Origin of the sequence: Kitasatospora sp. NPDC058046 (assembly GCF_042885595.1) — a bacterium.
GTDB lineage: Bacteria > Actinomycetota > Actinomycetes > Streptomycetales > Streptomycetaceae > Kitasatospora.
Genome location: NZ_JBHVRS010000022.1, coordinates 86,298 through 141,329, shown reverse-complemented (window position 1 = coordinate 141,329; position 55,032 = coordinate 86,298). Strand labels below are relative to the sequence as shown.

Here is a 55,032-nt window from a genome sequence, read left to right as displayed (position 1 = left end):
GAGATGTCGGCGGCGCGGGCCAGGTAGCCGAGGCCGACGCCGAGCACGAGGCCGGCGACGATCTGCACCCAGAAGGGCGTCTTGCGGATGCGGGCGAGCACGGACGGCGACGAGGTCGCCTCGGGCGCTGTGGACATGGGGGAGCGTCTCCGGGGGAGGGCGTTGCTGACGGTGAGGTGGGGGCGGAGCAGGCGGCACGGCGCGGGGCCGGACGAAGGGGTCGGCCCCCGATCAGGGGCGTGCCGCCGCGGTACAGCTCGGGGCGGTACAGCGCATGGCGCGGCAACGGCCCATGGCGCGACAACGGCGCGGACTGTCCACAGCACCGGTCAGAGCACACGGGCGGGCGGCGCCGGGCAGCGGGCCCGGGCCGTGCATCCGCAGTGCGTCTGAGGCTGTCATGGCCGATACGTTAGCAGCAAAGGTTTGAGATGTTCAAAGTACTTGTTTGAGGTCACGGAGAGTTCCTGCCCACCCGAACCCCGCCGCGAACCCGCGCTCCGGACACGAACGAAGCTGACGCCCCATCAGGACGGCTCGATGGTCCGATTGACCGCTGAACGGTTATACGTATAACTTTGGCGGCGTCCCCGCCCCTGCCTGCCCACCCGGAGAGGACGCCGATGGGCTACCTCGCCCTGCTCCGTGCCCCGCACGTCACCCGCCTGCTATTCGGCACCCTGCTCGGCCGCCTGCCCGCCGGCATGACCGCCCTCGTCATCGCCCTCGCGCTGCGCGACGCCGGAGTGGCGTACGGCCGGGTCGGACTGGCCACCTCCTGCTACGCGATCGCCGCCGCCGTCGGCGGGCCGGTGCTCGGCCGGATCATCGACCGCACCGGACAGCCGCGCGTCCTGCTCGCCTCCGCCGTGGTGGCCGGCGGCGGGTACGCGCTGCTCGCCCTCGCCCCCGGCTCCGCGATCGGCGCGCCGGTCGGGGCCGCGATCGCCGGCCTCGCCATGCCCCCGCTGGAGCCCTGCCTGCGCTCGCTCTGGCCGGACGTGGTCGAGGAGAAGCAGCTCGACACCGCGTACGCCTTCGACTCCGCCTCCCAGCAGATCCTCTACGTGGCCGGCCCGCTGGCCGTCGCCGCCATCTCCGGACTGTTCAGCCCGGTCGCCGCGCTCTGGGTGGCCGCCGGACTCGGACTGGCCGGCGCGCTGATCGTGGCCACCACCGGACCCGCCCGGTCCTGGCGCGCCCCGGCCCGGGAACAGTCCGCCGGACTGCTCGGACCGCTGCGCTCCCCCGGGCTGGTGCTGCTGCTGGTCGGACTGGCCGGGGCCGGCTGGGCCGTCGGCGCGCAGAACGTGCTGTTCATCGCCTACGCCGAACGGAACGTCGGCGCGCTGCCCGGCGGCGGAGGCACCCTGCTCGCCCTGGCGGCGCTCGGCGGCCTGCTCGGCGCACTCGCCTACGGCGCCGTCAGCTGGCGGCAGACCACGGCCACCCGCACCTGGATGATGGCCCTCGCGATGGCCGCCTCCTACCTGCCGCTGATCGCCCTGCCCGGGCCGTACCCGATGGCCGCGCTGGCCTTCCTCTCCGGGATCATGCTGGCCCCGCTGCTGGCGGCGGCGTTCGTACTGGTCGCCGAACTGGCGCCGACCGGCACCGTCACCGAGGCCTTCGCCTGGCTGGTGACGCTGTTCGCCACCGGCAACTCGCTCGGCTACGCCGTCTCCGGCAAGCTCGCCGAGGACTCGCTGCGCCCGGTGGCGCTGTGCGCGGTGGGCGGCATCGCGCTCGGCGGGCTGCTGCTGTTCGGCGCCCGGCGCTGGTTCCACCCGGCGCCGGCCGCCCCCGCCGAGCAGCCCGTCCCGGTGGGCTGACCCGCCCCCACGAACGACCGCGCCCGCCGGTGGTCTGGCCGGCGGGCGCGGTCATTGTCCTTCCTGTCGTTCACCTACGGGTGATCAGCCACGCGCGGTCAGCTGTGGCGGCCCCGACGGCGCCGGGCGACCACCGTGAACAGCACGCCGAGGCCCAGGGCGGCGGCACCGAGAGCGGCCGGCAGCAGACCGGGCCCGCCGGTGTGCGGCAGCTCGCCGCCACCCCGGTCCGGGGACGGCCGCTGCGGATCCTGCGACGGCCCGCCGGGCTCACCCGTGCTCGGGGGCTCGCTCGACGACGGGCCGTTCGAGGGGCCGTCCGACGGCGAGGTCGAGTCCGTCGGTGCCGGCGAACCGGTGGGCGTACTCGTGGGCGAACCGGTCGGCGTCGGCGAACCCGTGGGGGACGGCGAGTTCGTCGGAGTCGGCGACGAGGTCGGCGTCGGCGAACCCGTCGAAGTCGGGGTCGGGGTCGGAGTCGGAGTCGACGTAGGCGTCGGCGTCGGCGTCGGCGTCGGCGTCGGCTCGTCCGCCGGCACCAGCCCCAGGTCCAGGCTCAGGTCCCGGGCCCCGCCCGACAGCCGCACGGTCTGGGTGGTCCCGGTGGCCGGGTCGGCGTCCGAGTCCCGCGCCGGGTCCTTCCCCGCGTGCCGCGTGGTGGCCCTGGCGCCCGCCGGAGCGGTCGTCAGGTCGAAGCGCACCGCGTACTCCCCGTCCGGCAGCTTGTCGAACAGGTAGTTCCCGTCCGCGTCCGTCACCGTGGTGACCGGCTTGCCCAGCTTGTCCCGGACCGGCTGTCCGGTCCCGTCCAGCAGCTCGACCCGGACGCCGGGGACCCCGTTCTCGCCGGGGTCCTGGACGCCGTTGCCGTCGCGGTCGGCCCAGACGTGGTCGCCGAGCGCGTTGTCCGGCGGCGCGGGCGCCTGGACGCCGACGCCGACCTTGGCGGGCTCGGCCGGCAGCAGCGGGCTACCGGTGGAGTCGGTGGCGGTGTAGGCGAAGCTGTTCCACGCGAAGTCGGCGTTGCCGGCGTCCACCGAGGCGACCATCGGCCAGGTCAGGGTGAACAGTCCGCCGGACGGCAGGGTGCCCGGCCGGCTGACCTTGAACCAGGTGGTGTTGCCCGGCCCGGGGAAGTCGGTGCTCCACTTGGCGTTCGCGTCGCACGGCCCGGGCACGGTGATCGGCCCGGTCGGGCAGGGGTTCGGCGAGGTGGTGTACTCGATCGCCACGGTCGGGTCGCTGGAGGTCAGCGGCCGGGTGAGCGAGGGCGTCCAGGCGGAGCCGCGCGGGACGTCCGGGCGCAGCAGGTAGGAGTCGCCGGGGGTGGGCAGCTTGTCGTACGCGACGAAGTCGGTGACCGGGTCCGGCGAGTCGTTGCGGACGGTCAGCCGGTAGGAGAGGCCGCCGCCGGGCGTGGTGGTGCCGGTGGTGGCGTAGTCCTGGTCGAGGTCGCCCTTGACCTCCTTGAAGGAGCGCAGCACGGCCGGGACCTGCACCTCGACCCGGGAGGAGGCGTGGCACATGGTCTCGGTGGTGTTGCCGTCGCCGTCGAGGTCGTGGGTGTCCGGGACGCCGCTGTCGGTGCCGAAGTAGGAGCAGGTGACGGGTTCCCCGGCGCCCTCGGTGGTGACGTACGCGTCGTTGGTGAGGGTCCCGGGCCTGGCGCTGCCGGCCACCTGGACGTCGATCAGGGTGCGGTAGGCCCGGTGGTCGTCGAGGTAGGTCATGTCGGGCGCGCCGGCCGGCCAGGTCAGCTTGAGCAGTTGGCGGCCGTCCGGTCCGGGCAGCACCTGGACGGAGCTCGGGGCGACGGACTCCGGGTAGCCGGGGTCGCGCCGGGCGCTGCCGTCCTGGTAGACGAGGCCGGGCGGCAGCAGGTCGTACATCACCAGCGGGGTGCCCAGGGTGCGGCCGGTGCGGTTGTACGGGGTGAGCTGGAAGGTCGCGATGCCGCCGGGGGCGAGGACCTCGCCGGAGACGGTGGTCTTGGCGGCGCCCAGGTTGGTGGCGGCGGAGACGGTGGTGTCGGCGCAGGCGTTCGCCGAGGCGGTGGCGCCGGCCGCGTCGGTGCCGGTCACGTCCACGCAGTTGTGCAGCGGGCCGGGGGCGGTGCGGCCGTCGTGGCCGGGGGTGACCACCTGGGAGAGCACCTGGACGGCGTTGCCGGGGCTCCAGCCGGTGGGGACGGGGCCGTTCCACTCGAAGCGCAGCCCGTCGAGCCGGCGGCCGGCCGGGAGGCCGAGCACGTCGTTCGCCGGGTTCCCGGCGCCTTCGGCGAAGGTGATCCGGCGGCTGCCCGAACCGTCGAACGGCTTGCCGGGGGTGAAGGTCCGCCAGGTCGGGTCGCCGTCGAGCCGGTACTGGAGGGTGAGGCCGATGGTGGCGGGGTTCCAGGCCTCCAGCTGGATGGACTGGGGGATCAGCCAGTTGTAGAGGCCGGTGGTGGTGCCGCCGCCCGGGTCGGTCATCACCAGGCGGGTGACGGGGCCGGCGGTGTTGACGGCGTGGAGGCTGAAGGAGGCGATGTCGCCGGAGACCACCCGGTCCTGCCAGACCTTGGAGGCGGTGACCTGGATGCCGGTGGTCGGCGGCTGGAAGACCGGGGACACGGCGGTGGCGTCGGACAGGTCGCGCATGCCCTCGGGGCCGAGCGGGTCGCCCTGCAGGACCACCGAGTTGGTGGAGGTGGTGCCGCTGGGGAACGCCGGGTCGGGGTAGTTGACGACCAGGACGCCGGGGTTGCGGCAGCCGGCCTGGCCGTTGCCGGCCCGGAAGGCGCCGATGTCGAACACCCAGCGGTCGGGGTTGCCCGGGTCCTGGGTCCAGCCGGGCGAGCGGCCGGTGTCGACGACGGCGCCGGGCGGCAGGGTGTCGACCAGCCGGCTCGCGTCCAGGTCGACGTTGGGGACGCCGCTGGTGGAGCAGGCGCTGAACTGGTAGGTGACCGAGCGACCGTCCTGGCTGCTGGTCTGGACGCCCTTGGTGACCTTGTAGTCGGGCTGGACGACGGCGCCGGTGGTGGCGGAGCCGGACTGCTCGGGCTCGCCGTCGGCGGTCAGGGTGGCCGAGTTGACGGCCTTGGTGCCGTTGGGGGTGGTGAAGTTGGGGAACCTGAGGACGACCTTGACGGTCGCGGTGGTCCCCGGGGTGAGGGTGAGGAGCCTGATGTCGAGGGTGCCGCCGACGGTGCCGGCCGCCGGGACGGTCGAGCCGGCGACGTCGACGGTGCTCGCGTCCGGGGTCCAGCCGACGAACTCCATCCCGGCCGGGAGGGTGTCGGTGATCCGGCCGTTGGCGCAGTCGGTGACGGAACAGGTGTAGCGCAGGGTGTAGGTGACGTTCTCGCCGGGCGCCGCCGTCGGCTTGTCCACCGTCTTGGTGAAGCCGACGGCCGCCTGGGCGGTCGGGACGGTGAGGGTGCCGGTGAGCAGCGTGCCCGCGAAGAGGCCCAGGGCGGTGGCCATCCGGCCCGCCTTGGACGAGGGTGAGGGTATTGATCGGAGCGTCCGCATCCTGGAATCTCACCCTCTGTTAATCCGAATGGAGGTACGGCGCGAGAGTAAATGAGGATTATTCACCCGATTGGATCAATTCTGGACGCACCCGAGGGCCATCTGTGAGCCACCTGAGGGCCATACGGGGGCAATCCGGACGGAGCGGCACCACCCAGTGGTGACGGACCGTGATCAGCCCGTCGAAGCCGAACCGGCCGGCGCCGTGGAGGAGCGCAGCACCAGCGAGGTCGCCAGCGGCGCGACCGGCGCCACCCGCTCCCCGCGCAGCAGGGCCGCCAGCGCGGCCGCGCCCGCCCGGCCCAGCTCCTCGCCCGGCAGGTCGACGGTGGTCAGCGGCGGGGCGAGCAGCGCGGCCACCGCGACGTTGTCCATGCCGACCACCGACAGGTCCTCCGGCACCCGCAACCCGAGCTCCGCGGCGGCCTGGTAGACCCCGGAGGCGACCACGTCGTCGTCGCAGAGCACCGCGCGCGGCCGGTCCGCCCGCTCCAGCAGCCGGCCCGCGACGGCCCGCGCGGCCCGATGTCCGTCGTTCAGGCTCACGCCCAACTCCACCACGTCCAGGCCGAGTTCGCGGACGGCCTGCTCGAAGGCGGCCTGCCGGACCCGGAAGGTGTACGCGGAGTGGCTGGAGCGCAGCCGGCCGATCCTGCGGTGGCCGAGCGCGGCCAGGTGCTCGACCGCGGCGCGCATCCCGCCGGCCACGTCGAGTTCGACGGTCGGACGCGCCCGGTCGGTGCCGGGGTCGGCGTCCAGGAAGACGGCGGGGGTGTCGGCGGGCAGCTCGCCGAGCTGGCTGTCGTCCGGGGAGCAGATCAGCAGGCCGTCGAAGCGGCCCGCGGTGGCGGCCTCGGCGAGGGTGGCGCTGCCCCAGCCGGAGCTGACCACGACGGCCAGACCGTTGCGGCCGGCCTCCTCGTGGACGCCCTCCAGCACCCGGCCGAAGAACGGGCCCTGGAGGTTCGGCACGGCCAGCAGGATCATCCCGCTGCGGCCGAGCCGCAGCTGCCGGCCGGCCGCCTGCGGGCGGTACCCGAGGCTGCGGGCGGCCTCCCGGACCCGCTCCCGGGTCGCCTCGGAGACCCGTCGGCCGGCCTCGGCGCCGGAGAAGACCAGGGAGACGGTGGCCTGGGAGACCCCGGCGAGCCGGGCCACGTCCCGGCCGGTGGGCCGGCGGACGGGGGCCGGCCAGGTGCCGAGCGCCGCCTCGACGGACGGCTGCCCGGCGGACGGCCGCTCAGCGGAAGACGGCTCGGACGGCTCGACGGACGGCTGCTCGGCGGAAGGCGGCTCGGACGGCACGGAGTCTCGGGTGGCGGGCACGGCGGCTGCGCTCGCGGGCGGGGCCGGGGTCAGCTCTGGCCGGCGGTGGCCGCGCGGGCGGCGTCGTCGGCGGCGTCCTCCTCGGCGTTCTGCGCGGCGATCCGCTCGGCGGTACGGCTGCGCATCCCGGAGACCTTGCCGCTGATCTGCTCGGACATCGCGTCGCGCTGCCTGCCCAGCAGCGCGTAGCTGAGCGGCGCGGAGGCGAGCGCGGCCAGCAGGAAGAGGAAGATCATGCCGGCCTCACCGCTGACCGGGATGACCTGGAAGTGCCCGAGCAGCAGGGCCACCAGCAGGCAGCCGAGGAAGATGCTGACCCGCATGGAGGTGTAGCGGAGCGTGGCGTGCGACTTCTCCGGGCCGTTGCTGGTCACTCGACACATCCTTCTTCGTTGCGCTGGGGCCGGTCCTCCAGTCAAGCATGCCTGACAGCCGGAACGGGGCACGGGGCACCCGGTCCGGCCCGGACGGCCCGACCGGGGCCGGTGTCAGCGCAGGTCGAGCCACATGGTGATGTCGTCCCGGTCGTCCCCGGGGGCGATCCGGATCGCGGCCGGCACCCGGCCGACCTCCCGGTAGCCGCTGCGGGCGTAGAACCGCTCCAGCCCCTGGCCGCCGCGCGCGGTGAGCCGCAGCGACTCCAGGCCCCACTCCCGGGCCACCCGCTCGGCCTCGGCGAGCAGCCGGGCGCCGTGGCCGAGGCCCTGGAAGTCGGGGTGCACCATGACCCGCTTGAGCATCCGCCAGTGCTCCATGAGGTCGAAGCGCATCGACTCGAAGAACAGCACGCCGACCAGCCGGCCCGTCCCGCTCTCGTGGGCGACCAGCAGCCGGTCCGGACCGTCCGGCGCGATCCCGGCGAACTGGTGGTCGGCGGTGTCCCAGACCTCCTCCTCGGTGACCGGCGCCACGAAGCCGACCGCCCCGCCGGCGTTGGTGACGTCGACCCACAGCCGGACGATGTCCGTCCGCAGGTCCGGGTCGGGCTTCGGGTCCAGGGTGAAGGTCAGGGCGGCCATGGACCGGAGCCTAGACCTCCGGTACGACAGCCCCGCCGGGAGCACCGGCCGTCACCGGAGCCCACCGGGGCACCGGCCGTCACGGCAGCGCCGGCACCGCCCGGTCGGTCCGCCCGGTGCGCAGCGCCAGGCAGAGCCCGACCGCGACCGCGCACAGCCCGCCGGCCCCGTACCAGGTGAGGTCGTAGTTGCCGAGCGCGTCGCGGGCCAGGCCGGCCAGTCCGGCGACGACGGCCGCGCCGATCTGGTGGGCGGCGAGCACCCAGCCGAAGACGATCGGGGCGTCCCCGCCGAAGTGCCGGCGGCACAGCGCGACGGTCGGCGGCACGGTGGCCACCCAGTCCAGCCCGTAGAAGATCACGAAGGCGAGGATCGGCGGCTGGAGCGTGCCGGCCATCAGCTGCGGCAGCAGGAGCAGGGACAGGCCGCGCAGCCCGTAGTAGACGGTGAGCAGCAGCCGGGAGTCGACCCGGTCGGTGAACCAGCCGCTGGCCACGGTGCCGACCACGTCGAAGACGCCGATCAGGGCGAGCAGGCTCGCGGCGGTGGTGACCGGCATGCCGTGGTCGTGCGCGGCCGGGATGAAGTGGGTGCCGACCAGGCCGGCGGTGGTGGCGCCGCAGATCGCGAAGGAGCCGGCCAGCAACCAGAACGCCCGGGTGCGGGCGGCGTCCCGGAGCACCTTCAGCGAGCGGGTCAGGGCGCGGCCCTCGGTCACCGGCGCGGGCGGGGCCTCGGTCGCGCCGTACGGGAGCAGGCCGACGTCGGCGGGCCGCTCGCGCATCAGCAGCAGGACCGGGACGGCGACGGCGCTGGCGGCGAGCGAGACCACGACCACGGCCGAGCGCCAGCCGTGCTGCTCGACCAGCCAGGCGCCGACCGGCAGGAAGACCAGGTTCCCGGCGGCCCCGGCGGCGGTCAGCACCCCGGTGACCAGGCCCTGCCTGGCCTGGAACCAGCGGCCGGTGATGGTGGTGGCGAAGGCGCCGGCCATCGAGCCGCTGCCGAGGCCGACCAGCACGCCCCAGCAGAGCACCAGTTGCCAGGGCTCGCGCATCAGCATGGTCAGCCCGGCGCCGACCGAGATGGTCAGCAGCGCGCAGACCACCACCAGGCGCACCCCGAAACGGTCCATCAGGGCGGCGGCGAACGGGGCGGTGAGGCCGTAGAGCGTCAGGTTGACGGAGGTGGCGCTGGAGATCGTCCCGAGCGACCAGCCGAACTCGTTGTGCAGGGCGTCCATCATCAGGCTCGGCGTGGAGCGGAAGCCGGCCGAGCCGAGCAGGACGAGCAGGGAGACGGCGGCCACCACCCAGGCGTAGTGCACCCGGGGGCGCTTGGCCGGGGCGGGCGGTCCGGAGCGGGAGGCGGGGGCGAGGACACGGCGTTCGGTCACGCGAACGAGTGTTCCGGGCCGCCCGGCGCCGGACGAGTGGCCTGAATGACAGCTTTCGCAAGAATCGGGCCAAGGCCCGACGTAGGCTGGCCCGGACCCACCGACATCCGAGGGGACGGCATGGCACACCTGGTCGCGGTACTCGCCCTGGAGGGCGTGATCGCCTTCGAACTCGGCATCCCCGCCCGCATCTTCGGCGGCGCCAAGGACCCGGCCGGGCGGCCGCTGTACGAAGTGGCCACCTGCACCCTGGACGGGCGGCCGGTCGCCACCAGCGCCGACTTCCGGATCGTCGTCGACCACGGGCCCGAACTGCTCGAGCGGGCCGACACGGTGGTGATCCCGGCCTCCGCCGACTCCAGCCCGGCCGTCGCCGACACCTGCTTCACCCCGGCACTGGCCGCCGCGCTGGTCCGGATCCGGCCCGGCACCCGGCTGATGTCGATCTGCACCGGCTCCTTCGTGCTCGCCGCCGCCGGCCTGCTGGACGACCGCCCGGCCACCACCCACTGGCGCTACACCGAGCGCTTCGCCCAGCTGTTCCCCCGGGTGCGGCTGGACCCCGACGTGCTCTACACCGACGACGGCGACGTCCTCACCTCCGGCGGGGTGGCCGCCGGGGTGGACCTCTGCCTGCACGTGGTGCGCCGCGACCACGGCAGCGCGGTGGCCAACGCGGTGGCCCGCAACTGCCTGGTGCCGCCGTGGCGCGAGGGCGGCCAGAAGCAGTACGTGGAGGCCCCGAGCCCGGTGGACCCCGGCGACAGCGGCACCGCCGCGGTGCGCGCCTGGGCGCTGGAGCACCTGGACCGGCCGCTGGTGCTGCGACAGCTCGCCGACCGGGCGGGGATGAGCGTACGGACCTTCACCCGGCGCTTCCGGGAGGAGACCGGGGCCAGCCCCGGCCAGTGGATCACCACCCAGCGCACCGAGCGGGCCCGCCAGTTGCTGGAGCGGACCGACCTGACGATCGACCAGGTCGCCCGGGAGTCCGGCTTCGGCACCGCCGCCTCGCTGCGGCTCCAGCTGCGCGGCCGGCTCGATGTCGCGCCGAGCGCCTACCGGCGCACCTTCCGTGCCCTCCCCGAGAGCGGCACCCTTCCCGAAAGCAGCGCCCTCCCCGAGAGCGGCACCGGCCACGAGAGCGGCACCGGCCATCAGAGCCCCGCCGTCGCCGAAAGTCCTGTCCGGCGGGCTTCCTGAGCGAAGTCTGGGAACGGACCGACCGGTGGCCGGATCCCGTCGCACGGGGGCGACGCATTGGATGGCGGCAGGCCGAGCGCACTGCGAGCACGGCACGGCAGGCCGCCATCCAACCGCGGCGCGCGAGCCCTGAGTCCGCGCCACACCCTCCGCACTCGCCGAGGAGCGGCCCGTGGCCGACCGTCCGCGATCCCCCCTGCTGGCACGAATCCCCTGGACAGCAGCACCGCGACGGTGGACGAACGTCCCCTCGGCGTCCCCTCGCAACGGAGCGCCGCACCCAAGAGTGATCAGTCGGATACGTCACGTCAATGGGTAGTCCGAAATTCGGAATGGTTGCGTCACCTTTCGGCCGGTGATCAGCCCCGGTGATCGGCACCCGCGGACGGCCGCCGCGAAAGCCGCTATTGCGCCAAAGCCGCCCAGTCCACGTCGGCCAGCGGCTCGGTCGGCCGGGCGTCGCTGCCGATCTCGCACCAGACCCGCTTGCCCGAGCCGTCCGGGTACCAGCCCCAGCGCTCGCAGAGCAGCTCGACCAGCTCCAGGCCGCGCCCGTTGGTCGCGTCCTCGTCCGCGCCCGCGTGCCGCGGGGCCGGGGGGGCCTGGCTCGCGTCGGCGACCTCCACCCGCAGCGGGGCGGCCGGGCCGCCCTCCTGCGGGCCGTCGGCCACCGGCAGACAGAGCCGCAGCACGGCCGGACAGCCGGTGTGCACCACGGCGTTGGTCACCAGCTCCGAGACCACCAGCACCACCGTCTCGGCCATCGGCGCGTCCGGGTCCACCCCGTGGTTCAGCAGCCGCGAGCGCACCCACCGGCGGGCCCGACCGACCTCGGCGGGGTCAGCCTGCACCGCCAGCTGTACCTGAAGAACCTGCACCGCTCCACCACCCGCACTCGCAGTTCGGCTGAGTCCCGGTCGGGCCGGACCGGCCGGCGGGCCCGAGCCCGTCGCCCGGTGCCGCCCGAGCCGTGCCCGGGCGCCCGCGCGATCCGTTCGCCCGCGCCCGTTCGTCCGCGCCGTCTCGTCGGTCGGGCACCGGCCGCGACACGAATACGCCTCAGGATGGGCGGGGGGACGGAACGCAGCAAGCGCTTCGGGCATATTCCGGCGATCGGGCGACAGCGCGGTGCATACTGTCCCGCTCACGCTCGCGAGCCTCGTACCGGTGATCGTCCGACCCGGGCCGACCTGCCGGTCCCGCGGTCGGGAACCTACCGCCGCGCGCCCCGGGCGCCCCGCCCGCCACTCGCGAACCACCCGTGCGGCGCGTGTCCGACGGTGCTCGTACGGCGGCGCCGACGGACGCCCCCGCCGACCCTGCCGTCACATCGACCGACCGTCGCACCATCCGACGGTCCGGTCCCGGAGGACGGCGGCCCGGTCCCGGAGGACGACGGTCCGGCCCCGGGGTCGGCGGCCCGGACCGGGGAGCACGTCCAGGAGGACGGCGATCCGTGGGGAACGGTTCCGTTCTTGCCGGAATCGCCCCCGGCGCCGCCCGGCCGCGGGATACCGTTGGGTACGCCAGCGAACCCGTCAGGAGGGTGGTTCCCGATGGCCACCCCGGAGCGGACCCCGCGCTGGGACGAGCAGTTGCAGCGCCGCCTCGCCCGCGGCGAGGAGACGGCGCTCGGCGAACTCTACGACCAGCTCGCGCCGATGGTGCACGGCCTGGCCGGGCGGATACTGGCCGACCAGGCCGCCGCCACCCAGCTCACCCGGGAGGTCTTCGCCCACGTCTGGGAGCACCCCGAGGACTTCGACCCCGCCCAAGGCTCGCTGCGCTCCTGGCTCGGCGCGCTGACCCACCACCGCGCGGTCGAACGGCTGCGGGCGCGGCGGGCCGCCGACCGCGGACCGGGCGCGGAGGCCGAGATCCGCGCCGTGGCCACCGCCGCGCGGATGCAGTACGTGGTCGACTCCCTGCCCCAACCCCTGCGTGAGACCATCGCGGTGACCTACTACGACGGTCGCACCTACCACGAGACGGCCCGGCTGCTCGGCATCAGCGAACAGGTCGCCAAGCAGCGGATGCGGCTCGGTCTGGAGCTGCTGGCCACCGAACTGGCCGAGGAGCGCGCCCGCCAGGACGGAGCCGGGGACGGAATCGGGCACGGGGACGGGGAGACGTGAGCAGCACTGAGGAGCAGCACGACGCCCTGCGCTCGCTGCTCGGCGCGTGGGCCCTCGGCGCCTGCCCGGCCCGCGAGGCGGCCGAGTTGGAGCAGCACCTGCGCGACTGCCGGGAGTGCGCCGAGGAGGCGGCCCGGCTGCGCGAGGCGGCCGGCTGGCTCTCCCTGGACGAGCCGCTGGACCAGCCCGGCTCGCTGCGCCAGCAGGTGCTCGACTGGTGCCTGGCCCGCCGGCCGGCCGAACTGCCCGTCCCCGCCTGGGGGATGCCGTACACGGCGGAGACCGCCAAGCTCGACGCGCTGCTGCGCGACCTCGGCCCGGAGGAGTGGCAGGAGGTGGCCGAACTGCCCTGGCACGGCGGCACCGAGTGGCTGCGCCCGGCCGAGGTGCTCGGCCATCTGACCGCGGTGGACGGCTTCCTGGCGCTGGCACTCGGTCTGCCCGACCCGGTGCCGGCCGCCCCGGGCCTGCCCGCCGCGCGGATCGGGCGGCGGGTGCCGCCGCAGGAGCTGGCCGCCGGTCCGGCGGTGCCGCGCGTCCCGGCGCAGGGCGGTCCGTACGCCGCGATCACCGCGCGCACCGCCCGGCTGGTCGCCGACCAGCGCGGTCTGGCACCGCAGTCGGTGCGCTCCCGCTGGCGGCGGCAGGCCCACGACCTGGTGCGCGGGGCCGCGCTCCGGCCGCAGGGCAACACCCCGGTCGACTACGGCTTCGCGGTGCTGCCGCTGCGCGACGCCTTCGTGGACCGCGCCTTCGAGTGCTTCGTGCACGGCGAGGACGTGGCCCGGGCGGTCGCCTACCCGTACGACCCGCCGGCGCCGCAGCACCTGCGGCAGATGGTGGAGCTGGTGGTCCGGCTGCTCCCCCGGGCGCTGGCCGGGCTGCGCACGGCCCGCCCCGAGTTCGCCGGGGTGCCGGCCGCGCCGGTGGGCGGGATCAAGGCGGCCCGGCGGGTGCGGCTGATGGTCGACGGCCCGGCGGGCGGCGAGTGGCTGGTCCCCCTCGACGGCGACGGCCTCCGCACCGACGGCTCCGACAGCACCGACGGCAGAGCCGGCAGAGCCGGCACCGAGCCGGTGGCCTCAATGGTGCTGGACGGCCTGGAGCTGTGCCAGCTGGCCGCGGCGCACCGCGACCCGGACCGCCTGCCGGTCGGCACCCACGGCGACCGGGCCGCCGTCCGCGAGGTGCTGCACGCGCTCCCGCTGCTCTCCAGGCCGTAGCGGGCCGTAGCAGGCCCCAGGGGCCCCGGCCCCGGCCCCGGCCCCGGCGCCGCGCCTCAGGCGAAGACGACCGTACGGGTCCCGTCCAGCAGCACCCGGTGCTCGCTGTGCCACTTCACCGCGCGGGCCAGCGCCTGGCACTCGACGTCCCGGCCGAGCGCGACCAGCTGGTCGGGGCTGACGTCGTGGGTGACCCGGGCGACCTCCTGCTCGATGATCGGGCCCTCGTCCAGGTCGGCGGTGACGTAGTGGGCGGTGGCGCCGATCAGCTTCACGCCGCGCGCGTGCGCCTGGTGGTACGGCTTGGCGCCCTTGAAGCTCGGCAGGAAGGAGTGGTGGATGTTGATCACGCGGCCGGACAGCGCGGTGCACAGCTGGTCGGAGAGCACCTGCATGTAGCGGGCCAGCACGACCAGTTCGACGTTCTCCTCGGCGACCAGGTCGAGCAGCCGCTGCTCGGCCTCGGCCTTGGTGTCCTTGGTGACCGGGATGTGGTGGAACGGGACCCCGTAGCTCTCGGTCAGGTCCTTCAGGTCGGTGTGGTTGGAGACCACCGCGGCGATCTCCACCGGCAGGGCGCCGATCCGGGTGCGGTAGAGCAGGTCGTTCAGGCAGTGCCCGAACTTGCTGACCATGAGCACGATCCGCATCCGCTGCTCGGTCGGGTGGATCTGCCAGTCCATGCCGAAGGAGGCGCCGATCGCGGCGAAGCTGGCCCGCAGCTTGTCGGCGGTGACCGGCTCGGGGGCGGAGAAGTGCACCCGCATGAAGAAGAGCCCGCTGTCGCCGTCCCCGAACTGCTGGCTGTCGATGATGTTGCAGCCGGTCATGAAGAGGTAGCTGGAGACAGCGTGGACGATGCCCTGCTTGTCGGGGCAGGACAGCGTGAGGACGTACTGGGCGCCGGCCGGCTGCTGCACTGGGGGTATCCCGTTCTAGGTCGTGACGTGCGTGGACGGTCCAGCGTGTCACATCCCGGACATGCGCCGTCCCGCTGCCCGTACTGCGGGACGGCTGCTGCCGCGGGGCGGCGGCTACCGCGGCACGGCGGCGCCCGGCGGTCAGACCCGGGTGAGGATGCGCAGCACGTCCAGCGACTTCGGCGGCGCGTCCGGGTCGTCCCCGTCACCCACGGCCATCGCGACGTGCGCCTCGCGGGCGGCCCGGACGGTCTCCGGCCAGCCGGGGTGGCCGAGGTAGGCCGAGGCCGGCGCGTCCGCACCGACCTCGTGCAGCATCTGCACGGCCCGCAGCACCGCGACGTCCACCAGTGCGGCCTCGGCGGCGTCGCGGAAGATCGTCCCGACGTACTTCTCGGCCGACCAGTGGTCCAGCCAGGTGTCCTCGACCAGCCGGTAGACGGCGTCGGTCACGTCGCCGTACCCCTCCCGGCCGGTCAGCCAGGCCTCGTGCTGGAAACCGGGGTCGGACAGCATGTGCAGCGCCGAGCGCATTCGGGCTCGCCAGCGCCACCAGGGCAGGTCGTTGAGCGGCATGCCGCCCATCGTGCTGGAGCGGTGGCCCGGACGAGAAGGGTTTCGGGTGGACCGATACGAAGAATCTGTGCTGGCGGACATGGTGAACGATCGTACGTTCCCCGTCTGTTCGTGCTCCACTCGCGATCTACACGCGTACCGCCCCGGATTTCGGCGTCCGTTTGCCGTCCGTTCGCACTTCGGCCCTCTCGGCTTGCGGCGCCGGGGCTTGGCTTGCTCCGGTGCGCCGGAGGGCGCCCCAGAGAGGGAAAACCGATGACCAGCCGAAGGGACTCCTTCCAGGCCCGTCCCCCGATCGTGCGCCGCCGCCGCCGACGCCCGATCGCAGCCGCCGCCACCGCCGCGGTCCTGCTCCCCACCCTCTTCTCGGCCTCCGCGTGCGGCGGATCGGCCGATGCTTCGACCAGCGGCAGCGACCTGACCGTGATGACCTGGGCCCCGGCGGGCACCGGCTCCGCCGACCGCCCGGGCATGACGGCGCTCGCCTCCGCCATCGGCCAGGACGTCAACACCAAGGGCGGACTGAACGGCCACCGGCTGCGCGTGATCACCTGCAACGAGCACAACACCGTGGACGGTGCCCGCGCCTGCGCCCAGCAGGCGGTGGACGCCAAGGCGGTCGCCGTGATCGGCTCGTACAGCCAGTGGGGCGAGGCGTTCATGCCGGTGCTGGAGCGCGCCGGCATCCCGCTGATCGGCGGCTACGGGCTCTCCCAGCCGGAGTTCGCCAGCCCGCTGTCCTACCCGGTGGACGGCGGCATGCCGGCGCTGATCGCGGGCAACGGCCGCCAGCTGGTGGACGCCGGCTGCAAGTCCGTCGCCCTGGTCCGCCCGGACACCCCGGCCGGCGACAACCTGCTCGGCTACCTGGGCACCGCGCTGCGGCCGGCCGGGATCCGGCTGACGGACGTCAAGGCGCCCGAGCAGTCCTCCGACTACACCCCGGTGGTCCGCAAGGCGATCGGCAAGGACGAGCCGGGCACCTGCGTCACCAGCGCCCTGGCCGCCGAGCCGACCGGCAACCTGCTGGACTCCTACCGGCGGCTGAACCCGAAGAACACCCGGATCGCCTCGATCATCGGCAGCGTCCAGCAGTCGGTGGTGGACTCCACCGGCGGCGACTCCGGCCCGCTCGGCGGCGCCTACGTCACCAGCTGGTACCCGCCGGAGTCGGCGAAGATCTGGGACGGGCTGCGCGCCGTGGTGCGCACCGACACCACCAACGGGCACCCGATCGACGTCTCCGACCCGGGCGTGCAGACCACATGGGTCGCGTACGAGGTGTTCCGGACGGCGGTGCAGAAGCTGGCGGAGGCCGGCAAGCCGGTCTCCTCGAAGGCCGTCTCCTCGCTGCTGGACGGCGGCGAGGTCATCGACGTCGGGATCACCCCGCCGCTGAACTGGGGCACCACCAACATGCTGCCCAGCAGCGGGTCGCCGCGGCTGGTGAACACCTGGGTCACCTACCAGGTGGTCAGGAACGGCCGGATGACCCTGCAGCAGCCGGGCTTCGTGGACATCCGCTGGACGCTCACCGGAGGCCGTCCGCCGGCCTGACGCACGCGCCCGGAGCGGAGCGGGGACGGGCCCTCGGGCCCGTCCCCTCCGGTCGTTCAGGGGCCGCCGTCGCTCAGCGGGCGCCGTCGCTCAGAGGTCGCCGTCGTTCCGGTTGGGCAGTCCGCTCTGGGCGGCGATCGTGTTCCAGAGCGTGGCGGCCTGCTTCTTCGCGGTGGTCGCGGTGCCGCTGGCCTGGACGGCGTTCTTGTAGTGCGGGTTGTCCTGCTTCTTCGCGTCGCAGGCGCCCTGGGCGTCCTGCGCCCAGGCCGCGTACTCGTCGTCGGCCTGGGCCGAGGCCGTCCAGGCCGCGTTGAGCTGGTCGACCAGCTGCTGGCCGCCGGGCAGCTTGTCGGTCTTCAGCTGGCCGAGCTTGCTCTGGAGCTCGCGCCGCTTGCCGGCCGCGGCGGTCAGCGCCTGCTGGGACTCGGGCAGCTTGTCGCACTTCTGCACCGAGGCGACCGCGGAGACCACCGAGCTGCGGCTGTCGCTCGCGGTGCCCAGCAGGTCCGACAGCGGCTGCGCCTGGGCCTTGACGTCCGGGTCGACGGCCGCGCCGGAGCCGCTCGCGCTCGCCGTCCCGGGGGCGCCGGTGCCGGTGGCGCCGGCGGTGGCGGCCACCGGGCCGGTCTTCTTGGTGTCGTCCGTGGGCTCGCTGCCGCCGTTCATCAGGACGGCGACCAGGATGCCGGCCGCCGCGCAGCCCGCCACCACACCGCCGATGATCAGCTTGTTGGACGGACGCCCGCCCCGCCCCGAGCCACCGGCCTGGGTCGCGTCGAAGCCCTGGCCGTAGTCCTGCCCCTGCTCCGGGGCGTAGCCCTGGTGGTAGTCCTGCGCCGGGTAGGCCGGCTGCGGCTGCGCGGCCGGCGGGTAGGCCTGGTAGCCGGGCGCGGGCTGCGGCTGCGGGTAGCCGGGCTGGGCCTGCGCCGCCGGGTAGCCGGCCGTCTGCGGGTCGCCGCCGGGGTAGGGCGGCAGGTACTGGGTCTCCGGGGCCGGATCGGGCTGCGGCGCACCGTACCCGGGCTGCGCGGCGCCGTAGCCGGGCTGCGGCGCGCCCCACGGGGCGTTCGGCGCGGGCATCGGCTGGCCCGCCATCGACTGGCCGGGCATCGGCTGCGCGGGCATGGCCTGGGTCGGCAGCGCGTGCGCGCCCTCGCCGAGGTACTCCGGCTGCCCGGAGGGCTGTCCCACCGGCGGCACCGCCGAGTGGGCCTGCGGCGGGCCCGGCTGGCCCGGCTGGCCCTGGGGCTGGCCGGGCTCGGGGCGGAACAGGTCGTCCAGGTTGAAGTCACCGGAGTTCGGGTACGAGCGGCGCTGACTCAACGCGATTCCTCACCTGTGCAGGACCGCGCACTGACGGCGGACCACATCTCGTCGGTTCTTGGGAGCATCACAGTTCCATTGGACGTCGCGCCCACGCTACCGGTTCGCCTCACCGGGTGACCACGTGGGCGGGACATCCGTCACGCTCCCTGCACAGACGATCCGCGGCGGCCCCGGGCTCAGGGCCTGTCTTCTGGATCCTCGCCGGGTCCGCCAGGATCCAGGAGACAGGCCCTGGGCCGCCGCTAAGCCGCCTCGGCGTCGGCCCGGGCGTGGAACTCCCGGACCACCCGCTGCTCCCGGTAGGGCTCCAGGCGGCGCCGGAACTCGTCCAGGTACTCCACGCCCCGGTTGGAGCGCAGCCCGCTCAGCAGCCGGACCGCCTGGGTGCCCGTCTCACAGGCGCGTTCCAGGTCCCGCTGCTGGAGCTGGGCAGTGGCCAGCAGGACGAGGTCCACCGCGCGGCGCCGGACCCGGGTCGGCGGGTGCAGGTCGAGCGCCCGCCGGGCGTAGTGCTCGGCCGGGCCGGCCTGCTCCAGGTCCCGGTGGCAGTGGGCGAGCTCGTCCGCGAGGTAGGCGTCGTCGAAATGGGCGATCCAGTCCGGGTCGTCCTCCGGGCGGCGCTTCTCCATCGCCTCCAGCGCCCTGGCCGACACCGTCTCGCAGGAGCGGGCGTCGCCGAGCAGGGCGTGGCCGCGGGCCTCGGCGGCGTAGAACATCGCCATCGCCGTCGGGGTGGCCACCGAGCGGGCGCCTTCCTGGGCGGCGCGGGCGAGTTGGGCGATCTCGCGCGGGTTGCCGAGGGTGGCGGCCAGGTGGCTCATCGAGGCGGCCAGCACGTAGCCGCCGTAGCCGCGGTCGTCGGCGGCCTGGGCCAGCCGCAGCGCCTGGATGTAGTAGCGCTGGGCGAGCCCGGGCTGTCCGGTGTCCACCGCCATGTAGCCGGCCAGTTCGGTCAACCTGGCCACGGCGGCGAAGAGTTGGCGCCCGGTCTCCTCCCGGTAGGCGCCGCCGAGCAGGCCGGAGACCACCGAGTTGAGGTAGTGCACCACCACCGGGCGCACGTGGCCGCTGCCGAAGCGGTGGTCCAGGTCGACCAGCATCGCGGTGGTCGCCTTGATCGCGGCCACGTCGGTCGGACCGACCCGGGGGCCGCCGGCCCGCGCCACCACCGGGTCCGGCGGGGTGATCAGCCAGTCCCGGCTGGGCTCCACCAGCGCGGACGCGGCGACCGTCGCGCCGGTCAGGAAGTCCCGCCGGCCGACGTCACTGCGCCACAGCTCGCACACCTGCTCCAGGGCGGCGCCGATGGTCGGCGCGAACTGGAGCCCGGTGCCGGAGCTCAGGTTCTTGCCGTCCGCCATGCCGATCTCCTCGACCGACACGCTGCGGCCGAGCTTGCGGCCGAGGGCCTCGGCGATCACGGCCGGCGCCTGCCCGCGCGGCTGCTGCCCGCGCAGCCAGCGGGCGACGGAGGTCTTGTCGTACCGAAGGTCCAGCCCGTGCTCGGCGCCGCAGAGGTTGACCCTGCGGGCCAGGCCGGCATTGGAACAGCTGGCCTCCTGGATCAGTTGCTGCAGACGCTCGTTGGGCTGTCGTGCGACGAGTGGTCTCGCGGCCATTGGGCTTCGCCTCCCCACACCCTCCGGTCCCGGCCGGCGGGCGACGATTCTGCTGATCTGTTGCCGACTGTCCGACCGTCCAAGGAATCTGACACCAGGTTAGCGATCAGCAACGCCAGCGGGATACCCACGGTGACGAACCGCACCCCCCTTGCGCCCTGGTAAATGCTCCTGTGCGCCCCCGCTGCGCCTGCCCTCGGGCCCTTCAACTCGGTCGACTAACCGGAACGGGTGACATTGCCGCGATGCACCCAACCGGGCGGCTCCGGGCCGTAACCAGCCTCACGCACGGTAGTTGAGCACCCCGTGGAAGACATCCCCGACGCGGACCGGAACGAGAAGGCCGCTCCGCCCCCCTTACTCATCGAAGCCGTCGGCTACGCCGAGACCCGCCACTGGGAGGTCGCCCCGGGCGCCTGGCTGGTCGACGACGGCGACGGCGGCGTCCGCTGCTCCTGCGGCGACCGGCGCTGCACGCTGCCGGGCGCCCACCCGCTGGACCCGGACTGGGCGCGGCAGGCGAGCGCCGGCCCCGGCGCGGTGCGGAGCTGGTGGACCGAGCGGTCGCAGGCGTCGATCCTGCTGCCCACCGGGCGCTCGTTCGACGTCCTGGACGTCCCGGAGACGGCCGGCTGCCTGGCGCTCGCCCGGATGGAGCGGATGGACCTCCAGCTCGGACCGGTGGCGGTCCAGCCCGCCGCGCCCGGGCGGATCGGACGGCGGCTGCACTTCCTGGTGCTGCCCGGGGTCGCGGCCAGACTCCCGGAGATGCTCCGCCGGCTCGGCTGGCCGCCCGGCCGGCTGGACCTGGTCGCCCGCGGCGAGGGGGACTGGACCGTCGCCCCGCCGTCCCGGATCGGCTCTCTCGGGTACGCCCAGTGGGCCCGCTCCCCCACCGCGCTCAACCGCTGGCTGCCGGACGCCGCGGAACTGATCAGCCCGCTCGCGTACGCCTGCGGCCGCGAGGCGCCCTCGGTCCGCACCGCCGGGGCCGCCCAGCCCGCGCCGGTGGGCTGAGCCCGGGCCGCTCCCCCTACCCGCTCCGTCCGACCCGCGCCATCCGGCCTGCTCCGTTCGGCCCCGGGCGTGTCGGACGCCCCCGAGACCAGCCGCCCTCTGCCGATCGGGTGAGGGCGTGCTCCGCGCGACACCACGCGCGCGAGTGACGGGCCTTGTCCCCCACCGGGGACGGGGCCCGTCATACGCATGTCCGGATAAGGCCTCCGTGTACCCGCTGGTCAACCGGCAAAGCCCCTCGTACGAGTGACAGCACTCAAGGATTGCCATGATCGGCCGAGGGGAGGAATTGCGATGTGTGGGGACGCCGGCAGGGGCGCTCGGACGGGGAAGCCGGGCGGCGGCGACGGAGGGGAAGCGGGAGGGAACAGGAGGGGACGGAGGGGATGGGGAGGACGAAGGGGCCCGCTGCACGGGGAGCAGCGGGCCCCTTCGCCGTACCGGAGTACCCCGGCGCCGTACGGGCTCAGGCCTGGGCGACGAAGACGTGCTGGGCGATGTCCTTGCCCAGCTCCGCCGCGTTGTCCCCGGTGCCGACCAGCACGCCGCCGACGCCGGCGCTCACCTTGACCGTGGAGCCCGGCCGGACGCCGGCCCGGCGCAGGGTGCTCATCAGCGCGCTGTCCGTCTGGATCGGCTCGCCGATCCGGCGGACCACGACGTCGGCCCCGGCCTCGCCCGGCTTGACGGTGTCCAGCGGGACGAGCCCGGCGTCGAAGCCCTCGCCCTCGGCCTTGGTGTCGCCCAGCTCGTCCAGGCCCGGGATCGGGTTGCCGTACGGGGACTGGGTGGGGTGGCCGAGCATGGCGAGCACCTTGCGCTCGACCGTCTCGCTCATCACGTGCTCCCAGCGGCAGGCCTCCTCGTGCACCTGCTCCCACTCCAGGCCGATCACGTCGACGAGCAGGCACTCGGCGATGCGGTGCTTGCGCATGACGCGCACCGCCAGCCGGCGGCCCTCCTCGGTCAGCTCCAGGTGGCGGTCCCCGGCGACCTGGAGCAGCCCGTCGCGCTCCATCCGGCCGACCGTCTGGCTGACCGTGGGACCGCTCTGTTCCAGGCGCTCGGCGATGCGGGCGCGCATCGGGACGATGCCCTCCTCCTCCAGCTCCAGGATGGTGCGAAGGTACATCTCAGTGGTGTCGATCAGCCCAGACATCGCCGCTGGCTCCGTTCTTCGGTGTCCTCACCGCCAATTCTGACGTACCGGACCGACAACCGGGTCCGCCCCGGGGCTCCGGGGACCCGTTTTGTTCCTGTTGACAACGATGCCGCCGGGGCGCGACCGTGCTCGCCGAAGCTTTCTCCACCGGCGGTCTGGACCACCCGGACCACCCCACCCGGCCGGATCCCCCACCGGCAGAGAGCGAAGGCAGCAGATGAACGACCTGGTCGGCCGGTACTTCGACGCGGCGATCTCCCACCTCCAGCGGGTCCGCGAGGAGGAGGCCGACACCATCGAGGCTGCCGCCGCGCTGCTGGCGGAGGCGATGACCGAAGGTCGCCGGGTGTTCACCTTCGGTGCCGGGCACTCCGCGCTGCCGGCCCAGGACGTGGTCTACCGGGCCGGCGGGCTGGTCCCGGTGAACCTGCTGAACGTGCCCGGGATGGCCGGGGTGACGGTGATGCCCGCGCCGCTGTCCAGCGCGCTGGAGCGGGTCTCCGGGCTGGCCACCGCCACCCTGGACCTGACCCCGGCGACCGCCGGGGACCTGCTGTTCGTGATCTCGCTCTCCGGCCGCCAGGTGATGCCGGTCGAGCTGGCCCGGTACGCCCGGGACCGCGGCCTCAAGGTCGTCGGTGTGACCTCGCTCGCGTACCCGCGGGAGGTGCCCTCGGCGCACCCGACCGGCACCTACCTGAAGGACCACTGCGACGTGGTGCTGGACAGCAAGATCGCGGTCGGCGACGGCGAGCTGACCCACCCCGGCGCCGAGACCACCTTCGGCCCGGTCTCCACCATCGTGACCAGCGCGCTGATGCAGGCCGTGGTCGCCTCGGCGGTCGGCCGGCTGGCCGACCGGGCGGCCGCCGGGGAGTGCCCCGCGCCGCCGCTGTTCCGCTCCGGCAACGTCCCGGGCGGCACCGAGTGGAACGCGAAGCAGATGGCCGAGAACGCCGAGCGGGTCTTCTACACCTACTGAGCCGCACTCCCGCCCGGGTGAACCCGCCGGTCCGCACCGGCAGGTCGCCCGCGCACACCCGTCGGCCGCCGCACGCCCCCACCGCCTCCCGCACGCTGGGTGCCGGACCGAACACGGGGAGTACCGGACAACCACCGGGTCTTCCCGGCCACATCCGGCCGCCCCGGCCGTCACCAGGCGTACCGGCGAGCCGCCCGGGGCAGGAGAGCGGTGCGACCGGAGCGACTGGTGGGGGCCGAACATGGCGTCTGTTGCGGGACGGACCGGGTGGGTGCGTGAGCGGGACCTGCTGCCCGAGTTCTTCTGGGCCGCCGACGCGGCCTCACTGCGCGGGCAGCGGCGCTCGGTGCTGCTCTCCGCCTGGGAGCTGGTCCTGCTGGTGGTCGCCGCGGCGACCGGCTCCGCCGACGGCGAGCCCTGGGCCTGGCCGGCGGCGGCGGCCTACCTCGGCGCGATCGCGCTGGCCGTGGTGATCAGCCGGCAGAACCCGCAGGGCCTCTGGTACGAGGGCCGGGCGGCCGCCGAGTCGGTGAAGACGCTGGCCTGGAAGTACGCCGTCCGGGCCGACGCCTACCAGCCCCCGCCGCGCCCCCTGCCGGACGCCGAGGGGCTGTACCGCTTCCAGCTCGCCCGGGTGCTCGGCGCGTTCCGGGAGACCCCGGTGGGCGTCCCGGACGCCGGGGTGGAGATCACCCCGGCGATGCGCGACCTGCGCGGGCAGCCGCTGGCGGTGCGCCGCGAGGTGTACCTGGCCGAGCGGATCCGGCTGCAGCACGACTGGTACCGCGCCAAGGCCCGCTACTGCGCCCGCGCCGGGCACTGGGCCGGGGTGCTGGGCGTGCTGCTGCCCGCGCTGGGCCTGGTGCTCGCCGTCCTGCGGGCGCTCGGCGCGTTCGGCTACGACGCGCTGGGCACGGTGTCGGCGGTGGCCGCCTCGGTCGCCGCCTGGGCGCAGCTGCGCCAGTACCGGCCGCTGGCCGCCGCGTACGCCCTGGCCGCCGAGGAGCTGGCGCAGGTCCAGCGCCAACTCGCCCAGCTGGACCTGGAGTCGATGGAGGCCGAGGAGGTCTGGGCCCGCCTGGCCCGGGACGCCGAGGACGCGATCTCCCGCGAGCACACCACCTGGCAGGCGCGCCGGGAGGTGCGCACCACCACTGACCGGGAGCACGCAACCGACCCGGAGCACTGAGGAGGCCGCAGGTGTCGTTACGGACGGTCAAGACGGCGGACGACCGCGCCCTCGCCGTGGAGTCCCTCGGCGACCCGCGCGGCCGTCCGGTCTTCCTGCTGCACGGCATGCCCGGCAGCCGGGTCGGCCCGCACCCGCGCAGCACCGTGCTGTACCGGCTGGGCGTACGGCTCATCTCGTACGACCGGCCCGGCTACGGCGACTCGACCCGGCTGTTCGGCCGCCGGGTGAGCGCGGCGGCCGCGGACGTGCGGACCATCGCGGACGAGTTCGGGCTGGAGAACTTCGCGGTGCTCGGCCGCTCCGGCGGCGGCCCGCACGCGCTGGCCTGCGCGGCGCTGCTGCCGGAGCGGGTCAGCCGGGCGGCGGTGCTGGTCGGCCTGGCCCCGCGCAACGCGACCGGACTGGACTGGTACGCGGGGATGACCCCGTCCAACGTCCGCGCCTACAAGGAGGCCGAGCGCGGGCACGGCCGGATCGCCGACGCGATGGAGTTCCGCTCCCGGCAGATCAAGGACGACCCGGTCCGGCTGCTGAACGGGCTGCGCACCGAACTCTCCGCCGCCGACCGGGAGGTGGTGGCCGACAGCGGGCTGCGGCGGATGCTCCAGAGCAACTACCGGGAGGCGTTCCGGCACGGCGCGGACGGCTGGATCGACGACGTGCTGGCCTTCACCGCCGACTGGGGGTTCGAGGTCGGGTCGGTCCGGGTGCCGACCTGGCTCTGGCACGGCGCGGACGACCAGTTCTCGCCGGTCGACCACTCCCGCTGGCTGGCCGACCACATCCCGGACGCCGAGCTGTTCCTGGAGCCCGGCGCCGCGCACTTCGGGGCGTTCCGGGTGATGACCACCGCGCTGGCCTGGGCGGCCGGCTGGGGTGCCCCGGGGGGTTCGGACCTCCACCGGCGTCCGGGGCGCTGAGCGGCCGTCAGATGAGCTGGACCACCGGCGTCAGCGGCGCCGAACCGCCGAGCACCGCCAGCACGTTGTCCACCGCCAGGCCGCCCATCGCCTGCCGGGTGCGGACGGTGGCGCTGCCCAGGTGCGGGGCGAGCACGGCGCGCTCCTGGGCGAGCAGCGCGGCCGGGACGGCCGGCTCGCGCTCGAAGTTGTCCACGGCGGCGGCGAACAGCGCGCCGGACTCCAGCGCGGCGGCCAGCGCCTCCTCGTCCACCACGCCCGCGGTCATGCTGACCACCACCGCGCCGCGCGGCAGCAGGGCGAGCCGGCGGGCGTCCAGCAGGTGCCGGGTGTCGGCGGTGAACGGGCAGGTGACGACCAGCACGGTGGAGGTGGCGAGCAGTTCCTCCAACGGCTTCCAGTCGGCGCCCCCGGCCTGCTCGGGCGGCAGTTCGCGGCGGTTGTGGTAGCCGACCGGCATGTCGAAGGCGCGGGCCCGGCGGGCCACCGCCTGGCCGATCCGGCCCATGCCGAGCACGCCCAGCGGGGTGCCGGCCAGCTCCATGCCGAGCAGGAAGTTCGGCGCCCAGGTCCAGGGCGCGCCGGAGCGCAGCAGCCGCTCGCCCTCGCCGAGCCGGCGGGTGGCGGCCAGCAGCAGCGCCCAGGCCATGTCGGCGGTGGCGGTGGTGAGCACGCCGGGGGTGTTGGTGACCAGCACCCCGCGTTCGGCGCAGGCGGCCACGTCCACGTTGTGGTAGCCGACGGCGTGGTTGGCGACGACCGCCAGCCCCGGGCCGGCCGCGTCGAGGAACTCGGCGTCCACCCGGTCGTCCAGGGTGGTGATCACGGCCCGCCGGCCGCGGACGGCGTCCAGCAGGGCGGCCCGGTCCATCGCCAGGTCGGAGTCGTGGCAGGTGACGGCGTGGTGCGCGGTGAGCCGTTCGATGACGCCGGGGGCGAGGCGCCGGGTGACCAAGACCGGGGGCGGGGTGCTCATGGTCCGGCAGCGTACCCCGCCCCCTGCCCGGTCAGACCGGCTGCGGCTCCAGGTCCCGGTTGATCCGCTTCCAGCCGCGCGCGGCGACCGTGTTGGGGTGCTCCTCGCCGAACTGCCGGATCAGCTCGGAGATCGCCCGGGCCCGCAGTTCGGCCGCCTGGGTGTGCCGCCCGCCCGACCGCAGGGTGATCGCCAGGTTGGCCTCGCAGGCCACCGCGTCCGGGTGCTGGGCGCTGTAGCGGTCGCAGAGCCCCTGGTACGCGGCCCGGCCGAGCCGCTCGGCGCGGTCCAGCTGCCCGTCGTCGCCGTAGGCGTTGGCCAGGTTGATCATCGCGTTGAGGGTGTACGGGTGCTCCGGCCCGACCGAGCGGGTCAGCCCCTCGAAGGTGATCCGGCCGCGCTCGATGGCGCCCGGGACGTCGCCGCTGCCCCGCAGGTAGATGCCGAGGTTGTTGGCGCAGGCCAGGGTGAACGGGTGCTCGTCGCCGAACAGCCGCCGGTGGCCCTCGAAGACGGTGGAGCAGAGGTCGCGGGCGGCCTCCTTGTCGCCGGAGGCGCTGTGGTCGGCGGCCAGGTTGAGCGCGCAGGCGAGCGCGTCGGGGGCGTCGGCGCCGTAGCGCTCCAGGTAGCGCTCGTAGGTCTCCTTGGTGATCCGGCGGGCCTCGGCGAGCTGGCCGATCCGGCGCAGCGAGACGGCCAGCGACTTGGCGTTGCGCAGGTTCTCCGGCAGGTCCGGGTCGAGCACGTCGCCGAGGTCGGAGGTGACCTCCTGGAGCAGGTCCACCGAGCCGCGGTAGTCACCGAGTTCGCGCAGGTCGCGGGCCAGGTTGGACTTGGTGGACAGGGTGTAGGGGTGCTTGGGGCCGAGGACGGCGGTGCGCCGGTCGAGGGTCTCCTGGTCGAGTTCGCGGGCCGCCTCGCTGTCGCCGACCAGCCGGTAGTCGATCGCCAGGTTGTTCGCCATGGAGAGCGTGCGCGGGTTGTCGTCGCCGAACAACTCGCGGAACTGGTCGAGGATTTCGCGGTCGAGGTCGAGGGCGGCCTGGAACCGGCCGAGCGCCCTGCGGTCGGCGCCGAGCGAGCCGGCCGTCATCAGGGTGTACGGGTGGTGCTCGCCGAGCAGGGCCCGCTGGCGCTCCAGGGTGTCCTCATCCAGGGCCAGCGCCTCGCCGTAGTTCCCCTGGGAGCGCAGCACGTTGGCGAGCTGGAAGCGCAGCAGCAGGGTCTGCCGGTCGTCCTCGCCCAGCTTGCCGGTCCACTCCACGTCCAGGGCGTGGCCGAGGTCGCGGGCGCGGTCGAGCTCGCCGCGCTTCCACAGGTAGCGGACCCGGTCGATGAGCAGCTGGCGGGTGTCCGCCTCGTCGCAGTTGTGCGCCTTGGACGGCGACAGGTGCGGCCAGATCTCGTCGAAGGCGGGCCAGTTGGCCGGGTCGTCGGTGTCGCCGAGGACGGGCCGGGCGCCGGTGAGGATGCGGTGCACCTCGTGGACGGCGACCTCCTGCTCGTCGGCGGTCATCCCGGCCCGGATCACCGCCTGGACGAGCCGGTGCACCTGGAAGCTGTTGCTGCCGGCGTCGACCTTGGCCAGCGCGTACCGGCCGATCGCCTGGATCACCTTGCCCAGCATGAACTTGTCGCTGAGGTCGGCGTCGAACCGCACCAGCGCCCGGATCATCTGGTCGCTGTAGAAGAGGTTCATCGAGATCGGCTCGGGCGCGAAGAACGCGCAGAGCTGGAGCAGCCGGACGGCCGCCGGGGACTGCTGGCGCAGCCGTCCGATCGACACGTTCCAGGTCGCGGCGACCGGGGTCGGGTAGTCGGCCGGGCGGCCGACGGCCAGCGCGCGGGCGGCCTCGGCGTGCAGCTGGGAGACGTAGGTCTCCACCGGGGTGCCGGTGGTGTCCAGCCAGGCGGCGGCCACCTCGACGGCCAGCGGCAGGTCGCCGACCGCCTCGGCGACCCGGTCGGCGTCCGGGCGGGAGAGGCTGCGGGCGCGCCGGCACAGGTGCTCGACGCTCTCCCCGCGGGTGAAGACGTCGACCTCCAGCGCCTCGGCGTGCCCGGTCCAGGCCTGGTTCCGGGAGGTGACCAGGATGTGGCCGGAGCCGCCGGGGAAGAACCGGCGGATCTCGGCGGGCTCGTCGGCGTTGTCGAAGATCAGCAGCCAGCGCGAGGTGGGCACGCCGCGCCGCAGCGCCTCCCGGGCCGCCTCGGCCGCCTCGGTGACCGAGTCGCCGACCCGCAGGCCGAGCCGGCGGGCGAGTTCGGCGAGCGCCGGGGCGACCAGCTCGATCTGCTCGGCGTCGATCCACCAGACCAGGTCGTAGTCGGACATGAAGCGGTGGGCGTACTCCAGGGCCACCTGGGTCTTGCCGACGCCGCCGAGCCCGTACAGGGTCTGCGGGGTGGGCAGCACGGCCGCCATGCCGCCGCGCAGCTGGTTGCGCAGCTGCTCCAGGACGGCGGCGCGGCCGGTGAAGGAGGGGTTGCGCGGCGGGACGTCCCACACCGAGGGCTTGCTGCCGGGGAAGCGCGGGCCGCCGCTGGGCGCTTCGTCGAGCGGGGAGTCGCCGCGGCCGAGCGCGCGCAGCAGGCTCTGGATCGACTGGGTCTCGTCACGGCCGACCAGGTCGACCGGGTTGCGGTTGCTGAACGGCGCGGTGAGCCGGACGTCGCCGACCCGGACCGGCAGCAGCTGGCGCCGGGTGCCGGAGGGGTCGGAGCTGACCACCGACTCCCACAGCGCCCGCGCCTGCGGGGAGCGCTGGTAGGCGGGCGAGAGCACGGCGACCGTCCGGTACGCGGAGTCGATGCCGCGCTCGGTCTCCTCGCGCGGGTCGGTGCCGGCGCTGAGGTCGCGCGGCAGCACCCGGAAGCCGGCCCTGGTCAGGACGGACTCGATCCAGTCCGCCCACATCCGGTCCTCGGGGACGTAGGACAGGTAGAGGTCGGCGGGCACGGACGGGCGGCGGCGGGTGAACGCGTCCACGTAGCGCAGCCGCACCTCCTCGTCCATCGGCGGCAGGCCGGCCGCCCGGCCCTCGGTGATCATGGAGGTGAGCCGCTCGCAGGCGGCCAGCATCGAGGTGGGCGTGCCGGTCTGGTCGCCGAAGGTCGCGAGGATCTCCTCGTAGGCGTAGAACGGCCGGTACGGGATCTCCACCGAGCCCCAGTACTGGGCGAGTTCCTCGCCCTCGAAGCCGGTCGGCAGCCCGTCGAAGCGGACCCGGGCGAGGGCGCGGCCGGCGTCCGCCTTCTCCTTCTCGCCCTCGTCGATGCGCATCGGGACGGGCAGGATGCGGATGCCGCGCTCGCGGTAGCGGTCGTGGATGTGCTGGGCGATCCGGGAGGCGCCGTCGATGGACTGGTCGCTGAGGGTGAAGCAGACCACCAGGTCGTCGGGCATCTGGACGGTGCAGATCTCGGCGATGTCGGACAGGCCGGTGCGGGAGTCGATCAGCACGTAGTCGTAGCGCTTGGCCATGTCGGCCTTGAGGGCGTCGAAGAACTGCCCGCCGTCGAAGCGGTCGTAGAAGATGTCCCAGTCGAGGTGGGTGACGGCCTCGGAGTAGTCGCGGTTGAACTGGCCCGCGGAGAGGAAGTCCAGGCTGCCGCCGGCCGGGAAGTGCGGCCAGATGAGCGAGAGCGCGTGCGGGTGCACCCGGGCGAAGTCCAGGTGCCAGCCCTCGGCGTGCTCGACCGGGCGCAGCGCCTCCTCCCGGTACTCGGCGATCAGGTCCATCATGCCGGTGGTGCCGGCCAGCGAGGCCTGGTCGAGGAACGGGTGGAAGAACTTGGCGAGGCCGGGCGCCTCCAGGTCCCAGTCCACGGTGAGCACCCGGAACCCGTTGGCGGCCAGGATCCAGGCGGTGTTGGCGAGCGCCATGGTGCGGCCGGTGCCGCCCTTGTACGAGTAGAAGGTGATGATCCGGCCGTTGCGGTCCTGCTCCGCCGCCTGCCGCTGGGCGGCCAGGTCGGCGGCGGTGAGCCCGCCGAGGCGCAGGTTCCTGGTGACGTTGTCGCTCATGCGGCCACCTCGCTGCGCTCGGCGGTCGCTTCGCGAGACACGCACCCTCCGATGATTCGTTCGCTTCGCTCACTCATTGCGGTCCTCGTCCTCCCAAGGGCGCCATCCCGTCATCGGGTTCATCGCCGTCGTCGCGGTACGGTGCGTGCTCGCGGTGCGGGTCGTTGCCGTTGTTCCGACTCCGGTGCTGGGTGCGGCCGTTGCCGTTGCTTCTGCTGTCGGCGGGATCGTCCCCCTGGTCGTCCCCGAAGGGGTCCGCCGGGGCTCCGTCCGACCCGTACCCGCCTCCTGGGCGCCGGAACGCGTCCCGCAGGCTCGGCCGCGGTGGCGGCGGTTCCTCCGGTTCGGCCCGGGTGCGGCCCTCGAAGGCGTACTTGGCCTTCATCGCCGCCCGGGGCAGCGCGTCGTCGAAGTCCTCCAGCGTGTGCAGCCCGGTCGGGCCGGTCGCGCCGAGGAAGCTCGGCCGGCTCGCGCGCCGGGTGATGCGCAGCGCATCGTCGCTCAAGTCGCCGAGTTCGTCGGAGCGTTCGGCGCACTCGGGGTCGTCGCCGTTGAACGGCTCCAGGATGCTCACCCAAGTGGCGTCCGAGCGGTCGAAGCGCCGGACCAGTTCGCGCCGGCGCGGGTCGCGCAGCGCCCAGCGGTCGAGCAGCAGCAAGCCGGGCGCCTCGGCGTTGCCGTCGATGATCGACTCGACCTCGTCGTCGAACTCGTGCACGGTCGGCTGGAACCCCAACTGCCGGGCGAGACGGGCCGCGTGCTGGGCGATCGGCGAGCCGACCGGCCGGTACGGGTGCCAGTCGGTGCGCCGTTCGCCGTAGTAGTCGGGGCTGCGGTCGGCGGGCAACTCGTTCTGGTGGTAGGAGAGTACGGAGATCCGCAGCTGCTTGGTCGGGGCGGTGACGTTGAAGGCGCTCGGGAGGGTGTTGAACTCCAGCCGCCGCCCGACCGGGATCACCGTCTCCTCGGCGACCTGGACGATCCGGGCCGCCAGCCGGTGCACGGCCAGCTCGTAGGAGGAGCGGAAGTAGCTGAGCTTCATCAGCGCGTAGAGCCCCTCGGTGGCGTACTCGGGTCCGAAGCTCGTGTGGTTGAACTGGAGTTCACTGGCCACGTTCGGCAGCCGGTAGCGGCTCATCGGCGCCCACAGCACCGGCACGATGCCGCTGGTGCGCTCGGAGTCGAGGTTCGCCGGGTAGACCGGCCGACGGGTGAAGGCGTGCCACTCCTGGCCGCACGGAACGCTGTTGAAGTACCTCGGGGAGTACAGGGGTACGAAGACCCGGCACGTCGCCAACTCGTCGGACAGCCGTTCGGCCCACAACTCGCCCTGGTGCATGGACTCGTCCATGAAGCCGACCGCGACCCCGTCCGGGACGGTGGTGAGCTGCAGCACCGCCTCGCAGAGGTCCCGGTACAACTGCCTGACCCAGTGGTTCGGGTCGCTCGCGCCCCGCGCACCGGCCTTGGGGGTGTGCGCGTAGGAGAGGAAGAAGTACGGCCGGGCGTCGTCCTCGTCCCAGCCCCGGTCAGTCACACGCGCCTCCCCCGGGCCCGTCGGCAAACCTGCCTCCCGCAGCCCCCGTGCGGCGGGGCTTCAGTGTAGGAACGACTGACACCCCAATGGAATAGCACAACGTCTCGCACGAATTGACATGACCGAAACGATGCCGCCACCCGTGCACAGGGAGCAGTACCCTCGTTCCGGCCGCCACGCACCACCAGGAGGGCATCCGTGGACCACCTCGACTGGCAGAGGTCCAGCACCAGCAGCGACAAGGATGACTGGATCGAGATCGCCTCCGCGGGCGACCACGTCTACATCCGGCAGTCCAACGACCCCACCCTCGTCGTCACCACCACCCGCATCAAGTTCAACGCCTGGGTCCGCGGCGCCAAGGCCGGCGAGTTCGACCACTTCGTCGCCTGACCCCGCCGGGCCCCTGAGGCGGGAACGGGAAAGCCGGACAATTCAGCGCCTTTCCCGATTTCTCCCGCGGACTTCCGCACCGCCGCGGACCCGGCCGGTTCCGCGGTGCGGAATGGGCCGGGCCCGCGGTCGACCGGCTATTCGCCGGGCCGCGCGTGCGAAGAAATCATTTCCACAATGTTTCGGCCGGTTGCACCGCACCGGAACGACGCCCTGATCCCGTACGATCGCGCGTCCGGCGCCCCGGTCAGCCGACGGCGGCCAGTTCGAGGTCCGCGTACGCCTGGCGCGCCCGCTCGATGTCCTCGCCGTACAGTTCCGACCAGGCGACGATGCCCTCGACCAGTCGCAACAGGCTCTCCCCCATGGGCGTGAGCTCGTACATCACGGCCGGCGGACGGCTCCCGACGACCCGGCGCCCGATGAAGCCGTCCCGCTCCAGGCGGACCAGCGTCTCGGACAGCACCTTGCCCGAAACGCCCTCCATGCCGGATTTCAGATCGCAGAATCGTCGCGCACCGGCGGAAATCTGCTGACAGGCGAGCATCGTCCACCGCTCGCCAATGCGGTCCATTACCAGACGCGCAAGACAGTCACCATTCATTTCGGTCTCCCCCCGTGGACCGGCTGTTACTTCGGGGTAACCATAACTCCCCAGGGTGCGGTCGTCACGGTGAAGTGGATCACGGTCCTGATCTATAACTGGGGACCTCCTCGATCACCACTTCCCAGGGGTTCCCCATGACCATTTCGCCCGAGAAGACCGTCACGGCCCTCGCCGCGGCCGCCCAGGCCGCGCCCGAGTGGGCCGCCGCGGGGGCCACCGTCCGCTTCGTCCTCAGCGACCCCGACACCGAGGTGACCCTCGACCCGCGGGGCCGGACCACCGACGACGCTCCGACCCACGTGCTGCGAATCAGCTGGGCCGACCTGCTGGACATCACCTCCGGCCGACGCACCTTCATGCGCTCCGTCACCGGCCGCCGGCTGTCCTCGCACGGCCCGGTGATGCAGACCTTCGCTTTCGGCCAGGCCCTGGCGGCCTTCGGCCTCGGCCGCTGAGCACCCGGAGTCCGGAATCCCGGACTCCGAGCCCTCCGGACGTCCACCACCCCAGACAAGGAGCACCCATGTCCACCCTCCACTCCCCCGCCGACCACCCGCTGCTCGCCGCCCACGAGGCGGACGCCCTGCGCACCGTGGTCGCGTTCGCCAAGGACCAGGTGGCCCCCGGCGCCGCCGAGCGCGACGCCGTCGAGAAGGGCCAGGTGGACTGGGACACCGTCCGCGCCGGTCACCAGGTCGGCCTGCTGCGGATGGCGATCCCCCGGGAGCTGGGCGGCCTCGGGCTGAGCCAGATCGCCGTCTCGCTCGTCCTGGAGGAGCTGGCCGCCGCCGACCCCGGCATGGCCGTGGTCTTCGGCGCGACCGGCCTGTTCCAGACCCCGATCCTGATCTCCGGCGACACCCGCCTCCAGGAGCGCTACCTGCCGAAGTTCCTCGGCCCCGACCCGGTCCTGGCGTGCAACGCCGTGGCCGAGGAGCGCAACGGCACCGACCTGGTGCTCCCGCAGAACGCGCCGCACGCCCAGGAGATGACCAGCGCGAGGCGTTCCGGCGGCGAGTTCCTGCTGAACGGCACCAAGCGGTACATCACCAACGCCCCGGTGGCGACGTACGCGACGGTCATGGCCAACCTGGAGGGCGAGCCCGGATCGACCGGCCTGACCTGCTTCGTCACGGACCTGGAGCAGGACGGCGTCACCCGCGGCGAGATCCACGACAAGGTCGGCTACCGGACCGCGCCGGCGGGCGAGCTGGTCTTCACCGACGCCCGGGTCCCCGAGGAGAACGTCCTCAACGGCCTGGCCGGCGGGTGGGACCTCAACGTGGCGATCGGCAACGTGACCCGGGTGACCTGCGCGGCACTGGCCACCGGCATCGCCCGGCACGCCCTGGAGCGGGCCGTCGCCTGGAGCGGCAGCCGCCGGCAGGGCGGCCGGCTGCTGTACGAGCACCAGATGTCCGCGCGCAAGCTCGCCGACATGGCCGCGCGCGTCTCCGCCTCCCGGGCCCTGTACCTGGACGCCGCGGTGAAGGCCGACAACGTCATCCCGACCCCCGCGTACGAGCCGGCCGTCGCCAAGCTGGTCGCCGACCGCGCCGCCATCGACAACGCCGACGCCGCCATGGCCCTGATCGGCGCCCAGGCCTTCCAGCGCGGGGATGGCATGGACCGGGTCCTGCGGGACGCCTACGGGCCGCGGATCTACGAGGGCTCCCCCGAGGCGCTCGCGCTCGTGATCACCGGCGAGCTGTTCTCCGTCCCGGAGATCCGATGACCACCGCCCTCGCCGACCGCCACCGCGACGACCTCCTGCGCGACGGCGCCGACATCACCCTGCCGGGCCTGGAGGAGTCGCTCACCGGGGACCCGCTCTTCCACGCGGTGAGCCCCGAGGGGCTGCTGGTCCTGACCGTCGCCGGCGCGCGGCTGCCGGCCGCCGCGCTGGAACAGGTCTACCGCTTCCGCCTGGTGCAGTACCTCCAGCGCGGGTGGGTCGACGCGGCCGCGGTGGCCGCCCGCGGTCTGCGCGCCGAACCGTACGACGAGTTCGCGCTGCGGGACTTCCACACCCTCGTCGTGGAACGGTCCACCGGGCGCCTGCGCGGCTACGGAACCCTGGCCGCGGCCCGCGACCACGCCGACACCCCGCTCGGCGACCCCGGCCACCGGCCGTTCGTCGTCGAGCGGGACTACGCCCTCCCGCTGGCCGAGCACCTCGGCCCGCGGACCCCCTCGCACCTGGTGCGGGAGGGCAAGCGCCTGGTCCGCGACTACGCGATGCCCCGCTCGCAGGCCGCGGTCAGCGTCCCCTGGTGGGTCTACCTGGCCTGGGCGGCCGGCTGCCTGGAGGTGCTGGACAGCGACCCTGCCGCCGCGATCGTGGGCGACGGCAAGCTCGAAGGGGCCGTCAACCAGCTGCGCCTGCTGGGCTTCGCGGTGCGGACGCTGGATGTCGCACCCGTCCCGCCCGACCCCACCGACCTCTTCGCCCCCATGTGGGACCAGCAGGAGCGCTCGTACCCCTTCGTCCTCACGGACGACGGGGCGCTGCGGCCGACGCTGGAACACCTGCGGACCGTGCTCGGCTCCGGCCTGGAGGGCTCGGTGCGCTCCCGACTCGTCGACTTCCTGGAGGCCCGGTCATGACCGCGATCGACGTGGAGACCCCCGAACAGGCCCGTGAGCTGGACGAGGCGCAGTTCTACGCGTGCCTGACCCAGCGCAACCAGGGCCTGATCCCGGACGAACTCCAGGAACGGATCGGCCGGACGCGCCTGCTGATCGCCGGCTGCGGCTCCATCGGCGGGGCCACCGTCCAGCCGCTCGGACGGATGGGGTACCGGCACTTCGTCCTGGCCGACGTGGGCACATACGAGCTCAACAACCTGAACCGGCAGAACGCCACGGTGGACGACCTGGGCCGGAACAAGGCCTCCGTCGGCGTCGATCTGCTGCGCGGGATCAACCCGCACGTCGACGCCCGGGTCGTCCCGGACGGCATCACCGCGGCCAACGTCCGGGCGCTGGTGGAGCAGGCGGACGTGATCGTCGACGGTGTCGACGTCACCACCCCCTCGGGCCTCGCGGCCAAGATCCGCCTGCACCAGGAGGCCTGCCGCCAGCGCAAGCCGCTGGTGACGGCCTGGGACATGGCGGGGATGCTCGCCGCCCAGTGCTTCGACTACCGGGTGGTCCGGGAGATCTTCGACGGCCAGATCGCCCCGGGCGACGAGGAGCGTCTGGACACCTGGGAGGTGGTCTTCCGGATCGCGCCCCGGGCGCACATCCCCGGCGAGATGTACCGGGAGCTGCGCCGCGGCCTGGCCCGGCCGGACTACAGCGTTCCCCAACTCACGGAGGCGGCGACCCAGTTCGGCGCGCTCGCGGTGCACATGGTCAACGTCCTGGTCTCCGGGCGGCCCCTGCCCCGCACCGTCGCAGTGGACGTCCACCACGTCGCGATGACCAGGGGCCGGCGCCTCGTCGACCGCCTCCACCGCCACCTGGAGCGGGCCCGTTTCCTCGCCTGGCTGCCGCCGGAGCAGGCCTGGAACGGCTTCGCCCCCGCACCGGTCTACCGGGCCCGCCGCCAGTGGGCCCTGCGCGTGGCCGGCCCGTCGAGAGAGAGGACAGCACCATGACCAGTGACTTCACCTACACCGACATCCGCAGCGCCGGCATCCGGCTGACCGCAGAGGAGTCGGAGCAGATCGCCCGGGCCGCGCTGGCCGTCGCCCTCGACTTCCGCGGGCACTCGCTGCACGACGCCGGTCTGCTGCACGCGGTCGAGCTGGCGGCCGCCGCGCTGCCGGCCCCGGTCCGGCGGGCGCTCATCGCGTTCCGCGACCGCAGCAACGCCGGCGGCTGCCTCCTGCTCGCCGGCCTGCCGGTCGGAACGCTGCCCGCCACCCCGGACCAGCCGGAGTCGGAGCCGACCTGGTCGGAGGTCCCGGTGGCGACGATCAGCCAGCTCATGGTCATGTCGATGCTCGGCCGCTCCATCTCCTACAGCGACGAGAAGGACGGCCGGCTGGTCCAGGACGTCTGCCCGAAGCGCGGCGCCGAGCAGCGCCAGGAGAACAGCGGCTCCGTCCTGCTGGAGCTCCACACGGAGGACGGCTTCCACCCCAACCCGCCGCACTTCCTCAGCCTGGTCTGCCTGCGCGCGGACCACGACCAGGTCGCCGCCACCGTCAGCGGCGGGATCGGCGACGCCCTGCCGCTGCTGGACGCCGAGACGGTGGCGGCCCTGCGGCGGCCGGAGTTCCGGACCAGGTTCAGCTCCTCCTTCGTCCCGGACGCCTCGGTGGGGGTGCTGACCGCGCCCATGCCGGTCCTCTCCGGCGAGGAGGACTGCCCGGACCTCATGGTGGACTTCCACGCCACCGTCGCGACCACGCCGCGGGCGCGGACCGCGCTGGAGCGGCTGGAGGAGGCCGTGCGCCGCACGCTCAAGGGGCTGGTGCTCCGGCCGGGCGACCTGATCATCCTGGACAACCGCCGTGCGGTGCACGGGCGCACCGACTTCACCCCGCGCTACGACGGGAACGACCGCTGGCTGCGGCGCTCCTTCGTGGTCACCGACCTGCGGCCGCTCAACGGCCACCTCGGCCAGGGCGGTCAGGGCCGCAGCCACCGGCCGGTGACCCCGGTGGCGGCCGGCGCCGAGCGCGTGCTGGTGGGCACGGCCGGCGTCTGACGCCCCGGGCTCAGGCCATCCACACCCGGGCGTCGGCGTTCTCGTCGGTGATCCGCTTCAGCTCCCCGTCGACGGTCGCGGCCGCCCGCCGGAAGACCTCCCGCCCCGCTTCGGTGAGTCGGATCTGGTAGCCGCGGCCGTCGCCCGGGGAGGGCCTGCGGTCCACGTACTCCGCGTCGACCATCTGCGTCAGCATCCGGGAGACCTGGGGCTGGCTGCGCGAGGTGCGGGTACTGACCTCTCCCGGGCGGACCCAGTCCCCCTCCGCCCACAGCACCTCCATGATCTCGTACGCGGTCACGCAGAGGTCGAACTCGTCGGACAGGGTGTGCTCGATCCTCTGGTTCATCTGCGCGCAGACGCGCACCAGGGACAGCCACCGATCGGCAAGAGGAGTGTTCGCCACGCTCCGCAGTCTAGATCCGACCCCCCTTCCATGTCGATTCATGCGCATGTATCTTGTTGCCCCGGAAAGGAGAACCGATGACTGAGGCAATCTCACTCGTGGACGCCAAGCAGGAGAACGACCGAGGAACCGAGCAGGGGCAGGAGCGGCAACCCGCCAAGACCTCCTGGATGCCGATGGCCGCCGTCGGCGTCGCCCAGCTGATGGTCATGCTGGACTCGACGGTCGTGAACGTGGCGCTGCCCTCGATCGGCTCCGAGCTCCCCGCCGACCAGACCGCCCTCCAGTGGACGATCAGCGCCTACATCCTCATGTACGGCAGCCTGCTGCTGTTCGGCGGCCGCGTCGCCGACGTCGTCGGACGGCGCCGGTCCTTCCTGGCCGGCCTGACCACCTTCGCCGTCGCGTCCGTCCTGTGCGGCCTCGCCGGCAACCAGGAACTGCTGATCGCCGGCCGCGTGCTCCAGGGCCTGGGAGCCGCGGTGCTCTCCGCCGCCGCCCTGTCGATCGTGGTGACGGTGTACCAGAACGAGGACCAGCGCAAGGCCGCCCTCGCCACCTGGAGCGGCCTCGGCGTGATCGGGGCCATCCTCGGCGCCGTCCTCGGCGGGCTCGTCGTCTCGGCCGTCAGCTGGCGCTGGGCCTTCCTGATCAACATCCCGATCAGCCTCGCCTCCGGGATCATCGGCCTGCGCAGCCTGCCGGCCTTGCGCGCCGACGGCCGCCGCCCGCTGCGCCTGCCCACCGCCTTCTTCGCCACCGCCGGCCTGGCCTGCCTGTCCTTCGGCCTGATCCGGCTGCACGACGGCATGACCTCCGTCACCGCGTGGGCCAGCATGGGCCTGTCCGTACTCCTGCTCGCCGGCGTCGCCCGGGCCGAACTGGGCAAGTCCGACCCGCTGCTCCCGCTGCACCTCCTGCGCATCCCCACCTACTGGCTCAGCAGCCTCGGGCTGCTGCTCGCCGCGATCGTGATGATGGGCAGCTCCTACCTGGCCAGCAACTACTTCCAGGGCGCGCACGACATGAGCGCCTTCGCCACCGGCCTCTCCATGCTCCCCATGGGCCTGGCCGCGCTGGTCTTCGCCTCCGTCGTGCCCAACCTCATCGGCGCCGTCGGCCCGGGCCTGACCTACCTGATCGGCGCACTCACCCAGATCGCCGGCGCCGCCGTCCTGGTCACCGGACCGTCCAGCACCGTCGTCGCCATCGTCGCGCTGACCGTCATCGGGGCCGGCCTGCCCACCTGCTTCGTCCCGCTGTACGGGGTCGGCACCTCCCACGTGCTCCCCGAGGAGTCCGGCGTCGGCTCCGGCCTGCTGAACACCTTCAACGAGAGCGGCGCCGCCCTCGGCATCGCGGTGATCGGCACCATCCTGGCCACCTCCACCGACGGCGAGCTGGCCTCCGGCGCCACCGCCCCGGACGCCATGACCACCGGCGTCGGCAACGGCTTCCTCGCCGTCGTGATCTGCGCGGCCCTCGCCGCCTGCATCGCCCTGGGCCTGCACCGGCTGACCCGTGCCGCCGGGCAGACCGCGACCACGGAGTCCTGAAACCACCCCCTCCCCGGGCCGAACCGGCCCCCCGGAACGCCCGACCGGCCCCCCGCCGGTCGGGCGTTCCGCTGTCCGGGCCCGGGGGTCACCCCCCGTAGCGGGCGGCCAGGGTCCGGACCGTTGCGGCGATGCGGGCGCGGAGTTCGGCCGGTTCCAGGACCTCGACGTCGGCGCCCAGCCGCAGGAACTCCCCGTGCGCGTGGTCCAGCGACTCGATCGGCACCCGGGCCTCCGTCCAGCCGTCGGCCGCGGCGGCGACCCCGAGGCGCCGGGCGCCCTCCGGAGTGAGCCGGAGCAGCGCCTCCCCGGTGTGCAGCCGGGCCCGGAAGTCGGCGAGGTAGTCCGCCCAGTACGCGCCCAGGCCGAAGCCGTCCGGCACCGCGAACCCCTCGTCCAGCTCGCGCAGTTCGACGACCTGGTCGACCCGGTAGGTGCGCATCCCGGCCGGACCGGCGGCGACCAGGTACCAGCGCCCCGCCTTCAGCACCAGCCCGTACGGCTCCACCCGCCGCTCGATCTCCTCCGGCGCCCGCCAGCGCCGGTACCGCAGCACCACCGCCCGCCGCTCCCACACCGCGGCGGCCACGGCGGCCAGGTGGGGGGTCTCGTCCGCCGCGCCGTACCAGCCGGGCGCGTCGAGCAGGAAGCGCTCCTGGATCCGCCCGGCGTGCTCGCGCAGTTCGGCCGGCAGGGCCGCCCGCAGCTTGAGCTGGGCGGCGGCGAGCGCCTCTCCGAGGCCCAACTGGGCTGCGGCGCCCGGGAGTGCGGCGAGGAAGGCGGCCTGGGCCTCGTCGGCGGTCAGCCCGGTGAGGCGGGTCCGGTAGCCGTCGACCAGCCGGTACCCGCCGGCGTGCCCGGCGTCGCCGTACAGCGGGACACCGGCGGCGGCGAGCGCCTGGACGTCCCGGTAGACCGTACGGACGGAGACCTCCAGCTCCGCCGCCAGCTGCTCGGCGGTCAGCCGGCCCCGGTTCTGGAGCAGCAGGAGCAGGGCGACCAGCCGACTCGCGCGCATGCCGCCCAGTATCCACTGACAGGGGATGTCAGGGGAGCGCTCCTACGCTGCGGCCCATGAACGACTTCACCCGCACCGGGGCGGCCACCGCATGAGCCCCGTCGTCGAACTCCGCCGGTACACCTTGCACCCTGGCGCCCGGGAGACCCTGATCGAGCTGTTCGAGCGCGAGTTCGTGACCGGCCAGCAGGCGGTCGGCATCACCGTCGGCGGCCGCTTCCGCGACCTGGACGACCCGGACCGCTTCGTCTGGCTGCGCGCCTTCCCCGACATGGCCGACCGGCGGCGCGCCCTGGAGGCCTTCTACGGCGGCCCGGTCTGGCGGGAGCACCGCGACGCGGCCAACGCCACCATGGTCGACAGCGACGACGTCCTGCTGCTGCGCGGCCCCGGCTTCACCCCGCCCGCGGGCGCCCGCGAGGTCCTCGCCACCGTCTGCCACCCGGCCGACGCCGCCGCCTTCGACGCCTTCGCCACCGAACACCTGCTCCCGGCCCACGCGTTGCACCGCACCGAGCACGCCGAGAACGACTTCCCCCGGCTGCCCGTCCGCACCGGCGAGGACGTCCGCGTCTGGTTCGGGCCCGCCGAGCCGGCCCCCTGGCCGTCCCGGCGACTTCGGCTGGAACCCGTCACGCCGTAGCCCCCGGACGCACCCCGCCGCACCCGCTCCGTCAGGGGCCGACGAGCCCCGCCAGCTCGTCGGCCGACTCCGGTGCCAGGCGGTAGAACCCCTGGAGGCCGACCGCCCGTTCGAGGCGGCCGTCCACCACGTGCTTCAGGTTCCGCGTCCGGTTGCGGCGGTTGCGCCAGGTGAGCCGCTCCAGCAGCTCGCCCGGCACCGGCCGGTCGAAGCGCACCGGCGTCGCGTCCACGTGCACCGCCGAGGCGCCGCAGCCGCCGGCGCCGAGCATCGACCAGGCCTCGTGCCCGGGGAACGCCGGGTCGTCCCAGCTCGCGGCGGCGGCGCCGCAGCAGTCGCCCCGCTCCCGGTCGACCACCCGCATCCGGCTCACCACGAACACCTCGCACCGGTTGACGTGCAGCGCGTACACCTCGTCCCCGGCCCGGGCCCCCGACCAGGCGGGCAGCGAGGTGTGCACCCCGCTGAAGGCGACCGGGGGCCGGGCGCCCACGTGGCCGGCCTTGCGCAGGGCGCGGCAGGTCGGCTGGGTCCACAGGACGGTGAAGGCGTCGGGCATGCGGCGATCGTAGGAGCGGGCACGGACAACGGCGGGGTGCGCGTTCCCTGCGCGCGCCGGGCACGTGCCCTACGCGCCCGCTCCTGCTGCCGCCCCTACGCGCCGGCCCCGGAGAGCCAGCCGTCGACGGGGACCCGGCAGGAGTTGAGGATTCCGGCCACCATCCGGTACGTCCCGACCAGCGCCAGCAGCTCCAGCAGCCGCGGCGCGGAGTAGCTGTCCGCCAGCGCCTCCCAGGTGGCCGGGGAGAGCGCGTGCCCGTCGTGCAGCTCGTCGACGGCCCGCAGCAGGACGCGGTCGGTCTCGGCCCAGTCGGGGTGGTCCGGCCCCTCCGGGACGCGGGCGATCTCGGGCCCGCTCAGCCCGGCGAGGCCGCCGAGCCGGACGTGGTGCAGCCACTCGTACGTCGAACCGGTGCGGTGTGCGGTGCGCAGAACAGCCAACTCCCGTTCGCGGGGCGGGATCGTGCCCTGGTTGAGCAGGGCGAGCAGCGGCGCCAGGCTGGTCAGCAGGTCGGGGTGGTGCCCGATGGTGGCCAGCACGTTGGGCACCGGGAAGCCCTCCAGCGGCCCGGCTCCCTCAGCCGGGAACAGCTGCCGGACGACGCCCGGCAGGCCCGCGGCCAGCGCGGTGACCTCGGCGGCGACCTCGGCCCCGGCCCGCGGGGCCAGCAGCGGGGCGGGCTCGTACGCGTCCAGGAGGCCCAGGAGTTCCATCTCGCCCGGGGTTCCGTCGCCGTTGAGTTCGCGGTGGACGGCGCCGATGTTGAGGACCAGCCGCTCGGGGTCGGCCAAGTCGGCGAGGCCGATCAGGTCCATCTCCCGTGCGGCGCGCAGCACCGGCACGCCCGCCCGGTGGGTGCGCTCGGCATGGTCGCGGACCCGCTCCAGGTAGTCGCGGAAGGAGCGGACCTCGGGCTTGCCGACGACCGGCCCGTGCCCGGGCACGATCGTATCGACGTCCAGGCCGAGGATGCGGTCGCAGACGGCGATCCAGTTGCCGATCGGGCCGCTGTGGATCACCGGGTGGCCGCCGATGAACAGCAGGTCCCCGGCGAACAGCACACCGGAGTCGGGCAGTTGGACCAGGATGTCGCCCTGGGTGTGGGCGGGGCCGACCTCGATCAGCCGGACGGTGCGCCGCCCGACAGCCACGTCCAGCTCGCCGGTGAAGGTCCGGTTCGGCGGGGTCGGGGTGATGCCGCCGAAGTCGAAGGTCTCCCGCATCCGCTGGACGACCTTCGGCAGCCGGAGGTCACCCGGCGCGGCGACCACCGCGTGCAGGTGGTCGGCGCGCATCTCGGCCGCGGCAGCCTCGGAGGCGATGGTCACGACGTCCGGGAGGAGCTGGTTGCCCCACCAGTGGTCGCCGTCGCTGTGGCTGTTGACCAGCGTGCCGATGGTGACGTGCGGCAGGGCGCGCGCGACGGCGTCGAGCAGCTCGCGGGTCTGCGGGACGGTGAACAGGGTGTCGACGAGCAGGGCCTCGTCGCCGGAGGCGATCAGCCCGGCGTTGCTGAGGCCCCAGGAGCCGTTGGGCTGCAGGTAGGCGTAGGTGTCCGGGGCGATCTCGTGCAGGCCGAGGGTGTACGGGACGGCCATGAGTGGGCCTCCTCACTGATTGGACTGGAGTACCAACATGTACTCCAGTCCATCAATGGATTCAAGTACGCTCCCTTTGTGACCTCTCCTCCCAACCGACACGACCAGCGCCGCACCGCGACCCGGGAACGGCTCCTGACGGCAGCCCTGGAGCTGTTCGCCACCCAGGGGTACGCGGCCACCACCTACGACCACATCGCCGAACGCGCGGACGTGGGACGCCAGACGGCCTTCAACCACTTCCGCCGCAAGGAGGACTTCGTCACCGCCTGGGTCCAGCAGCGGCACGAGGTGCTGAACCGGCAGGACGAGGCGAGCGCATCCACCGGCGACTCCGTCATCGATGCGCTCGCCGACGCCCTGCGCACCCTCGCGGAGCTCAACGAGCGGGAGTACGCGCTGGCCAAGGACCTGCACGACAGCGGAGTCCTCCACGCCGCCTTCGCCCTCGGCGCCACGACGCCGCAGGCGTTCGTCACCGCCACCACCCGGGGAGCCGAACAGGGCGAGATCCGGCCGGACTTCGACCCGGCGGCCGTCGCCGACCTGGTGTTCGACACCTACATCATGACCCTCGGCCGCTGGCTCGCCGCCGGCGCGGACCGCCCGCTCGCCGACGCCCTGCTGGCCAGGCTCGACATCCTCGCCACCGGCTTCACGGTCGGCTACTGACCGCACGGGCGCGGGCCCCGTCCGACGGACGGAGCCCGCGTGCGCCCGCTACCGGTACTGCCTGAACTCGCGGACGAGCGCGAGCAGGTTGATCAGAGTGCTGGCCGGAACATTGCCGAGCGAGACCAGGACCTGCCCGTTCAGGACGGTCTCCCCGGGCTGGGCGGACGGCCAGAGCAGGCCGAACTCGCGCCCCTCGGCGCGGAGTTCCACGATCAGGCCGGCGATCTGCCGACTGGTGAGGTGCCGGATCGCGGGATCGGCCGGCCGGATGGGATAGAGGGCGTTCACGCGACCAGGTCCAGCTCGAACCAGACCCGCTTCCCGAGCTTCTGCGGCTCGACACCCCAGCGGTGCATGAGCCCCTCGATCAGCTGCAACCCCCGCCCCGACTCGGCGAGCAGACCGAACTTCTGATGCTTCGGCAGCTCCGAGCTGCGGTCGGCGACGGTGACGCGGAGGGTGCCGCCGGAGTAGACGACCGTGACGACGGGCGAGGCCGTCAGCCCGTGCCGCCACGCGTTCACGACCAGCTCCATGAGCGCGAGTTCGGCGTCCCCGATGACCGGGTCGGGGTACCCGGCGCGCTCCATCGCGTCGCGCAACACCTCGCGGGACACGGTGAGGGAGGGGGAGTTGAGGTTGGGGTCACACATGGGGAATCTCCCATCAGCTCAAATGAGCTACGCACGGAGAGACCTGACGCCTCATCCGGCGAGCAGTGCAGTGAAACTTTAGGGTCTTCTCGGCAAAGTTGGCAACACGCTCTGCGCATGGATCTACACTGTCCGTAGGTGACGGTCCGCGAGGAAGGCACGCCGGTGGCATTCAGGACTGGGATCAGCGAACGTCAGCGCCGGTTCGGCGAGGAGCTTCGCCGTGTACGTGATGCCGCCGGACGCTCGGCGCTGGAGATCGGCCAGGCGATCGGCGTGAAGGGGCCAGCGGTCAGCCACATCGAATCCGGTCGGATGGGCCTCAACCTTGACCGATTGAATGTCTGGCTTGATCTGTGCGAGATCACAGACACCGACTACCGAGCCGGTCTTGCAGCCATGAGCAAGGGTTCCAAGACGGCCTGGTGGAACGACTACAAACCTCACGTGCATCCCACCGCGATCGATCTCGCCGAAGCAGAGGCGAGCGCGACGGCCTTGGACAGCTACCAGACGCTCCTGATTCCCGGCCTGCTCCAGACCAAGGCCTACAGCGAGATCATCCACGACTACGCGGAGAAGAGGGTCGAGTTCCGTCAGCGCCGACAGGAGCTGCTCGCCGTCGAGAACGCCCCACCCTTCCACGCTGTTATCCATGAAGCGGCTCTGCACATGATGTACGGGGGACCGACCATCATGCGCGACCAGCTGAACCACCTCATCGAGGTCAGCAGGCTGCCCCATGTCACGGTCCAGATCCTCTCGTTCGACTGCACCACCTACTCCCGGAGTGAGACCCCGTTCGTCCTGATGCACGGGGCTCACGTACGCCTTGACTCGGTTCTGCTGGAACATCCACATGATTCAGACTTCTTGGGAGATCCTGAGGACGTGGCCGCATTCCGACGTAGGTTCGAGCGACTCAGGGGACTGGCCCTGCCGCCCCTGAACACGGCCACGCCCTCGTCGCCTTCCCATCGCGACTCGTGGGGCTTGATCCAGCACGTTCGGTACAAGATTCAAGGTAGGTAGTCATGAGCCAGCTCAACTGGCAGAAGTCGAGCTTCAGCGGCGACAGGGCAGACTGCGTCGAAATCGCGTCCGCTGGCGACCTCGTCTACATCCGTGAGTCCGACGACCCCACCACCATCGTCGCCACCACGCCCACCAAGCTCGCCGCCTGGCTCCACAGCGCCAAGGCCGGCGAGTTCGACCACCTCGCCGAAGCCTGACTCCCCTCCCCCGTGCCCCGGCGGTGGGCCGGGCACGGGGACCCCGTTCAACCCACTCGCCCCGCCAGTCCCAGCACGCGGTACCAGTGGCTCGTCTCCACGCCCTCCGCATCGAGCCCGGCCAGGTCCCGGAAGCGCTCCCCCGCGATCCACTCGAAGAAGAACTCCTCGACACTGCCCGCGACAGGCTCGACCCTGCACCCGGTGAACCAGATGCAGCCCTCGTCCGGCACCCTCCACACGCTGCCGTCGCGATCCACCAGCAGCGGGCTCGACGCGGCTTCCCCGAAGTAGAAGAACCGCGACGCGTCCTCCAGCACCCCACCACCGGGCAGCCCCGCTCCCTCCAGCCCCTCCGCCCACTGCCGGTCGGCCAACTCGTCGGCCCGGTAGAGCCGGCACGAGTGGTCCAGGTAGAGCCCGTCACTGGCCGCCATCAGCTCCCTGACCCCCTCGGGCGTCCCCGCCGGAACCGAGCTGCCGTCCCCACCCTGCGGCACCTCACAATCCAGGAGCCCCAACTCCTCCCGGTACACCGCCAATGTGGACCGCAGAAGCCCCATCACCTCGAAGACGCCAGCCATCTCCCCACTCACCCCCAAAACGACAACCCCCTAAAGTCTCGCGCGGGAAGTCGACTGGGCCGACTTCCCGCGCAGAGAGCAAGCTCTCGGCCCGTACGCCAGGCATCCTGGGACACGAGCCGTCGTGGTAGCAGCACACGCACGGCAGAGGCTGTACCGGACTTGCTCCAGCCGTCACACAGCGCCGGAAAGGTAGACATGGAACAGCTCAACTGGCAGAAGTCGAGCTTCAGCGGCACCAACACCAACTGCCTTGAGATCGCCTCCGACGGTGAGCTGGTCTACCTCCGCGAGTCCGACGATCCGACCCGCATCGTCACCACCACCCGCCCCAAGCTCGCCATCTGGCTCCACAGCGCCAAGGCCGGCGAGTTCGACCACTTCATCGAAGCCTGACTTCCCTCCCCCGTGCCCCCGGCGCCGGGCCGGGGCACGGGGCCTCCGGGTCAGCTCACGCGTCGGGGTGTGCGGACAAGGCGAGCCAGTCAGTCCACGAGATCCCCCGGCCGAGGAAGCGCGGCTGCTCGAACGGCCAGTCGGCGGCGATCCACTGCGGCACCAGCGCGTCCAGGGCCCGCTCGACCTCACTGCCCACGAGGTCGTCCACCACCCACCAGGCGATCTCGCCGTCGGCGCCGGTCTTCGCGGGCGGGTCGATGTAGACGCAGCCGAGCAGGGCCGTCTCCGCCTCGTCGAGCAGCGCGTAGTTGAACGACTGGTGTGCGGCGATCTCCTTCTCGTGCCGCAACAGGTCGGCCTGGTTGGCCTCGAAGGTCATGGTGGCCGCGGGCCAGCCCCAGGCCGGACCGAAGACGGTCCACAGCCGCTCGCGCGAACCCATCACGGCCGGATAGTCGAGCGGCGCGTCCGCCTCCCGGACCGGCCGCAGGTGGTGGCGCCCGCCGGGCAGTGGCACGTGGACGGGGTGGACGAAGTCATCGGGAAGCCAGCTCATGGCGCCCGACCGTAGCACCGTGCCGGCGCCCGCCCCCCTGGTTTTCTCCCCACCAACCGGACGATCCCGCCGCCCCGGCGCAAGGCTCGTCTCCACACCTTCCGCATCGAGCGCCCGACCAGGTCCCGGAACCGCTCGAAGACGCCAGCAATCTCCCCACCCACCCCCACATCAACAACCGCCTAAAGCCTCGCGCGGGAAGTCGACAGGGCCGACTTCCCGCGCAGAGAGCAACCTCTCGGCCCGTACACCCGGCATCCTGGGACACGAGCCGTCGTGGCAGCAGCGTGCGCACGGCAGAGGCTGTACCGGACTTGCTCCAGCCGTCACACAGCGCCGGGAAGGTAGCCATGAAACAGCTCAACTGGCAGAAGTCGAGCTTCAGCGGCGAGGAGGCCAACTGCGTCGAAATCGCGTCCGCTGACGACCTCCTCTACATCCGCGAGTCCGACGGCCCCACCGCCGTCGTCACCCCCACCCCCACCAAGCTCGCCGCCTGGCTCCACAGCGCCAAGGCCGGCGAGTTCGACCACTTCACGGCCCTGAAAGTGCCCACCGTTGAGATCCCCCAGCACGTCCTGGAGGAGGCCGTTCGTATCCTTGGACGGTGACCAGTGGCGCGCCCACTTCGACGGCTACCAGCACGATGCCTTCCGGTTCGAGGCCCAGCCCGCCTACACCATGCCCAAGGAGGCCGAGAACCTCGCGGCACCGGCGGGTGCACGGCTTCGTCTCCTCCGGGCGGACGATCGGCCGCGTCCGCGTGGTGCGCCGGCCCCTCACGGACTACCAGCGGTACCAGTTCGCCTGGGGCATCCCCGGCAACATCACCGCGGGGGAGGACATCCGGATCCTGGACGCCACCGAGCGGGATCTCGGGATCCCCGACCAGGACTGGTGGCTGTTCGACGGTTCCTCGGCCGTCCACCTGAACTTCCGGCCTGACGGCACCCAGATCAACCGCGAACTGGTCACCGGCGACATGCGCCAGTACCAGGAGTGGAAAGAGCTCGCCCTGGCCCACTCCGCACCGTTTCTCGAATTCCTGAACACGCTCGGGTGACACTCGACCCGGACCAGCCCGACCGACGGCCGTCTACCACCGCTTCCATCTCCGCCAACTGATCTACTCCCAGTAGCAGTTGAGCCCTAGCCCAGCCGGAGGATTCCCAGTGAGCATCTCAGGCGAAGACTTCGAGAACCTCTTCTCGACGTTCCAGCGGGAGGCGTTCCGACTGGAAACGCTTGACGACTACAGCGGGTCATCGAACGCGGCGAGCCTCCGCGCGTTCCTCGATGGTGAACCGCAGCCGGCCGACTACAACCAGGAGTGGGTGGATGAGGTCCGGGCGAACACCGCCGGCGGGAAGCGCATGTACCGGGTCCACATCCTCTCCCGGCCGCTGACCCCCTACCTCCGGTTCGAACTCGGCTGGGGATACGCCAAGAACGCCACCGCCGGGGAGGAGTTCTTCATCCTCGACACCACCGACCAGCCGAATCCGCTCGATGGTGTTCCCGACTTCTGGGTGTTCGACGAATCCACCGTCATCACCATGCGCTACGGCGACGGCGGCACGTTCGTCGACGCCGACAGGGAGTCGACCACCGAGAAGTGGCTGGGGTACCGCGACCTCGCCCTGAGCCGTGCGGTGCCCTTCGCCGAGTGGTGGGCTCGGCACGGAAGCGAGTGAGAGGAACGGATCCCGAATGAGCGTTCAAGCCTTGCGGCTACCATCGCGCAGGAAGTCGGCCTGGCCGACTTCTCACGCACGCGATGGGGCTGGGTCCGCGTCGCCGCTTCGGCTGAACCGAAGCGGCGACGGAGGACTGATGCCGAACCTTCGGCCTCAGACGGACTTGGCATCAGACAAGAAGTCGTCCGCAACGGCGTCCATCAGCAGTTCGTCGCAGGGACGGCCCAGCCAGTAACCCGACTGCCGCAGTCGGCCGGCGGACTGGAACCCGGCCTTCTGGTAGGCAGCGACACCCGCCGCGTTCGGCTCCAGGACCTTGAGCCACACCATGCGCAGGGCCGTGTACTCGAAGGCCCAGCGGAGCGTCAGCTCAGTGGCCTCAGCGGCGAAGCCCTTCCCGCGTGCCTCGGGGGCCAGGAGGATGACGTACTCGGCGGTCCGCACGACCGGATCGATCTGGAGGGTCGTGATGCCCACCGGGGTGTGGCCGTCGGCGGTGACCACCTCGAACTGGGGGTAGTCGCGGTTGCGGCCCTGGGCCTCCCAGCCACCGGCGCGGACCTCCCAGGACTGGGCGACCTGCGTGCCGAAACCGAGGATCGTGCCGGGGTCATTCTCCCAGCGGTGGTAGTCGGTCAGGTGGTCACGGTTGGTCATCGCCAGGCTGACGCGCTTACCGGGCAGCAGGATGTTCGGAGTGGGCATCGGGGCCTCGTTCCAGGTCGGTTGGTGCGTTGATCGGCGTGTAGTCGCCAGTGTGCTCGGGTTCTTCGACCGGCAGGCCGTGAACGTCACAGATCCAGGCGTGCAGCCGTATCGGGTCGGTGGCCACCCCGTGCCGCCAGGCACCCCCACGGCCGCCGAGCGCGAGCAGGAGCGAGGCCGCGGTGGACTCCTCCAGGCATGCGACGCGGGCCGGGAACGGACGAGCGGCCCAGCGGACCGAGCGTATCGCCAGGCGGGCGTGAGCCGTTGTCGGCAACGGGAGGTTCCCGCCGAGTTCGGCGAGGTGGCGCAGGCGGCCAAACCTCGATCCCCGGCGGCCAGCGGTGCGAACGGCAAGGGTCGTCGCCAGCACGACAGCAGCAGCCAGGCGCCAGGCCAACGGCGGTGGGACGAGCGCCTCCAGGCGGGCGGGGGACTCGCTCGTGCCCCAGGACACCTCCGAGTCCCTGACCGTCACCGGAACCGGAGCCGAGCTCTGCTCCAGCGCAACGAGCCAGCGAGCGAGTGCCCCACCCGTGAGGACGATCGTCTCGCCGGTCCGGTAGTTGACGACGACGCCCGCCCGGCCGGTCAGGGCGGTGCGCGTGTGCGAAGTCGGCACGGGCGTGGTCACGCTGTCTCCTCCCACTGAACCGCCTGTCCGGCAGCCGTCGAGGACCGGAGCCACAGCTCCGTGCCGAGGACGGGTTCGATCAGCCCCCACGGGATGTCAACGCCGAGCACGGCGTTGCCCAGCAGCGAGCGCAGGGCCGCCGGGTGGACGAGGCCAAGGTCCGCGAGGTAGCCGCCCGTGAGATCCAGGACGCCAGCCTTGTTCGCGCGCAACCCGTGGTGGTGGTCGGCCGCGAACACCCCCTTGGCCCCCCGCTGGAGGACAGCGGGAGGCAGGAGACGAGCCGCAACATCGGTCAGCAGGGGCTTGTACCGGTGCGCGGACCATCGCTCGGGCGCAGGTGTGGCGAGGACGGATTCCACAATGCGGGTGTCCGTGAAGGGGCTGTGCATCTCGATGCCGTGCGCGGCAGCGAGCTGGTTCTCCGTCGCGGCGCTGCGGCCGACGTAGCGGGCCTCCTCCAGGAGGTGGCGGTCCGCGTACCCGAGGCCATTCACCTCCGAGTACGGGGCGGTAACGGCGTCGGCCAGATCGAGCGAGTAGCGGGTGAGCCACGGCCTTGGCGCCGATGCCCCACCGAGCTTGCCCGGGGCATTGCAAGCGGCGGCCATCGCCGTCCAGGGGCTTGACCGGTAGAGGCGCGCCCATGCCTGTGCGTCGCCGGCCAGGCGCAGGAAGCGGCCCGATCGTGCCAGATCGGCCATGTGCACGGGCGGTGGCATGAACAATGAGTCGCCACCGTCCCCCGTCAGATGGACGTCAATGCCCTCCGAATCCAACATGTCGAGCTGTACGCCCAGTTGGGCATGAACCATGGCGGACGGCGCTGGTTCGTCCGTCAGCGGGAGGGAGCCGAGGCCGGTGAACGGCAGGTGCTCCGGGCCCAGGGACATGAAGCGGTGGCGGATCACGGGAAACACGCGGGCGACGGCACGGGCGTGGTCGATGTCTCCACCGCTCTCCCTGCCCTTGGGGTGGTAGGTCAGACCGGTGACCGGACCGCACTGGGCGGCGAGGGCCGCCAGAGTGCTGGAGTCCAGGCCACCCGACAGATCGGAGGAGGCCGCACGGCCGGAAACCCGGATGCGGACGCCGCCCGCCAGGTCGGCCCGCAGTCGTCGCACGGCATCGGCCCAGGCGAGTTCGGGCACCCGCCAGAACGGGGTGAAGCCGGAGGCGCCGGAGGCGGTGGCCGACCAGCGGTGTCCCGGCGGTACCTGCTCCACTCCCGTCCACGCCGACCGGCCGGGAACCCAACCGGTCGGGTTGGCCAGGTGCGCGGCCAGCCAGGCAGTATCGGGCTCGGCGTCGAGCAGGGAGGCCAGCGCGAGCGAACTCGACGCCCACACCGGGGCCCCGTCCCTCCGGGCGGTGTAGACAGGGGCGACGCCCGCCGGGTCGGCCCACACCGTGCACACGCCGTACCCGTCATCGAAAACCAGGGTGTACGCGCCAGCCCAGGCCGTAGCCGCCATGTCCAGAGCACGTAGGTCCGCAGACCAGACAAGGCGGATCAGCTCAGCGTCCGTCGCCCCGCACGGGCCGAACACAGCCAGGCGCCGCCCACCCGTTTCCTTCGCCGAGCGCACAGGAGCACCTGCCGACCAGGCCAACGGCCCACGCCAGACAACCCGTGCACCGACCGGCACCCGGGACGGAGCAGAACGGGAAATCGACCCGCCGAACAAGCTCATGTGATCACCTCCGTGCAGTGAGCGCGAGAGTGGTGCGGCGGCACCCCCCGGGGGTCGTGAGGTGCCGCCGCAGTACTGTCAGGCGTTGTAGGGCGAGCGCTTGCCCTCAACACTCTGGTTGTTGCTGCCCTTCGTCAGGACCGCCGCGTCTCCCAGGACGACGGCCTCCTCCTCCGGCTCGGGGTCGAGCTGGGCGAAGTCCTCCATGGTGTTCACCTCCCTTCGTTGCCGTAGGGCGTGGCGGGTCCACTCCCCGTCACGGTGGTGCGACCCCCCGACCCTGGTGTCGTCGTCGGGGCCGGGGGGAGTCTTGAGGTGAGCCAATGCTCAGGCCGGCGGCTCGTGGTCCGGTGCCGCCAGCGAGATGTGCGCCAGGCCGTGGTGGTCGGCGTCCAGTTGGTTCACCGCGGCGGTTCCGAGGAGGAACACCGTGACCACGTGACCGAGCGCCCAGACCCCCGTCAGCACCGCGCCAACGGGATCACGACGCTCGCCATGGTGTTGGCCGCGAGCCCCAGTTCCGTCCGAGGTCATGGCGTCGCCGTCCTCAGCGCGAACCAGACCCACTTGCCGAACGGGGCCCAGTCCACTCCCCAACGGGACGAGAGGGATTCCACCAGGCCGAGGCCATACCCGGACTCCGCCTGACCCTCCGGCTCCGTGCGGCACGGCAGTGCGCGGGACGAGTCCCGGACCCCCACCCACACCGACGCCTCCTGTCGGTCCACCGAGACGGAGATCCGCGAACACCCCGTGTGCTTGGCCGCGTTGGCAACCAACTCGGTCACCAGCAGCTCAGCCACGTCCGCAAGGTACTCAAGGGACCATGCCGTCAGAGCGGTAGTCACCAACTTGCGTGCGGTCCCCGCAGATTCGGGATGGCAGCGCAGATGGAGCAGGCACCCGAGGTCACCAGACCGTACTACCGGGATCTCGATGTGCTCGGTACCTGATGGGTCGGCGGTTTTGATCAGACTCATCGGTAGAACCGCTCCCCTCCATCAGTCGGGCTCCCGGCGTCCTCCCGGAAGCGATCCCAGAATCCCGTGGCAGGTGGTGTCGAAATAAGGCCAGCGCGTGTACCCACGATGGGTAAACTCGCGGTCAGTTATCTCACGTGACACTGAGCAATGATCCTCCTTGCGCTGAGGGGCAGCTGGCCATGAGCGAGTCCACTCCGTCACCAGGGCTTCCGCGTCGGCTGCTCACGGACCCCGAAATGGTGGCGGCATGCGCGGAGAGAGACTTCGCGTTGATCTTCCAGATCGCCAAGCGCAAAGGCGGTTTCCACCCTTCACGCGTCGCCCGAGCGTGCGAGCTGACACCCAGCAGGGTGGGCGAGGTGATGAAGGGCCGACCGAAGATCACCAACATGACCGTCATCGAACGCATCGCAGACGGCCTACGGATTCCGGGACGGATGCTCGGCCTGGCGGACCGCAGTTGGGAACCGTCACCGATCCCACGCCGGGACCCAACACCGGTGGTCGAGCCTGCCCGTACCCCGTTGCCGGTCGTGGATTCGCGTTCAGGCAGCGATCTCGACAACATCCTCGCCATCGCGGCGGGCACGCGGGTCACGCCCAACGTCCTGCGGTCCCTCCAAGCGTCCATCGAGGACTACTGGCGGCGCGATGACCAGCACGGCGGCGAAGCGCTCCGGCCAGCGGTAATCGGTCAGCTCAGATACGTCACGGGCATAATGCGCGACACCGCCGATCCCAACTACCGGCGCAGCCTGCACGGCATCGCTGCCGAGCTCGCACGCCTCACAGGGTGGACGTACTTCGACGCACGGCAGTACAACACCGCGCAGGGCTACTTCACTGAGTCGCTTCGGCTCGCACGAGAGATCGACGACCGCCCCTTCATCGCCAACGTGTTGGCCTGTCTCAGCCTCCAGTCGACCTACCAGGACAGGGCACAGGACGCGATCACGCTCGCCCTAGCCGCGCAGGACAGCGCGCGCCTTGTCGGCGGTACGCCGAGGCTACTGGCCATGCTGTCGATGCGCGAAGCCTTCGGCCACGCGAGCGCACACGACCAGGCGTCGACCCACCGCGCGATCACCGAGGCGCAACAGCACTTCGAGCGCATCCGCGAGGGGGACGACGACCCCGCATGGGTCGAGTACTTCGACCGCACCAAGCTCACTGTGGACACCGGCATCGCCCTCGGCCAGCTGGGAGACGCAACCGCCGCCGAACCCCTCATCGCCGAAGCCTTACGGGCCGAACCGACGACGAACCTCCGGGGCCGCGCGTTCCACAGCTTTTGGCTCGCACGCACCCAGCTCCAGCAGCGGCAGGTCGAGTTGGCGTGCGCGACCGCCACGGAAGCCGCCGATCTCGTGGCAGTGATCGAGTCCCCCCGAGTGGTCGCCCACCTCCAGGAGTTCCGCCACCTGCTCACGCCCTACCGGGCCAATGCCTCAGTAGCGACGTTGGCCGACCGGATCACCAGTGCGGCCGGCTGATCAAAGGCCAGCCTCGTCCAGCAGCAGGTGGAGCACGCCCACGAGCGTGCCACTGCTGACGATCTCGCGACGGTTGATCATGCCGCGCAGATCGGACAGGGGAATCCACTCGATCCGGTCGGACTCGTTGCGCTCGGTCGGCGGTCCCACGTACTCCGCGGCGTCGGCCCGGAAGACGAAGTGCTCCGAGTCGGTGATCCCGTTCGCCGGCTGCGCGTAGATCAGCGGCTTCACGTCCGAGACCTTCCAGCCGGTCTCCTCCAGTGCTTCACGGGCCGCAGCCTCCGCCGGGGTCTCATCCGGCTCGACCAGGCCCATCGGGAGTTCCCAGGCCCAGGTGTCGGTGATGAAGCGGTGCCGCCACATCATGAGGACCTGCTTCTCGCTGTTCACGATGGCGGCCACGGCCAGGTGCCGCAGCTTGACCACGTGGTACTCCCAGCGGCGCCCGTCAGGCTGCTCGACGTCGACCAACCACAGGTTCACCCAAGGGTTCTCGTAGATCGGACGTTCCCCGTGGATCTTCCACTGCATCGCTGCGACCCCTCTCGACGGACCATCAGCATGTCAGACGCCGCAGGCTGGGCAAGCGGCTTCCAACCCGTTTGCGTCACACTGACGAATAGGGGCACCTTGCTCGCAGCCGTGGGGCCCAGGAGCCGCCAAGCCGATCGGGAGGACAGCGTGCGTAGGAAGTCGGCGGGGCCGACTTCCTACGCACGCAATGAGGTTGGTGGTTCAGGCGCGCCCGCGCCGCAGGAGGGCCTCGGCCGGGGCGGCGGCCTGCCGCACCGGCGCCTGCCGGGAGTCGGCTGTGGCGCTGC

The 55,032-nt window shown here is 72.6% G+C and carries 56 protein-coding genes (1 of these 56 cut by a window edge); 25 read left to right on the top strand and 31 right to left on the bottom strand.

What is annotated here, in order from left to right; all coding sequences use genetic code 11:
- Window positions 1-137, bottom strand: partial view of a dicarboxylate/amino acid:cation symporter gene (locus tag ACFVU7_RS34865; protein WP_049655677.1) — the 5' end (the start) only. Its footprint begins 1,210 nt before the window's first position; the window shows 137 of its 1,347 coding nt (coding positions 1-137); its start codon is at window positions 135-137; the stop codon falls past the left edge of the window.
- A 486-nt stretch (window positions 138-623) separates the two neighbouring features.
- Here ACFVU7_RS34865 and ACFVU7_RS34860 point away from each other — a divergent pair, with 486 nt between their 5' ends.
- Complete coding sequence (locus tag ACFVU7_RS34860; protein WP_380741292.1) at window positions 624-1,832, top strand: MFS transporter; 1,209 nt, start codon at window positions 624-626, stop codon at window positions 1,830-1,832.
- Window positions 1,833-1,930: 98 nt separating this feature from the next.
- On the opposite strand, the gene ACFVU7_RS34855 is transcribed toward ACFVU7_RS34860, so the two are convergent.
- From ACFVU7_RS34855 to ACFVU7_RS34835, 5 genes are all read right to left on the bottom strand, one after another.
- Window positions 1,931-5,299 carry an SdrD B-like domain-containing protein gene (locus tag ACFVU7_RS34855; protein ID WP_388049232.1) on the bottom strand — a complete coding sequence of 1,123 codons (3,369 nt, stop codon included), beginning with the start codon at window positions 5,297-5,299 and terminating at the stop codon, window positions 1,931-1,933.
- Window positions 5,300-5,521: 222 nt separating this feature from the next.
- Window positions 5,522-6,673: a LacI family DNA-binding transcriptional regulator gene (locus tag ACFVU7_RS34850; protein ID WP_388049229.1), complete on the bottom strand. Its 1,152-nt coding sequence runs from the start codon at window positions 6,671-6,673 to the stop codon at window positions 5,522-5,524.
- A gap of 29 nt (window positions 6,674-6,702) precedes the next feature.
- The gene (locus ACFVU7_RS34845; protein ID WP_380718657.1) at window positions 6,703-7,047 is read right to left on the bottom strand and encodes a DUF4229 domain-containing protein; all 345 of its coding nucleotides are present in this window, start codon (window positions 7,045-7,047) and stop codon (window positions 6,703-6,705) included.
- A 114-nt stretch (window positions 7,048-7,161) separates the two neighbouring features.
- Window positions 7,162-7,692, bottom strand: coding sequence for a GNAT family N-acetyltransferase (locus ACFVU7_RS34840; RefSeq protein ID WP_375876383.1), 531 nt, complete (start codon window positions 7,690-7,692; stop codon window positions 7,162-7,164).
- Window positions 7,693-7,771: 79 nt separating this feature from the next.
- Window positions 7,772-9,088: an MFS transporter gene (locus tag ACFVU7_RS34835; protein WP_074005507.1), complete on the bottom strand. Its 1,317-nt coding sequence runs from the start codon at window positions 9,086-9,088 to the stop codon at window positions 7,772-7,774.
- 120 nt (window positions 9,089-9,208) lie between these two features.
- Here ACFVU7_RS34835 and ACFVU7_RS34830 point away from each other — a divergent pair, with 120 nt between their 5' ends.
- Window positions 9,209-10,291: a GlxA family transcriptional regulator gene (locus tag ACFVU7_RS34830; RefSeq protein ID WP_388049226.1), complete on the top strand. Its 1,083-nt coding sequence runs from the start codon at window positions 9,209-9,211 to the stop codon at window positions 10,289-10,291.
- Window positions 10,292-10,695: 404 nt separating this feature from the next.
- Here ACFVU7_RS34830 and ACFVU7_RS34825 read toward each other — a convergent pair whose 3' ends face one another.
- Window positions 10,696-11,169, bottom strand: coding sequence for an anti-sigma regulatory factor (locus tag ACFVU7_RS34825; protein WP_049658191.1), 474 nt, complete (start codon window positions 11,167-11,169; stop codon window positions 10,696-10,698).
- 678 nt (window positions 11,170-11,847) lie between these two features.
- Between ACFVU7_RS34825 and ACFVU7_RS34820 the strand changes: the two genes are divergently transcribed.
- Both ACFVU7_RS34820 and ACFVU7_RS34815 read left to right on the top strand, forming a co-directional pair.
- Window positions 11,848-12,426 (top strand): RNA polymerase sigma factor, encoded by a 579-nt coding sequence (locus tag ACFVU7_RS34820; RefSeq protein WP_388049223.1) that lies wholly within the window; start codon window positions 11,848-11,850, stop codon window positions 12,424-12,426.
- Window positions 12,423-13,649 carry a zf-HC2 domain-containing protein gene (locus tag ACFVU7_RS34815; RefSeq protein WP_388049220.1) on the top strand — a complete coding sequence of 409 codons (1,227 nt, stop codon included), beginning with the start codon at window positions 12,423-12,425 and terminating at the stop codon, window positions 13,647-13,649. Before ACFVU7_RS34820 ends, ACFVU7_RS34815 begins: the two co-directional genes overlap by 4 nt.
- A 56-nt stretch (window positions 13,650-13,705) precedes the next feature.
- On the opposite strand, the gene purU is transcribed toward ACFVU7_RS34815, so the two are convergent.
- A complete protein-coding gene (gene purU / locus ACFVU7_RS34810; protein WP_181970649.1) occupies window positions 13,706-14,569 on the bottom strand; it encodes a formyltetrahydrofolate deformylase in 864 nt (287 codons plus the stop codon).
- 141 nt (window positions 14,570-14,710) lie between these two features.
- Complete coding sequence (locus ACFVU7_RS34805) at window positions 14,711-15,226, bottom strand: hypothetical protein (protein WP_074005503.1); 516 nt, start codon at window positions 15,224-15,226, stop codon at window positions 14,711-14,713.
- 174 nt (window positions 15,227-15,400) lie between these two features.
- Between ACFVU7_RS34805 and ACFVU7_RS34800 the strand changes: the two genes are divergently transcribed.
- Entirely contained in the window at window positions 15,401-16,702 is a 1,302-nt protein-coding gene (locus tag ACFVU7_RS34800) for an ABC transporter substrate-binding protein (protein ID WP_049649970.1), read from the top strand.
- A 90-nt stretch (window positions 16,703-16,792) separates the two neighbouring features.
- Here the strand turns inward: ACFVU7_RS34800 and ACFVU7_RS34795 are convergent, their stop codons facing one another.
- Together ACFVU7_RS34795 and ACFVU7_RS34790 are read right to left on the bottom strand one after the other, a co-directional pair.
- Window positions 16,793-18,025: a hypothetical protein gene (locus ACFVU7_RS34795; RefSeq protein ID WP_388049218.1), complete on the bottom strand. Its 1,233-nt coding sequence runs from the start codon at window positions 18,023-18,025 to the stop codon at window positions 16,793-16,795.
- 245 nt (window positions 18,026-18,270) lie between these two features.
- Window positions 18,271-19,647, bottom strand: coding sequence for a transcriptional regulator (locus ACFVU7_RS34790; RefSeq protein WP_388049215.1), 1,377 nt, complete (start codon window positions 19,645-19,647; stop codon window positions 18,271-18,273).
- Window positions 19,648-19,953: 306 nt separating this feature from the next.
- Here ACFVU7_RS34790 and ACFVU7_RS34785 point away from each other — a divergent pair, with 306 nt between their 5' ends.
- On the top strand, window positions 19,954-20,664 hold the full coding sequence (locus tag ACFVU7_RS34785; RefSeq protein WP_053111970.1) for a bifunctional DNA primase/polymerase: 711 nt from the start codon (window positions 19,954-19,956) through the stop codon (window positions 20,662-20,664).
- Window positions 20,665-21,130: 466 nt separating this feature from the next.
- Here ACFVU7_RS34785 and ACFVU7_RS34780 read toward each other — a convergent pair whose 3' ends face one another.
- A complete protein-coding gene (locus ACFVU7_RS34780; protein ID WP_049649967.1) occupies window positions 21,131-21,823 on the bottom strand; it encodes a metal-dependent transcriptional regulator in 693 nt (230 codons plus the stop codon).
- 220 nt (window positions 21,824-22,043) lie between these two features.
- On the opposite strand from ACFVU7_RS34780, the gene ACFVU7_RS34775 reads away from it, so the two are divergent.
- The 3 genes from ACFVU7_RS34775 (at window position 22,044) to ACFVU7_RS34765 (ending at window position 24,920) form a co-directional block, all read left to right on the top strand.
- Window positions 22,044-22,808, top strand: coding sequence for a sugar isomerase domain-containing protein (locus ACFVU7_RS34775; RefSeq protein ID WP_049649966.1), 765 nt, complete (start codon window positions 22,044-22,046; stop codon window positions 22,806-22,808).
- A 271-nt stretch (window positions 22,809-23,079) separates the two neighbouring features.
- Window positions 23,080-23,997, top strand: coding sequence for a DUF4231 domain-containing protein (locus tag ACFVU7_RS34770; RefSeq protein ID WP_049649965.1), 918 nt, complete (start codon window positions 23,080-23,082; stop codon window positions 23,995-23,997).
- Window positions 23,998-24,008: 11 nt separating this feature from the next.
- Complete coding sequence (locus ACFVU7_RS34765; protein ID WP_049649964.1) at window positions 24,009-24,920, top strand: alpha/beta fold hydrolase; 912 nt, start codon at window positions 24,009-24,011, stop codon at window positions 24,918-24,920.
- A 7-nt stretch (window positions 24,921-24,927) separates the two neighbouring features.
- Here ACFVU7_RS34765 and ACFVU7_RS34760 read toward each other — a convergent pair whose 3' ends face one another.
- The 3 genes from ACFVU7_RS34760 to ACFVU7_RS34750 all read right to left on the bottom strand — a co-directional run bounded on the left by ACFVU7_RS34760 (window position 24,928) and on the right by ACFVU7_RS34750 (window position 31,460).
- A complete protein-coding gene (locus ACFVU7_RS34760; RefSeq protein WP_380740008.1) occupies window positions 24,928-25,896 on the bottom strand; it encodes a 2-hydroxyacid dehydrogenase in 969 nt (322 codons plus the stop codon).
- Window positions 25,897-25,927: 31 nt separating this feature from the next.
- Window positions 25,928-29,923, bottom strand: coding sequence for an FxSxx-COOH system tetratricopeptide repeat protein (fxsT, locus tag ACFVU7_RS34755; protein WP_375876388.1), 3,996 nt, complete (start codon window positions 29,921-29,923; stop codon window positions 25,928-25,930).
- 73 nt (window positions 29,924-29,996) lie between these two features.
- Window positions 29,997-31,460, bottom strand: a complete 1,464-nt coding sequence (locus ACFVU7_RS34750) for a TIR-like protein FxsC (protein WP_074005499.1) — start codon at window positions 31,458-31,460, stop codon at window positions 29,997-29,999.
- Between the two features lie 198 nt (window positions 31,461-31,658).
- Between ACFVU7_RS34750 and ACFVU7_RS34745 the strand changes: the two genes are divergently transcribed.
- Window positions 31,659-31,853, top strand: a complete 195-nt coding sequence (locus ACFVU7_RS34745) for a DUF397 domain-containing protein (protein ID WP_074005498.1) — start codon at window positions 31,659-31,661, stop codon at window positions 31,851-31,853.
- 247 nt (window positions 31,854-32,100) lie between these two features.
- Here ACFVU7_RS34745 and ACFVU7_RS34740 read toward each other — a convergent pair whose 3' ends face one another.
- Window positions 32,101-32,457 carry a helix-turn-helix domain-containing protein gene (locus ACFVU7_RS34740; protein ID WP_063780062.1) on the bottom strand — a complete coding sequence of 119 codons (357 nt, stop codon included), beginning with the start codon at window positions 32,455-32,457 and terminating at the stop codon, window positions 32,101-32,103.
- Between the two features lie 137 nt (window positions 32,458-32,594).
- Here ACFVU7_RS34740 and ACFVU7_RS34735 point away from each other — a divergent pair, with 137 nt between their 5' ends.
- The 5 genes from ACFVU7_RS34735 (at window position 32,595) to ACFVU7_RS34715 (ending at window position 37,120) form a co-directional block, all read left to right on the top strand.
- Window positions 32,595-32,915 (top strand): hypothetical protein, encoded by a 321-nt coding sequence (locus ACFVU7_RS34735; protein ID WP_387830418.1) that lies wholly within the window; start codon window positions 32,595-32,597, stop codon window positions 32,913-32,915.
- Window positions 32,916-32,983: 68 nt separating this feature from the next.
- Window positions 32,984-34,195, top strand: a complete 1,212-nt coding sequence (locus tag ACFVU7_RS34730; protein ID WP_074005496.1) for an acyl-CoA dehydrogenase family protein — start codon at window positions 32,984-32,986, stop codon at window positions 34,193-34,195.
- Window positions 34,192-35,067: a hypothetical protein gene (locus tag ACFVU7_RS34725; RefSeq protein ID WP_388049211.1), complete on the top strand. Its 876-nt coding sequence runs from the start codon at window positions 34,192-34,194 to the stop codon at window positions 35,065-35,067. The genes ACFVU7_RS34730 and ACFVU7_RS34725 overlap by 4 nt, the downstream gene beginning before the upstream one ends.
- Window positions 35,064-36,062, top strand: a complete 999-nt coding sequence (locus tag ACFVU7_RS34720; protein ID WP_388049208.1) for a ThiF family adenylyltransferase — start codon at window positions 35,064-35,066, stop codon at window positions 36,060-36,062. Before ACFVU7_RS34725 ends, ACFVU7_RS34720 begins: the two co-directional genes overlap by 4 nt.
- Window positions 36,059-37,120 carry a TauD/TfdA family dioxygenase gene (locus ACFVU7_RS34715; RefSeq protein ID WP_388049205.1) on the top strand — a complete coding sequence of 354 codons (1,062 nt, stop codon included), beginning with the start codon at window positions 36,059-36,061 and terminating at the stop codon, window positions 37,118-37,120. The genes ACFVU7_RS34720 and ACFVU7_RS34715 overlap by 4 nt, the downstream gene beginning before the upstream one ends.
- A gap of 10 nt (window positions 37,121-37,130) precedes the next feature.
- Here the strand turns inward: ACFVU7_RS34715 and ACFVU7_RS34710 are convergent, their stop codons facing one another.
- Entirely contained in the window at window positions 37,131-37,526 is a 396-nt protein-coding gene (locus ACFVU7_RS34710) for a MarR family winged helix-turn-helix transcriptional regulator (protein ID WP_158077779.1), read from the bottom strand.
- A gap of 77 nt (window positions 37,527-37,603) precedes the next feature.
- Here ACFVU7_RS34710 and ACFVU7_RS34705 point away from each other — a divergent pair, with 77 nt between their 5' ends.
- Window positions 37,604-39,082: an MFS transporter gene (locus ACFVU7_RS34705; RefSeq protein WP_388049202.1), complete on the top strand. Its 1,479-nt coding sequence runs from the start codon at window positions 37,604-37,606 to the stop codon at window positions 39,080-39,082.
- Window positions 39,083-39,170: 88 nt separating this feature from the next.
- Here the strand turns inward: ACFVU7_RS34705 and ACFVU7_RS34700 are convergent, their stop codons facing one another.
- On the bottom strand, window positions 39,171-40,100 hold the full coding sequence (locus ACFVU7_RS34700; RefSeq protein ID WP_388049199.1) for a helix-turn-helix transcriptional regulator: 930 nt from the start codon (window positions 40,098-40,100) through the stop codon (window positions 39,171-39,173).
- A 91-nt stretch (window positions 40,101-40,191) separates the two neighbouring features.
- Here ACFVU7_RS34700 and ACFVU7_RS34695 point away from each other — a divergent pair, with 91 nt between their 5' ends.
- Window positions 40,192-40,743: an NIPSNAP family protein gene (locus ACFVU7_RS34695; protein ID WP_388049196.1), complete on the top strand. Its 552-nt coding sequence runs from the start codon at window positions 40,192-40,194 to the stop codon at window positions 40,741-40,743.
- Between the two features lie 31 nt (window positions 40,744-40,774).
- Here the strand turns inward: ACFVU7_RS34695 and ACFVU7_RS34690 are convergent, their stop codons facing one another.
- A complete protein-coding gene (locus ACFVU7_RS34690; RefSeq protein WP_380782604.1) occupies window positions 40,775-41,302 on the bottom strand; it encodes a hypothetical protein in 528 nt (175 codons plus the stop codon).
- A gap of 95 nt (window positions 41,303-41,397) precedes the next feature.
- The gene (locus ACFVU7_RS34685; RefSeq protein ID WP_388049193.1) at window positions 41,398-42,903 is read right to left on the bottom strand and encodes an MBL fold metallo-hydrolase; all 1,506 of its coding nucleotides are present in this window, start codon (window positions 42,901-42,903) and stop codon (window positions 41,398-41,400) included.
- A gap of 78 nt (window positions 42,904-42,981) precedes the next feature.
- On the opposite strand from ACFVU7_RS34685, the gene ACFVU7_RS34680 reads away from it, so the two are divergent.
- Window positions 42,982-43,575: a TetR/AcrR family transcriptional regulator gene (locus ACFVU7_RS34680; RefSeq protein ID WP_388049190.1), complete on the top strand. Its 594-nt coding sequence runs from the start codon at window positions 42,982-42,984 to the stop codon at window positions 43,573-43,575.
- A 48-nt stretch (window positions 43,576-43,623) separates the two neighbouring features.
- Here ACFVU7_RS34680 and ACFVU7_RS34675 read toward each other — a convergent pair whose 3' ends face one another.
- Together ACFVU7_RS34675 and ACFVU7_RS34670 are read right to left on the bottom strand one after the other, a co-directional pair.
- Window positions 43,624-43,866, bottom strand: a complete 243-nt coding sequence (locus ACFVU7_RS34675) for a hypothetical protein (protein ID WP_375876465.1) — start codon at window positions 43,864-43,866, stop codon at window positions 43,624-43,626.
- On the bottom strand, window positions 43,863-44,231 hold the full coding sequence (locus ACFVU7_RS34670) for an ATP-binding protein (RefSeq protein ID WP_388049187.1): 369 nt from the start codon (window positions 44,229-44,231) through the stop codon (window positions 43,863-43,865). Before ACFVU7_RS34670 ends, ACFVU7_RS34675 begins: the two co-directional genes overlap by 4 nt.
- Before the next feature lie 138 nt (window positions 44,232-44,369).
- Between ACFVU7_RS34670 and ACFVU7_RS34665 the strand changes: the two genes are divergently transcribed.
- Entirely contained in the window at window positions 44,370-45,263 is an 894-nt protein-coding gene (locus ACFVU7_RS34665) for a helix-turn-helix domain-containing protein (protein WP_388049184.1), read from the top strand.
- 2 nt (window positions 45,264-45,265) lie between these two features.
- A complete protein-coding gene (locus tag ACFVU7_RS34660; protein ID WP_388049182.1) occupies window positions 45,266-45,463 on the top strand; it encodes a DUF397 domain-containing protein in 198 nt (65 codons plus the stop codon).
- A gap of 47 nt (window positions 45,464-45,510) precedes the next feature.
- Here ACFVU7_RS34660 and ACFVU7_RS34655 read toward each other — a convergent pair whose 3' ends face one another.
- A complete protein-coding gene (locus tag ACFVU7_RS34655) occupies window positions 45,511-45,900 on the bottom strand; it encodes a hypothetical protein (RefSeq protein WP_388049179.1) in 390 nt (129 codons plus the stop codon).
- Window positions 45,901-46,245: 345 nt separating this feature from the next.
- Here ACFVU7_RS34655 and ACFVU7_RS34650 point away from each other — a divergent pair, with 345 nt between their 5' ends.
- Complete coding sequence (locus tag ACFVU7_RS34650) at window positions 46,246-46,443, top strand: DUF397 domain-containing protein (RefSeq protein WP_380781858.1); 198 nt, start codon at window positions 46,246-46,248, stop codon at window positions 46,441-46,443.
- Window positions 46,444-46,498: 55 nt separating this feature from the next.
- Here ACFVU7_RS34650 and ACFVU7_RS34645 read toward each other — a convergent pair whose 3' ends face one another.
- Entirely contained in the window at window positions 46,499-47,002 is a 504-nt protein-coding gene (locus tag ACFVU7_RS34645) for a GNAT family N-acetyltransferase (protein ID WP_074005482.1), read from the bottom strand.
- A 350-nt stretch (window positions 47,003-47,352) separates the two neighbouring features.
- Here ACFVU7_RS34645 and ACFVU7_RS34640 point away from each other — a divergent pair, with 350 nt between their 5' ends.
- From ACFVU7_RS34640 to ACFVU7_RS34630, 3 genes are all read left to right on the top strand, one after another.
- Window positions 47,353-47,613 carry a DUF397 domain-containing protein gene (locus tag ACFVU7_RS34640; protein WP_388049175.1) on the top strand — a complete coding sequence of 87 codons (261 nt, stop codon included), beginning with the start codon at window positions 47,353-47,355 and terminating at the stop codon, window positions 47,611-47,613.
- Window positions 47,614-47,648: 35 nt separating this feature from the next.
- Window positions 47,649-48,065, top strand: a complete 417-nt coding sequence (locus ACFVU7_RS34635) for a DUF6879 family protein (protein ID WP_388049286.1) — start codon at window positions 47,649-47,651, stop codon at window positions 48,063-48,065.
- A 109-nt stretch (window positions 48,066-48,174) separates the two neighbouring features.
- Window positions 48,175-48,696 carry a DUF6879 family protein gene (locus ACFVU7_RS34630; protein ID WP_388049173.1) on the top strand — a complete coding sequence of 174 codons (522 nt, stop codon included), beginning with the start codon at window positions 48,175-48,177 and terminating at the stop codon, window positions 48,694-48,696.
- 156 nt (window positions 48,697-48,852) lie between these two features.
- Here ACFVU7_RS34630 and ACFVU7_RS34625 read toward each other — a convergent pair whose 3' ends face one another.
- The 6 genes from ACFVU7_RS34625 to ACFVU7_RS34600 form a co-directional block, all read right to left on the bottom strand.
- Complete coding sequence (locus ACFVU7_RS34625; protein WP_074005479.1) at window positions 48,853-49,404, bottom strand: GNAT family N-acetyltransferase; 552 nt, start codon at window positions 49,402-49,404, stop codon at window positions 48,853-48,855.
- Entirely contained in the window at window positions 49,373-50,038 is a 666-nt protein-coding gene (locus ACFVU7_RS34620) for a lasso peptide biosynthesis B2 protein (protein ID WP_388049169.1), read from the bottom strand. Before ACFVU7_RS34620 ends, ACFVU7_RS34625 begins: the two co-directional genes overlap by 32 nt.
- Window positions 50,035-51,732, bottom strand: coding sequence for an albusnodin/ikarugamycin family macrolactam cyclase (locus ACFVU7_RS34615; protein ID WP_388049166.1), 1,698 nt, complete (start codon window positions 51,730-51,732; stop codon window positions 50,035-50,037). The genes ACFVU7_RS34620 and ACFVU7_RS34615 overlap by 4 nt, the downstream gene beginning before the upstream one ends.
- 78 nt (window positions 51,733-51,810) lie before the next feature.
- A complete protein-coding gene (locus ACFVU7_RS34610; protein ID WP_380781940.1) occupies window positions 51,811-51,939 on the bottom strand; it encodes an albusnodin family lasso peptide in 129 nt (42 codons plus the stop codon).
- A 120-nt stretch (window positions 51,940-52,059) separates the two neighbouring features.
- On the bottom strand, window positions 52,060-52,200 hold the full coding sequence (locus ACFVU7_RS34605; RefSeq protein WP_158077778.1) for a hypothetical protein: 141 nt from the start codon (window positions 52,198-52,200) through the stop codon (window positions 52,060-52,062).
- A gap of 62 nt (window positions 52,201-52,262) precedes the next feature.
- Complete coding sequence (locus ACFVU7_RS34600) at window positions 52,263-52,712, bottom strand: ATP-binding protein (RefSeq protein WP_380781932.1); 450 nt, start codon at window positions 52,710-52,712, stop codon at window positions 52,263-52,265.
- 272 nt (window positions 52,713-52,984) lie between these two features.
- Here ACFVU7_RS34600 and ACFVU7_RS34595 point away from each other — a divergent pair, with 272 nt between their 5' ends.
- Complete coding sequence (locus ACFVU7_RS34595; RefSeq protein ID WP_388049162.1) at window positions 52,985-54,208, top strand: hypothetical protein; 1,224 nt, start codon at window positions 52,985-52,987, stop codon at window positions 54,206-54,208.
- Here ACFVU7_RS34595 and ACFVU7_RS34590 read toward each other — a convergent pair whose 3' ends face one another.
- Window positions 54,209-54,742, bottom strand: a complete 534-nt coding sequence (locus ACFVU7_RS34590) for an NUDIX domain-containing protein (RefSeq protein ID WP_380781928.1) — start codon at window positions 54,740-54,742, stop codon at window positions 54,209-54,211.
- Between the last annotated feature and the right edge of the window lie 290 nt (window positions 54,743-55,032).

Coding starts and splice junctions, on each gene's coding strand:
- ACFVU7_RS34695 (WP_388049196.1), top strand. CDS start 40,192: ATGAGCCCCGTCGTCGAACTCCGCCGGTACACCTTGCACCCTGGCGCC.
- ACFVU7_RS34830 (WP_388049226.1), top strand. CDS start 9,209: ATGGCACACCTGGTCGCGGTACTCGCCCTGGAGGGCGTGATCGCCTTC.
- ACFVU7_RS34600 (WP_380781932.1), bottom strand. CDS start 52,712: ATGAGTCTGATCAAAACCGCCGACCCATCAGGTACCGAGCACATCGAG.
- ACFVU7_RS34735 (WP_387830418.1), top strand. CDS start 32,595: ATGACCATTTCGCCCGAGAAGACCGTCACGGCCCTCGCCGCGGCCGCC.
- ACFVU7_RS34740 (WP_063780062.1), bottom strand. CDS start 32,457: ATGAATGGTGACTGTCTTGCGCGTCTGGTAATGGACCGCATTGGCGAG.
- ACFVU7_RS34725 (WP_388049211.1), top strand. CDS start 34,192: ATGACCACCGCCCTCGCCGACCGCCACCGCGACGACCTCCTGCGCGAC.
- ACFVU7_RS34615 (WP_388049166.1), bottom strand. CDS start 51,732: ATGAGCTTGTTCGGCGGGTCGATTTCCCGTTCTGCTCCGTCCCGGGTG.
- ACFVU7_RS34860 (WP_380741292.1), top strand. CDS start 624: ATGGGCTACCTCGCCCTGCTCCGTGCCCCGCACGTCACCCGCCTGCTA.
- ACFVU7_RS34640 (WP_388049175.1), top strand. CDS start 47,353: ATGAAACAGCTCAACTGGCAGAAGTCGAGCTTCAGCGGCGAGGAGGCC.
- ACFVU7_RS34625 (WP_074005479.1), bottom strand. CDS start 49,404: ATGCCCACTCCGAACATCCTGCTGCCCGGTAAGCGCGTCAGCCTGGCG.
- ACFVU7_RS34670 (WP_388049187.1), bottom strand. CDS start 44,231: ATGTGTGACCCCAACCTCAACTCCCCCTCCCTCACCGTGTCCCGCGAG.
- ACFVU7_RS34650 (WP_380781858.1), top strand. CDS start 46,246: ATGGAACAGCTCAACTGGCAGAAGTCGAGCTTCAGCGGCACCAACACC.
- ACFVU7_RS34800 (WP_049649970.1), top strand. CDS start 15,401: ATGACCAGCCGAAGGGACTCCTTCCAGGCCCGTCCCCCGATCGTGCGC.
- ACFVU7_RS34655 (WP_388049179.1), bottom strand. CDS start 45,900: ATGGCGGCCAGTGACGGGCTCTACCTGGACCACTCGTGCCGGCTCTAC.
- ACFVU7_RS34775 (WP_049649966.1), top strand. CDS start 22,044: ATGAACGACCTGGTCGGCCGGTACTTCGACGCGGCGATCTCCCACCTC.
- ACFVU7_RS34730 (WP_074005496.1), top strand. CDS start 32,984: ATGTCCACCCTCCACTCCCCCGCCGACCACCCGCTGCTCGCCGCCCAC.
- ACFVU7_RS34760 (WP_380740008.1), bottom strand. CDS start 25,896: ATGAGCACCCCGCCCCCGGTCTTGGTCACCCGGCGCCTCGCCCCCGGC.
- ACFVU7_RS34805 (WP_074005503.1), bottom strand. CDS start 15,226: ATGTCCGCCAGCACAGATTCTTCGTATCGGTCCACCCGAAACCCTTCT.
- ACFVU7_RS34660 (WP_388049182.1), top strand. CDS start 45,266: ATGAGCCAGCTCAACTGGCAGAAGTCGAGCTTCAGCGGCGACAGGGCA.
- ACFVU7_RS34690 (WP_380782604.1), bottom strand. CDS start 41,302: ATGCCCGACGCCTTCACCGTCCTGTGGACCCAGCCGACCTGCCGCGCC.
- ACFVU7_RS34720 (WP_388049208.1), top strand. CDS start 35,064: ATGACCGCGATCGACGTGGAGACCCCCGAACAGGCCCGTGAGCTGGAC.
- ACFVU7_RS34820 (WP_388049223.1), top strand. CDS start 11,848: ATGGCCACCCCGGAGCGGACCCCGCGCTGGGACGAGCAGTTGCAGCGC.
- ACFVU7_RS34790 (WP_388049215.1), bottom strand. CDS start 19,647: ATGGCCGCGAGACCACTCGTCGCACGACAGCCCAACGAGCGTCTGCAG.
- ACFVU7_RS34855 (WP_388049232.1), bottom strand. CDS start 5,299: ATGGCCACCGCCCTGGGCCTCTTCGCGGGCACGCTGCTCACCGGCACC.
- ACFVU7_RS34780 (WP_049649967.1), bottom strand. CDS start 21,823: ATGTCTGGGCTGATCGACACCACTGAGATGTACCTTCGCACCATCCTG.
- ACFVU7_RS34645 (WP_074005482.1), bottom strand. CDS start 47,002: ATGAGCTGGCTTCCCGATGACTTCGTCCACCCCGTCCACGTGCCACTG.
- fxsT (WP_375876388.1), bottom strand. CDS start 29,923: ATGAGCGACAACGTCACCAGGAACCTGCGCCTCGGCGGGCTCACCGCC.
- ACFVU7_RS34840 (WP_375876383.1), bottom strand. CDS start 7,692: ATGGCCGCCCTGACCTTCACCCTGGACCCGAAGCCCGACCCGGACCTG.
- ACFVU7_RS34590 (WP_380781928.1), bottom strand. CDS start 54,742: ATGCAGTGGAAGATCCACGGGGAACGTCCGATCTACGAGAACCCTTGG.
- ACFVU7_RS34700 (WP_388049199.1), bottom strand. CDS start 40,100: ATGCGCGCGAGTCGGCTGGTCGCCCTGCTCCTGCTGCTCCAGAACCGG.
- ACFVU7_RS34705 (WP_388049202.1), top strand. CDS start 37,604: ATGACTGAGGCAATCTCACTCGTGGACGCCAAGCAGGAGAACGACCGA.
- ACFVU7_RS34715 (WP_388049205.1), top strand. CDS start 36,059: ATGACCAGTGACTTCACCTACACCGACATCCGCAGCGCCGGCATCCGG.
- ACFVU7_RS34685 (WP_388049193.1), bottom strand. CDS start 42,903: ATGGCCGTCCCGTACACCCTCGGCCTGCACGAGATCGCCCCGGACACC.
- ACFVU7_RS34610 (WP_380781940.1), bottom strand. CDS start 51,939: ATGGAGGACTTCGCCCAGCTCGACCCCGAGCCGGAGGAGGAGGCCGTC.
- ACFVU7_RS34635 (WP_388049286.1), top strand. CDS start 47,649: ATGCCTTCCGGTTCGAGGCCCAGCCCGCCTACACCATGCCCAAGGAGG.